The organism is Paracidovorax valerianellae (assembly GCF_900102625.1).
Lineage (GTDB): Bacteria > Pseudomonadota > Gammaproteobacteria > Burkholderiales > Burkholderiaceae_C > Paracidovorax > Paracidovorax valerianellae.
The window spans coordinates 1-55,807 of the sequence record NZ_FMZC01000003.1; the positions used below are offsets into that span (position 1 = coordinate 1).

Annotated in this window: 54 protein-coding genes and 3 tRNA genes (1 of these 57 cut by a window edge); 34 read left to right on the forward strand and 23 right to left on the reverse strand. The window is 62.2% G+C overall.

Annotated features, from left to right (window positions below; translation table 11 throughout):
* The 7 genes from BLT03_RS05270 to msrA all read right to left on the reverse strand — a co-directional run.
* On the reverse strand, window positions 1-4,114 hold a 4,114-nt coding region (locus BLT03_RS05270; protein ID WP_092741930.1), incomplete at its 3' end, for an AMP-binding protein.
* A gap of 72 nt (window positions 4,115-4,186) precedes the next feature.
* Window positions 4,187-4,879 carry a 4'-phosphopantetheinyl transferase family protein gene (locus BLT03_RS05275; protein ID WP_092741105.1) on the reverse strand — a complete coding sequence of 231 codons (693 nt, stop codon included), beginning with the start codon at window positions 4,877-4,879 and terminating at the stop codon, window positions 4,187-4,189.
* A complete protein-coding gene (locus BLT03_RS05280) occupies window positions 4,857-5,594 on the reverse strand; it encodes a thioesterase II family protein (protein ID WP_092741932.1) in 738 nt (245 codons plus the stop codon). The genes BLT03_RS05275 and BLT03_RS05280 overlap by 23 nt, the downstream gene beginning before the upstream one ends.
* A 5-nt stretch (window positions 5,595-5,599) precedes the next feature.
* Window positions 5,600-5,848, reverse strand: coding sequence for an MbtH family protein (locus BLT03_RS05285; RefSeq protein WP_092741934.1), 249 nt, complete (start codon window positions 5,846-5,848; stop codon window positions 5,600-5,602).
* A 219-nt stretch (window positions 5,849-6,067) separates the two neighbouring features.
* Window positions 6,068-6,262 carry a DUF4880 domain-containing protein gene (locus tag BLT03_RS05290; RefSeq protein WP_092741107.1) on the reverse strand — a complete coding sequence of 65 codons (195 nt, stop codon included), beginning with the start codon at window positions 6,260-6,262 and terminating at the stop codon, window positions 6,068-6,070.
* A gap of 161 nt (window positions 6,263-6,423) precedes the next feature.
* Window positions 6,424-6,984: a sigma-70 family RNA polymerase sigma factor gene (locus BLT03_RS05295; protein ID WP_245711251.1), complete on the reverse strand. Its 561-nt coding sequence runs from the start codon at window positions 6,982-6,984 to the stop codon at window positions 6,424-6,426.
* 324 nt (window positions 6,985-7,308) lie between these two features.
* Window positions 7,309-8,064, reverse strand: a complete 756-nt coding sequence (gene msrA / locus BLT03_RS05300) for a peptide-methionine (S)-S-oxide reductase MsrA (RefSeq protein ID WP_092741109.1) — start codon at window positions 8,062-8,064, stop codon at window positions 7,309-7,311.
* A gap of 151 nt (window positions 8,065-8,215) precedes the next feature.
* On the opposite strand from msrA, the gene BLT03_RS05305 reads away from it, so the two are divergent.
* Together BLT03_RS05305 and BLT03_RS05310 are read left to right on the forward strand one after the other, a co-directional pair.
* On the forward strand, window positions 8,216-8,944 hold the full coding sequence (locus BLT03_RS05305; RefSeq protein ID WP_092741111.1) for a response regulator transcription factor: 729 nt from the start codon (window positions 8,216-8,218) through the stop codon (window positions 8,942-8,944).
* Window positions 8,941-10,440: a sensor histidine kinase gene (locus tag BLT03_RS05310; RefSeq protein WP_092741113.1), complete on the forward strand. Its 1,500-nt coding sequence runs from the start codon at window positions 8,941-8,943 to the stop codon at window positions 10,438-10,440. The genes BLT03_RS05305 and BLT03_RS05310 overlap by 4 nt, the downstream gene beginning before the upstream one ends.
* A 46-nt stretch (window positions 10,441-10,486) precedes the next feature.
* On the opposite strand, the gene BLT03_RS05315 is transcribed toward BLT03_RS05310, so the two are convergent.
* A complete protein-coding gene (locus BLT03_RS05315) occupies window positions 10,487-10,825 on the reverse strand; it encodes a DUF6172 family protein (RefSeq protein ID WP_092741115.1) in 339 nt (112 codons plus the stop codon).
* Window positions 10,826-11,119: 294 nt separating this feature from the next.
* Between BLT03_RS05315 and BLT03_RS05320 the strand changes: the two genes are divergently transcribed.
* The 9 genes from BLT03_RS05320 (at window position 11,120) to BLT03_RS05360 (ending at window position 20,078) form a co-directional block, all read left to right on the forward strand.
* Window positions 11,120-12,085 carry a ferritin-like domain-containing protein gene (locus BLT03_RS05320; RefSeq protein ID WP_092741117.1) on the forward strand — a complete coding sequence of 322 codons (966 nt, stop codon included), beginning with the start codon at window positions 11,120-11,122 and terminating at the stop codon, window positions 12,083-12,085.
* 116 nt (window positions 12,086-12,201) lie between these two features.
* Window positions 12,202-13,083, forward strand: a complete 882-nt coding sequence (locus BLT03_RS05325) for a ZIP family metal transporter (protein WP_175537691.1) — start codon at window positions 12,202-12,204, stop codon at window positions 13,081-13,083.
* A gap of 124 nt (window positions 13,084-13,207) precedes the next feature.
* Window positions 13,208-13,795 carry a GbsR/MarR family transcriptional regulator gene (locus BLT03_RS05330; RefSeq protein ID WP_092741119.1) on the forward strand — a complete coding sequence of 196 codons (588 nt, stop codon included), beginning with the start codon at window positions 13,208-13,210 and terminating at the stop codon, window positions 13,793-13,795.
* 6 nt (window positions 13,796-13,801) lie between these two features.
* On the forward strand, window positions 13,802-15,169 hold the full coding sequence (locus tag BLT03_RS05335; RefSeq protein ID WP_092741121.1) for a cytochrome ubiquinol oxidase subunit I: 1,368 nt from the start codon (window positions 13,802-13,804) through the stop codon (window positions 15,167-15,169).
* 16 nt (window positions 15,170-15,185) lie between these two features.
* A complete protein-coding gene (locus tag BLT03_RS05340) occupies window positions 15,186-16,187 on the forward strand; it encodes a cytochrome d ubiquinol oxidase subunit II (RefSeq protein WP_092741123.1) in 1,002 nt (333 codons plus the stop codon).
* A gap of 121 nt (window positions 16,188-16,308) precedes the next feature.
* Window positions 16,309-17,943: a histidine kinase famiy protein gene (locus tag BLT03_RS05345; RefSeq protein WP_092741940.1), complete on the forward strand. Its 1,635-nt coding sequence runs from the start codon at window positions 16,309-16,311 to the stop codon at window positions 17,941-17,943.
* 220 nt (window positions 17,944-18,163) lie between these two features.
* The gene (locus BLT03_RS05350) at window positions 18,164-18,973 is read left to right on the forward strand and encodes a DUF1295 domain-containing protein (RefSeq protein ID WP_092741125.1); all 810 of its coding nucleotides are present in this window, start codon (window positions 18,164-18,166) and stop codon (window positions 18,971-18,973) included.
* A gap of 85 nt (window positions 18,974-19,058) precedes the next feature.
* The gene (locus tag BLT03_RS05355) at window positions 19,059-19,625 is read left to right on the forward strand and encodes a DUF6134 family protein (RefSeq protein WP_092741127.1); all 567 of its coding nucleotides are present in this window, start codon (window positions 19,059-19,061) and stop codon (window positions 19,623-19,625) included.
* 33 nt (window positions 19,626-19,658) lie between these two features.
* Window positions 19,659-20,078 (forward strand): DUF2177 family protein, encoded by a 420-nt coding sequence (locus BLT03_RS05360; RefSeq protein WP_245711252.1) that lies wholly within the window; start codon window positions 19,659-19,661, stop codon window positions 20,076-20,078.
* A 55-nt stretch (window positions 20,079-20,133) separates the two neighbouring features.
* On the opposite strand, the gene BLT03_RS05365 is transcribed toward BLT03_RS05360, so the two are convergent.
* Window positions 20,134-20,805 (reverse strand): ChrR family anti-sigma-E factor, encoded by a 672-nt coding sequence (locus BLT03_RS05365; RefSeq protein ID WP_092741129.1) that lies wholly within the window; start codon window positions 20,803-20,805, stop codon window positions 20,134-20,136.
* Entirely contained in the window at window positions 20,802-21,389 is a 588-nt protein-coding gene (locus BLT03_RS05370; protein WP_245711253.1) for a sigma-70 family RNA polymerase sigma factor, read from the reverse strand. The genes BLT03_RS05365 and BLT03_RS05370 overlap by 4 nt, the downstream gene beginning before the upstream one ends.
* 188 nt (window positions 21,390-21,577) lie before the next feature.
* On the opposite strand from BLT03_RS05370, the gene BLT03_RS05375 reads away from it, so the two are divergent.
* From BLT03_RS05375 to BLT03_RS05395, 5 genes are all read left to right on the forward strand, one after another.
* Window positions 21,578-22,972 (forward strand): NAD(P)/FAD-dependent oxidoreductase, encoded by a 1,395-nt coding sequence (locus tag BLT03_RS05375; RefSeq protein WP_092741133.1) that lies wholly within the window; start codon window positions 21,578-21,580, stop codon window positions 22,970-22,972.
* Window positions 22,969-23,763, forward strand: a complete 795-nt coding sequence (locus tag BLT03_RS05380) for a DUF1365 domain-containing protein (RefSeq protein WP_092741135.1) — start codon at window positions 22,969-22,971, stop codon at window positions 23,761-23,763. The genes BLT03_RS05375 and BLT03_RS05380 overlap by 4 nt, the downstream gene beginning before the upstream one ends.
* Window positions 23,760-25,073 carry an SAM-dependent methyltransferase gene (locus BLT03_RS05385; protein ID WP_092741137.1) on the forward strand — a complete coding sequence of 438 codons (1,314 nt, stop codon included), beginning with the start codon at window positions 23,760-23,762 and terminating at the stop codon, window positions 25,071-25,073. The genes BLT03_RS05380 and BLT03_RS05385 overlap by 4 nt, the downstream gene beginning before the upstream one ends.
* Before the next feature lie 51 nt (window positions 25,074-25,124).
* A complete protein-coding gene (locus BLT03_RS05390; protein WP_092741139.1) occupies window positions 25,125-26,576 on the forward strand; it encodes an SPOR domain-containing protein in 1,452 nt (483 codons plus the stop codon).
* Between the two features lie 111 nt (window positions 26,577-26,687).
* Window positions 26,688-27,014, forward strand: coding sequence for an I78 family peptidase inhibitor (locus BLT03_RS05395; RefSeq protein WP_092741141.1), 327 nt, complete (start codon window positions 26,688-26,690; stop codon window positions 27,012-27,014).
* 45 nt (window positions 27,015-27,059) lie between these two features.
* Here BLT03_RS05395 and hemW read toward each other — a convergent pair whose 3' ends face one another.
* The 5 genes from hemW to BLT03_RS05420 all read right to left on the reverse strand — a co-directional run bounded on the left by hemW (window position 27,060) and on the right by BLT03_RS05420 (window position 31,899).
* Window positions 27,060-28,283, reverse strand: a complete 1,224-nt coding sequence (gene hemW, locus BLT03_RS05400; RefSeq protein ID WP_092741143.1) for a radical SAM family heme chaperone HemW — start codon at window positions 28,281-28,283, stop codon at window positions 27,060-27,062.
* A gap of 89 nt (window positions 28,284-28,372) precedes the next feature.
* Window positions 28,373-28,972, reverse strand: coding sequence for an RdgB/HAM1 family non-canonical purine NTP pyrophosphatase (gene rdgB / locus BLT03_RS05405; protein ID WP_092741145.1), 600 nt, complete (start codon window positions 28,970-28,972; stop codon window positions 28,373-28,375).
* A 219-nt stretch (window positions 28,973-29,191) separates the two neighbouring features.
* Complete coding sequence (gene rph, locus BLT03_RS05410; protein WP_092741147.1) at window positions 29,192-29,923, reverse strand: ribonuclease PH; 732 nt, start codon at window positions 29,921-29,923, stop codon at window positions 29,192-29,194.
* A gap of 60 nt (window positions 29,924-29,983) precedes the next feature.
* A complete protein-coding gene (locus tag BLT03_RS05415) occupies window positions 29,984-30,886 on the reverse strand; it encodes a PP2C family protein-serine/threonine phosphatase (RefSeq protein ID WP_092741149.1) in 903 nt (300 codons plus the stop codon).
* Window positions 30,883-31,899, reverse strand: a complete 1,017-nt coding sequence (locus BLT03_RS05420) for a serine/threonine protein kinase (protein WP_092741151.1) — start codon at window positions 31,897-31,899, stop codon at window positions 30,883-30,885. The genes BLT03_RS05415 and BLT03_RS05420 overlap by 4 nt, the downstream gene beginning before the upstream one ends.
* A 90-nt stretch (window positions 31,900-31,989) precedes the next feature.
* On the opposite strand from BLT03_RS05420, the gene BLT03_RS05425 reads away from it, so the two are divergent.
* The 4 genes from BLT03_RS05425 (at window position 31,990) to BLT03_RS05440 (ending at window position 36,133) form a co-directional block, all read left to right on the forward strand.
* Window positions 31,990-32,883, forward strand: a complete 894-nt coding sequence (locus tag BLT03_RS05425) for a YicC/YloC family endoribonuclease (protein WP_092741944.1) — start codon at window positions 31,990-31,992, stop codon at window positions 32,881-32,883.
* Window positions 32,884-32,923: 40 nt separating this feature from the next.
* A complete protein-coding gene (gene gmk, locus BLT03_RS05430) occupies window positions 32,924-33,544 on the forward strand; it encodes a guanylate kinase (protein ID WP_092741153.1) in 621 nt (206 codons plus the stop codon).
* Window positions 33,545-33,561: 17 nt separating this feature from the next.
* A complete protein-coding gene (gene rpoZ / locus BLT03_RS05435; protein ID WP_092741155.1) occupies window positions 33,562-33,765 on the forward strand; it encodes a DNA-directed RNA polymerase subunit omega in 204 nt (67 codons plus the stop codon).
* Window positions 33,766-33,862: 97 nt separating this feature from the next.
* Entirely contained in the window at window positions 33,863-36,133 is a 2,271-nt protein-coding gene (locus BLT03_RS05440; RefSeq protein WP_092741157.1) for a RelA/SpoT family protein, read from the forward strand.
* A gap of 36 nt (window positions 36,134-36,169) precedes the next feature.
* Here BLT03_RS05440 and greB read toward each other — a convergent pair whose 3' ends face one another.
* From greB to hrcA, 4 genes are all read right to left on the reverse strand, one after another.
* Window positions 36,170-36,730, reverse strand: a complete 561-nt coding sequence (gene greB, locus BLT03_RS05445; protein WP_092741159.1) for a transcription elongation factor GreB — start codon at window positions 36,728-36,730, stop codon at window positions 36,170-36,172.
* 78 nt (window positions 36,731-36,808) lie between these two features.
* Window positions 36,809-36,885 (reverse strand) — tRNA-Arg (locus BLT03_RS05450).
* 175 nt (window positions 36,886-37,060) lie between these two features.
* A tRNA-Ile gene (locus BLT03_RS05455) sits at window positions 37,061-37,137 on the reverse strand.
* 20 nt (window positions 37,138-37,157) lie between these two features.
* Entirely contained in the window at window positions 37,158-38,162 is a 1,005-nt protein-coding gene (hrcA, locus tag BLT03_RS05460) for a heat-inducible transcriptional repressor HrcA (RefSeq protein ID WP_092741161.1), read from the reverse strand.
* 28 nt (window positions 38,163-38,190) lie between these two features.
* Between hrcA and BLT03_RS05465 the strand changes: the two genes are divergently transcribed.
* Genes BLT03_RS05465 through rapZ form a run of 3 tightly spaced genes read left to right on the forward strand, consistent with a single transcriptional unit; the run spans window position 38,191 to window position 41,622 of the window.
* On the forward strand, window positions 38,191-39,087 hold the full coding sequence (locus tag BLT03_RS05465) for an NAD kinase (protein ID WP_092741163.1): 897 nt from the start codon (window positions 38,191-38,193) through the stop codon (window positions 39,085-39,087).
* A complete protein-coding gene (gene recN / locus BLT03_RS05470) occupies window positions 39,088-40,755 on the forward strand; it encodes a DNA repair protein RecN (protein ID WP_092741165.1) in 1,668 nt (555 codons plus the stop codon).
* Between the two features lie 3 nt (window positions 40,756-40,758).
* On the forward strand, window positions 40,759-41,622 hold the full coding sequence (rapZ, locus tag BLT03_RS05475; RefSeq protein ID WP_092741167.1) for an RNase adapter RapZ: 864 nt from the start codon (window positions 40,759-40,761) through the stop codon (window positions 41,620-41,622).
* A 47-nt stretch (window positions 41,623-41,669) separates the two neighbouring features.
* Here rapZ and mutY read toward each other — a convergent pair whose 3' ends face one another.
* The 3 genes from mutY to mutM form a co-directional block, all read right to left on the reverse strand.
* Window positions 41,670-42,707, reverse strand: a complete 1,038-nt coding sequence (gene mutY, locus BLT03_RS05480) for an A/G-specific adenine glycosylase (RefSeq protein WP_092741169.1) — start codon at window positions 42,705-42,707, stop codon at window positions 41,670-41,672.
* Window positions 42,704-44,665: a dynamin family protein gene (locus tag BLT03_RS05485; protein ID WP_092741171.1), complete on the reverse strand. Its 1,962-nt coding sequence runs from the start codon at window positions 44,663-44,665 to the stop codon at window positions 42,704-42,706. Before BLT03_RS05485 ends, mutY begins: the two co-directional genes overlap by 4 nt.
* A 106-nt stretch (window positions 44,666-44,771) precedes the next feature.
* Complete coding sequence (mutM, locus tag BLT03_RS05490) at window positions 44,772-45,587, reverse strand: bifunctional DNA-formamidopyrimidine glycosylase/DNA-(apurinic or apyrimidinic site) lyase (protein WP_092741173.1); 816 nt, start codon at window positions 45,585-45,587, stop codon at window positions 44,772-44,774.
* Between the two features lie 29 nt (window positions 45,588-45,616).
* Here mutM and BLT03_RS05495 point away from each other — a divergent pair, with 29 nt between their 5' ends.
* The 7 genes from BLT03_RS05495 to pth all read left to right on the forward strand — a co-directional run bounded on the left by BLT03_RS05495 (window position 45,617) and on the right by pth (window position 51,469).
* The gene (locus tag BLT03_RS05495; RefSeq protein WP_092741175.1) at window positions 45,617-47,407 is read left to right on the forward strand and encodes a tetratricopeptide repeat protein; all 1,791 of its coding nucleotides are present in this window, start codon (window positions 45,617-45,619) and stop codon (window positions 47,405-47,407) included.
* A gap of 80 nt (window positions 47,408-47,487) precedes the next feature.
* A complete protein-coding gene (locus BLT03_RS05500; RefSeq protein ID WP_245711254.1) occupies window positions 47,488-47,946 on the forward strand; it encodes a lipoprotein insertase outer membrane protein LolB in 459 nt (152 codons plus the stop codon).
* A 4-nt stretch (window positions 47,947-47,950) separates the two neighbouring features.
* A complete protein-coding gene (ispE, locus tag BLT03_RS05505) occupies window positions 47,951-48,814 on the forward strand; it encodes a 4-(cytidine 5'-diphospho)-2-C-methyl-D-erythritol kinase (RefSeq protein ID WP_092741179.1) in 864 nt (287 codons plus the stop codon).
* Window positions 48,815-48,838: 24 nt separating this feature from the next.
* Window positions 48,839-48,915 (forward strand) — tRNA-Gln (locus tag BLT03_RS05510).
* 44 nt (window positions 48,916-48,959) lie between these two features.
* Window positions 48,960-49,934, forward strand: a complete 975-nt coding sequence (locus BLT03_RS05515; protein ID WP_092741181.1) for a ribose-phosphate pyrophosphokinase — start codon at window positions 48,960-48,962, stop codon at window positions 49,932-49,934.
* 148 nt (window positions 49,935-50,082) lie between these two features.
* A complete protein-coding gene (locus BLT03_RS05520; RefSeq protein WP_092741183.1) occupies window positions 50,083-50,721 on the forward strand; it encodes a 50S ribosomal protein L25/general stress protein Ctc in 639 nt (212 codons plus the stop codon).
* 139 nt (window positions 50,722-50,860) lie between these two features.
* Complete coding sequence (pth, locus tag BLT03_RS05525; RefSeq protein WP_092741185.1) at window positions 50,861-51,469, forward strand: aminoacyl-tRNA hydrolase; 609 nt, start codon at window positions 50,861-50,863, stop codon at window positions 51,467-51,469.
* 61 nt (window positions 51,470-51,530) lie between these two features.
* Here pth and BLT03_RS05530 read toward each other — a convergent pair whose 3' ends face one another.
* Window positions 51,531-51,797, reverse strand: a complete 267-nt coding sequence (locus tag BLT03_RS05530) for a YfhL family 4Fe-4S dicluster ferredoxin (protein ID WP_092741187.1) — start codon at window positions 51,795-51,797, stop codon at window positions 51,531-51,533.
* 289 nt (window positions 51,798-52,086) lie between these two features.
* On the opposite strand from BLT03_RS05530, the gene BLT03_RS05535 reads away from it, so the two are divergent.
* The 4 genes in view from BLT03_RS05535 to BLT03_RS05550 are tightly spaced (at most 38 nt apart) and all read left to right on the forward strand, a layout consistent with a single transcriptional unit that may run on beyond the window.
* Window positions 52,087-53,049, forward strand: coding sequence for an ABC transporter permease (locus BLT03_RS05535; protein WP_092741949.1), 963 nt, complete (start codon window positions 52,087-52,089; stop codon window positions 53,047-53,049).
* Window positions 53,046-53,960, forward strand: coding sequence for an ABC transporter permease (locus tag BLT03_RS05540; RefSeq protein ID WP_092741189.1), 915 nt, complete (start codon window positions 53,046-53,048; stop codon window positions 53,958-53,960). The genes BLT03_RS05535 and BLT03_RS05540 overlap by 4 nt, the downstream gene beginning before the upstream one ends.
* A 29-nt stretch (window positions 53,961-53,989) precedes the next feature.
* The gene (locus BLT03_RS05545; RefSeq protein WP_092741946.1) at window positions 53,990-55,015 is read left to right on the forward strand and encodes an ABC transporter ATP-binding protein; all 1,026 of its coding nucleotides are present in this window, start codon (window positions 53,990-53,992) and stop codon (window positions 55,013-55,015) included.
* A 38-nt stretch (window positions 55,016-55,053) separates the two neighbouring features.
* Window positions 55,054-55,807, forward strand: partial view of an ATP-binding cassette domain-containing protein gene (locus BLT03_RS05550; RefSeq protein ID WP_175537692.1) — the 5' portion only. It continues 155 nt past the right edge of the window; 754 of the gene's 909 nt are visible here — the first part of the coding sequence; the start codon lies at window positions 55,054-55,056; its stop codon lies beyond the right edge, outside the window.

Genomic DNA, 55,807 nt, shown 5'->3' on the forward strand with positions numbered 1-55,807 from the left:
CGAGCCGCACTCCGGTGGTCAGGGGCCAGAAGGTTTCCCAGACGGAGACGTCAAAGCCGAACGGGGCCTTGTGCAGCACGGTGTCGCTGGCGTTCAGGGCGTAGGTCTGCTGCATCCAGGCCATGCAGCTGTGCAGGGCGCCGTGGCGAACGGCAGCGCCCTTGGGCCTTCCGGTGGAGCCGGAGGTGTAGATGACGTAGGCCAGGTTCTCCGCATGCAGCGGCACCTTCGGGTCGTGCTCTGGCTCGTCGCTCAGCTGCAGCGTGTCCAGCGCCAGGACGTCCAGCCCGGATGCTGGGGGGATCGCTCCGCTCAGGTGGCTTTGCGTGAGCAGCAGTGCGATGCCGCTGTCCTGCACCATGTACGCCAGCCGCTCTGGCGGATATTCCGGGTCCAGGGGAACGTAGGCGCCCCCTGCCTTCAAGATGCCCAGCAGGCCCACCACCATCTCGGTACTGCGCTCGACCAGAATGCCCACCCGTGTCTCGGGCCGCACGCCCAGCCGCACCAGCCGGTGCGCCAGCCGGTTGGCCCGCGCGTTGAGCTCGCCGTAGCTCAAGTGTTCTTCGCCGAACACCAGCGCAGGGGCCTGCGGCTGCGCCAGCGCCTGGCGCTCGAACAGCTCGTGCACGGGCACGGGCGCTCCGTGGCCCTGGCGGTTGTCGCCCCAGGCCGCCAACTGCGCCTGCTCGGCTTGGCCCAGCAGGGGCACTTCCCCCACCAACTGATCGGGGTGATCGGCCAGGGCTTGCAGGAGCGCTATGTAGTGCCCTGCCATCCTCTCCATCGTCTGCGCTTCGAACAGCTCCGCCGCGTAGATGATGGCCAACGAAACCTCACCATCGTGCCGCTCGCGAGCCTCCAGCACCCATTCGAACTGCGCCTCGCCTTCGGGTAACGGATGCTCTTGCACAGTGGCTCCCGGCAGGCGCTCCATTGCCCGGTAGTCTTCGAACACATGGTTGAAAAGCCATTGGAACAGCGGGTTCTGCCCCGTGTTGCGCTCAGGCTTCAATGCCTCGACCAGTTGATCGAAAGGCAGATCCTGGTGTTCCTGGGCCCTCAGCGTGACATCGCGCGCCTTTGCCAGCAGGCGGTCCAGCGCCAGGTCGGATTGCACACCATTGCGCAAGACGAGGGTGTTGACCAAAAGGCCGACCAGCCCCTGGGCACCACGGCGGTTGCGCCCGGCAACAGGGACGCCGATGCGGATGTCCTCCAGGCCGGAATAGCGATGCGCCACCGCTTGCAGACCGGCCAGCAACACCGTGAACAGGCTGGCTCCGTGGGTCTCGGCCCGCCGACGAAGAGCGGCCAACAAACCCGCCGGAAGTGCGAAGCGGTGCCGCGCTGCCCGGTAGCGGCCTTGCGGCTGGCGCGGACGATCGGTCTGCAATGCGAGCACCGGGTGCACGTCCCCCAACTGATCGCGCCACCATGCCAGCTGCCGGCGACTCTCTCCCTGATCCAGCCACATGCGGTGCGAAACGGCATAGTCCACGCATTGCAGTTCGTCCTCTTCGACCGGAGGGAGCGCACTGCCAGTGAGCTTGGCCACACAATGGTTCGCCAACTCGTCCAAAAGCTGTTGCATGGATGCAGCATCAGAGACGATGTGGTGCAGCACGAGCACCACGATCTGCGATGTGTCGGCGAGCCGGATCATTGCCAGACGCCACAAAGGCCCCTGTTCGAGATCGAAGGGCTCGGTTTTCCACTGCAAGGTCCGCTCACCCGTTTGCAATGACTGCTCACCCGTGGGGATGCCCCGCAGGTCCGCAACTTGAAGTTCTATGGGCAAGTTTTGCTGTATGCATTGGTACGGCAGGCCATCAGTTCCAGGGCGGAATACGGTACGCAGCGATGCGTGCCGAGCAGACAGCGAATCGGCAGCCGTCTGCAATGCCTCTTCAGGCAGATGAGTGCCTTGGAGCTTCACAGCCACGGCTACGTGATAGGCCGTACTCCGAGGCGCCAGTTGCCAGAGGAACCATTGACGCGACTGGGCGGCAGACAAGGCAAGCGGTTGTGCGCGGCGCTCAGCGGACAGGGGCGTTGGCGAAAACTGCAGGGCAGACCCTGCTGTCAATGGTTGGCGAGCCTGCACCGTGGCTGCGCAGTCGTCCAACCTCGGATGGTCGAACAGGTCCCTCAGGCTGAATTCGATTCCCCAGCGTTCGGACACACGCAATGCAGCCTGCACCGCCAACAGCGAGTTGCCCCCCGAGGTAAAGAAATGGGTGTCTCGCCCCATGGCTCGCTCCAGCGGCCACGGCAGCACCTCTTTCCACAGCCCGGCCAGTACCTGCTCTGTACTGGAAAGTGCCTCGGGCTTTTGCCGAGCGGATTCCCGCCCTTGCACGACCTTGCCATGCTCCCAAATGGCGTATGCGTCGAGCGTTCGCTCTTGCCAGCCTGCCTTGCAAGCCTGCCGCTGCAGCTTTCCACTGGAGGTCTTGGGCAAGGCCCCGGGATTGAGCAGCACAACGACCGACAAGCCTTGTCCAGCCACATCGCCGACAGCCGCCGACAGCGCTTCGGCCAGGGTCTGTGGCGGAACGAGCTTTTGCAGACTCCGGGAAACCTCGGCGGCAACGCCGATGCCCTCGCCTTCCGGTCCGGACACCGCAAAGGCCGCAACCCGACCCTTGCGCACTGCCTCGACTTCGGTTTCGATGGCGCGCTCGATGTCCTGCGGATACACGTTATGTCCGCGAACGATGATCAAGTCCTTGATGCGACCTGTCACATAAAGCTGATCCTGGTGCAAGAAACCCAGGTCGCCTGTTCGAAGCCATCGGTGGCCGTCACGCTCGACGAATGTGGCGGCGGTTTCCTCCGGCTTGCCCCAATAGCCGGCACAGATGCTCGGACCCTCGGCCCAGATTTCGCCCACCTGCCCCGGGTCCAGATTCGCTTGGCTCACAGGCTCCACGATCGCAATGGCATGCCCGGGAACCGCCGTGCCGCACGCCACCAACTGCGCGTGGACGCCATTGATGCCGGAGGTGCAGTGCGCCAGGCCTTGCGCGAGTTGCGCTGGGCCAAAACCATTCGCCACCATCCCATCACCACACCGGCCGCCCGTGATGAAGAGCGTCGCTTCGGCCAATCCGTAGCAGGCATACACCGCCTGCGCCGAAAGGCCGACCTGCGCAAAGCGCTCACAGAAGGCCAACTCAGTGTCGGCACGCACAGGCTCTGCGCCGGTGTATGCCAGCCTCCAACAAGCCAGATCGAGCCCAGCCATCTGCGCATCGGTCACGCGCTCCGTGCAAAGGCGATATGAAAAGTCAGGACCACCGCTCACGGTTGCACGGTGGCGGGAAATCAACTGCAGCCAACGCACCGGTCGCTCCAGAAAGTAGCGGGGTGAAGTCAGCACCAGGGGCACACCGCTGTACAGTGGTTGCAGCAGGCCGCCGATCAACCCCATGTCGTGATACAGCGGCGCCCATGAAACGAACTTGTCTTGTGCGCCGATCTCCATTCGCTCCTGGATGGCGCACTCGTTGGCCATGAGATTGCCGTGCGTCACCATCACGCCCTTGGGTGCGGAGGTGGAACCCGAGGTGTACTGCAGAAAAGCGACATCGCCGTCGGCGGGCGCAAAAGCGTGCCAGCTTTCCGCCAGAGACGGCTCCACCGTATCGACCGCAATGGCCTCGACCTGCAGAAAGCGCTCCTTTGCCGAATCCATCAGCGATAAAAACACCGATGAGGTCAGTACGCAGGCCGCCTGACAATCGGCGGCGATGCCCAGCAGTCGCGCCAGATGCTGTGGCCGAAGAGACTCGGGCGGAAACACGGGAACGGCAATCAGCCCTGCGTAGAAGCAAGCCAGCAGGCTCACGGCATAGTGCTCGTCGTTGTCGAGCATGATCAATGCCCGCTCTCCAGGCGGCCAATGCTGCTGCAGCCTCGCCGCCAGCGCACGTGTGCGCCGGTCAAGGGCTGCATACGTCAATGCACGCTCCACGGGCTCGCCGTTGGATTCGCCGGCGGCAGTGAGCCACACCTCGTCGGGCCGCGTTTGCGCCAGGGCCTGCAGATGCTCTACGAAATTCTTAGGTGCCCGCCCATGCCGACGGTCCAGTGCAGTCAAGCCTGTCATGTATCCACTCCCCATTGTTGAGACCCTTCGGACCCTTTTTGGCCTTCAGGAATACCGCCCCTGCCCCATCTCTCAGCCTGGGTGTTGCACCCTGCTGCGCCACGCCAAAGCTGCCGCATAGCCAGAAGGCGCGGCCAATGGCATGGCGTCCAGATCGCTCCATTCCGGCACCGTGGTTTCCACCACCGACCGACCATCCAGACCGGGGTGGATACCGACGCAGCGCAAATGCTCCGCAATCCCGACACCGATGGCTTTGAGCACCGCTTCCTTGCCCACCCAGCGCTGCAACAACGCTTGCAGAGGATCAGCGGCCTGGACCACCGCGGCCTTTTCACGATCGGTCAAAACCGCCTCGCTCAAGGCACTGACGTCCAGCGCCGCGCGGCGTTGCTCGATATCTATGCCCACTGCGCTGAAGGCGCTTGAATCCGCCAAAACGATCAAGGCATGGCTTCCCGAGTGAGACACATTGAACAAAGGGGCTGCCCCTTGCATATCGACGAATGGCTTGCCATGGGCATCCTGCGCCAAAGGCAGGTCAGCCGGTTGATGGCCCAGACGGCTCGCAAGGAGTTGCCGGACTGCGGTGCGGGTCGCCGAGAAGCGCAGCCGATCAGCGCGCTGCATGAAGCGGCCAGCACGAACTTGCTCCGCTGCGCTCAGCGCAGGCCAATGCTGCGTTCCGTCGCGCGCGAGATCGAAGTCGAGGCGATAGGTCTCGATACCGTGCGGCAAAGGCTCAAACAATCGCTGCAGCGACATGCGAGCCTCCAGCGATGGTTTGCGCCAACCTGCGCACCAGCGCGTCCAGAAAAAGCGCTTCTTGCTGACGCAGGAAGAAATGCCCGCCGTCGAACCAATCCAGGGTACAGGTAGCGCTGGATGCCGCCGCCCAGGCCTGCATGCCTTGCGCACCGATGCGATCCTGGCGACCTGCAAAAACATGCAGAGGCATTGGCAGCGGCGCTTCGGGCGCGTATAGAAAACTCTGGCAGACCTTGTAGTCGGCGCCGAGCGTGTCGAGCGTGAGGCGAAGCAGTTCGTCGCTTTCGAACACCTCTTCAGGCGTACCGCCCTGCTCTCTCAGATCGGCGATCAACGCGGCATCGTTGTCCTTGCCAGCAAACCTTCCCGGATCGCGCATCGATGGCGCTGCGCTTGCAGAGAGCAAAAGCGCCTGCGGCAATGGGTCGCCTGATCGCATCTGTTGGCGGGCAAGGCCATAGGCCAGCAATGCGCCCATGCTGTGGCCGAAGATCACGTAACGCCCTTGCATGCCAGGTGCCTGCTCGGCACACAACTGCAACACCAGCGCATCGAAGTCTTTGACGAAGTCTTCAGCCAGGCGAGCCCCGCGGCCTGGCAACTCCACGGGGACGACGCGCAGCCACGCTGGCAGCAACCGGCGCCACCGCAGGTACATGGCCGCGCTGGCACCTGCGCAGGGCAGGCAGAGCATGGCGATGCTTTGGTCCATGACCATCAGCTTGCCAAGGCTGAAGGGCTGGCCACGGCCTCGCGATCCATCCAATCGCGCAAGGACCGAGGGCGCATGTCGGTCCATGCCTGCTCTACATGCGCCAATACGGTGGCCTTGTCGCCCTGCACACCGGGAACCGCAGTCCACCCGCTGGGAATAGCCTTCCAGTGAGGCCAGATCGAATATTGATCCTCGTCATTGACCAGAACAATGAAGGTCTCGTCGTCGCGGTCGAGGCAGCTGGTTGACATGGAGTCGTCCTTGGGCAGTTGAAGAGTTTGCAGTACATGGCGCGAAATGCGCGCCATGTGCTTCTGCTCAACTAGACGAACCAGTAAGGAATCTGTTCATGCACGGGCTTGCTGCAGGGATTTCACATTGCCGCTGAACCTCGACGCCGCCTGGCAGTGACGGCAAAAACGAAGTTCAGTCCGCCGCCCGAGGCAGATCACGGTTTTGAAGCAATTCTTTTACATCGTCGATGGCGCGACCAAGCCTGCCAGCAGCCAAAGGCGGGCCGCTTTTTCATACGCCTCGCGGTGTGCGGGGTCTGCCACCAGCCAGCGCGTCATTTCCTCGCGTGCTGCCGCATCGAAATGTTCGCCGTCATGCTCACGCTGAACCCAGTCCCACGCCACGGCCCAATGGGGATCGGCTTGTCTCATGCCTCAACTCACTCGCGCACGCAGCGCATCGGATAGTCCGACCAGCCGAATGCGAATGCACCGACCTTGACTGACGGCAACCTTACCGCAAGACAGCCGGTGCGGGCAATGCACAGACGAAAACCGCGCAGTTCACACCAACGCGCAATGCGCCTTCGCGTTCAATCATCCGTGAGCAAATGGTGCAAGGCGGCAATGGCCTGCGTGGCCTCGGCGATCAAACGGTTGACCAAGCCCAGCGCGCAACCCAGAGACAGGGCAATGTCTCGCTGCGTCATTCCGTCGAGACGGTATAGCTGGAACGCCACCCGGGTTCGAGTCGGCAACTCCGCCAAAGCCTTTTCGATCAATCCCACCAATTGGCGGTCACGCAGCAAGCGATCCGGAGAGCTGGGCCCGGCCACTTCCAACGATTCGATATCCATGCCTGACGCGACGCAGTTGCGTTCCACCGCCTGCCGGCGGCAGTGGTCCAACGCCAGATTCCGGACCACCTGGCAACAGTAGCCCACGGGCTGGTCGATCTTGCGTTCGCTGGCGCCACCGACGATGCGCAAATAGGCGTCTTGCACGATGTCGTCCGCCAGATCCATGGTGCGGACAATCTTGTGCGCTACCCGCAAAAGCTGCGCCCGATTGGCAACGAAAACCTCTCCGAGCGATGGCCCAGATGAATGCAAAGACATGTACAGCACCTCCCAGTGAACTGAATGAATCGCCATGGGCCAAGACACGGAATCGCCTACTCAAAGACAAAACTCAAGCGCTCGATGCAATGGCGGCTTGAAGCCGCTCGAACGCGTTGCTCGTCAAGCCATGGACTATTTTCACGATCATCCTTCAAAATTGAATGAGAACTATTATTATTAAGTGACAAAAGGAAACTGCACCTTTTCACCGTGGTCGATCTGCTCTGAAGACGTACATCGCCGTGCCGTGGAGACAGCCAGACAGAGGTTCTCTGCGACCTCAAAGCCCACGCCAGGTTTGGCGCACTCAAGAAAAAAGCCGCCTTGAGGCGGCTGTTTTGACGAAAGGTCGGCCCACTACATCGCACTGGACACGAGGACCGGCTGAGCGCGATACACGCCAGGAAAAACCTTCTTCAACTGCTCAACCTTCGGCAGGTCATGGACAACGATGTAAGGCTGGTCGGGATGCTTCACAAGATAGTCCTGGTGATAGGCCTCGGCGGGATAAAAGACCTTGCCTGGTTCGACGCGGGTCACCATCGGACCTTTGAAGACTTTGGCGCCATCCAACTGTGCGATGTAGCTTCTCGCCACTTTTTCCTGCACGGCATCGACAGGGAAGATGGCGGATCGGTACTGACTACCCGTGTCTGGCCCCTGCCGGTTTAACTGGGTGGGGTCGTGAACGACTGAGAAAAAGATCTGCAGCAATTGGCCATAGCTCACCTGGCGGGGGTCATAGGTGACGCGCACTGCTTCGGCATGGCCTGTGCGGCCGGAACCGATGGCCTCATACCTTGCGCTGCTCGCGTCACCGCCCGCGTAGCCCGATACAGCATTGCTCACGCCTTTGACATGCTGGAAAACGCCTTGAACGCCCCAAAAGCAGCCGCCTGCGAACACCGCTGTGGCCGTGCTCTCCACAGACGCGGGGCTATCGATCGCGGCGGGAACCACTACGGCTGGCTCCGCCGCACGCAAAGGCGCTGCCTTCCAGAAAACGAGCCCCACCGTCACTGCCAAAGTGGCGATGAGCAACGGCCGGCGGGGTATCGCAGTGCTTTTCTGCACTGCTTCTTTGGAACGTTGAGAACGGATGGGTGGCTTCATGGCGTCGATCTCCAGATTCGTTGACGTGGCCGCAAGGGGGCCAGATGCGTTTCCTCAACAGCATTGTTCAGCAAAGGCCCTGGCTGAATCATCACGAAGACTTCAAAGAATCGTGATAACTCTCCCGTATCGAACGGGAGAGAATCCAGCCATGGAACCCGAAAAACGCATCCTTCTCGTCGAGGACGACGCTCATATCGCCGACCTCATGCGCATGCACCTGCAAGACGAAGGCTACGCCATCACCCACGCCGCAGATGGACAAGCCGGCCTTCACGCGCTGGAACAGGGCCACTGGGATGCTCTGGTGCTCGATCTCATGCTGCCCCATGTGGACGGCCTAGAAATCTGCCGACATGCCCGGGCCATGGCGCGCTACACCCCCATCATCATCACCAGTGCGCGCTCTAGCGAAGTGCATCGCATCCTCGGACTGGAGCTCGGTGCAGACGACTATCTGGCCAAACCCTTTTCGATGCTGGAACTGGTTGCACGCGTGCGTGCCCTGATGCGCCGCAGCGACGGGCTGGCGCGCAATGCGCGCCTGGAGGCGGGCCGCCTCGACATCGGCACGCTGAGCATCGACCCCATCTCACGCGAGGTACAGATCGGGCGCAAACCCATCGAACTCACGCCGCGCGAATTCGATCTGCTTTACTTTTTCGCGCGCCACCCGGGCCGCGTCTTTTCACGCCTTGATCTGCTGAACCAGGTCTGGGGATACCAGCATGACGGATACGAGCACACGGTCAACACCCATATCAATCGCCTGCGCATGAAGGTCGAAGCCGATCCCGCCTCTCCGCGCAGCATCCTCACCGTCTGGGGCCGCGGCTACAAGATGATGGCGCCCGAGCCCACCGAAGGAGCGGCACCATGACCCGCCGCTGGGGCACGCTGTCACAGCGCTTGTCACTGGTTTTTGCCGTGCTGCTGCTCGTTTGCTGCGGAGCGTCGGCTTGGCTGCAGATGCGTGCCAACAACCGTTACGAGCAAGAATTGACGCAGCGGCTGTCCGCCGGGCTGGCGACACACATCGCCAGCAACGCCGAGTTGATGCGTGCGGATGGCCTCAACGACACTGCGGTGCGAGAGCTCTTCGACAAACTGATGGCCGTCAACCCGAGCGTAGAGGTGTACTTGCTGACGCCCACTGGGCGCATTGCAGCCCAGGCCGCTCCACCAGGACATTTGAAGGCCGAAGCAGTAGATTTAAAGCCGATTCAGCAACTGCTGGCGGGCGCCGAACTACCAGTGCTGGGCGACGATCCTCGCAGTGCCACAGGCCAGCGGAAAGTGTTCAGCGCTGCCCGGCTACAGGCAGGGGGGCGCGACGCTGGCTATGTGTACGTGGTGCTGCAGGGCGAAAACTTCGCGGCGCTCGCGGCGCGTGTATCCGCCGACAATATTCTTCGAACGACATTGCTGTCGATGGGGTTGGTCGCCCTGCTTTGCCTGGTGGCCGGGTTGGCCGCCTTCGCGCTGATCACCCGGCCTCTGCGGCGCTTGACCGAGGCGGTGCGCGGCTTCGAAGCCCAAGGCGTCGCTGCTTTTGACCGTGCCGAACCGCTGCTGGCCGACACGAGGGGGGCGGGCCAGGATGTCGCCGCACTGGGCAGTGCATTCGTTCGCATGGCACAGCGCATCGCCACGCAATGGCGTGAGTTGACAGCGCAAGACCAGCAGCGGCGTGAACTGTTCGCCAACATCTCGCACGACCTGCGCACGCCGTTGACTTCGCTGCACGGGTACCTGGAAACATTGCTGATCAAATCGGAAGTGTTGACCCAGCAAGACCGGCGGCGCTATCTGGAAATAGCACTGGACCAAAGCCGCAAGGTCGGTCGGCTCGCACAGGAGTTGTTTGAACTGGCACGTCTTGAATACGGCGTGGTGAAGCTCGAAAAGGAGCCACTGGCTCTGCCCGACCTGGTACAGGACGTGTTTCAGAAATTCGAGTTGGCGGCAGAGGCGCGGCACCAGCGGCTCGTGGCCGATATCGCACCCGCTCTACCCCCCATCACTGCCGACTTGGGCCTGATCGAACGGGTGCTCACCAATTTGCTCGACAACGCCATACGGCACACGCCTGCGGGTGGAGAAATCACGGTGCAGTTGCGGCCTGTCGCTGCCATGCCGAACACAAGCACGGGTACCGCGAGTGGAGTGGATGTGGAGATCAGCGATACCGGGCCTGGCGTTCCACCGCCTTTGCAGCCCGGGCTCTTCAAGCGCCCGGCTTTCAGCGCGGCAGATGGCCGAGGCGGCGGGTTGGGATTGGTCGTGGTGCAGCGCATATTGGCGCTGCATGGGAGCGACGTCGCTTTGGTAGAGCGCTCCGGCAAGGGAGCCGTGTTTGCGTTTCGCCTTGGCTGACGGTGATTGCGAAATGCCTTTCACCGCTCAGCACGCGGGCAACGGCTCAAAGGTCCTGCTCGGGATCCACCGGGTCATCGGCCGCCGCAGTGCTTTTTCGCTCGTGCGCGGTCTTCACTGCAGGCCGCGCGAGAATTTCCACATAGAAGGCGTCCGCCCCCTCCGCTGCCACCGATCCCACCTTGTCGATCAGGGCGTCAAGCGGCACCGCTTCGGCGGCCTCTTGCGTCAGACCGAAGCGGCAATCGAACTCCCAATGGTCTGAGCCAGCAGGAACATCGCGCTTGCGTTCGCGGCGCAGGTATTTGCGGATCTCATGCTTGACGGCGTCCAGGACGCGGTCGCGTTGCTTGTTTTCGGAAACGAGGGTGAAGTTTTTTCGCATGGGCGATGGTATCTCCAGCCCGGCCCGGTTCGGCGATATAGCCTGGCACTGACTAAATGCCACTTTCCCGCCACGCTGTGGACAGGGGATGAATGCACCGCTCAACGCCGGTCAGAAAATATTTTGAATCCGTTGCAGCTTTCTTCGCGTATCCCCAGCAGGAAGGCGGAGGAGGCGATCCGTTGCATGCCTTAACGCATCGATCGGCGCTGCTTTCCTGAAAACCGGCAACGGCCACCTGCCGCTGGACCGACATGTGACTTTCATGTGCATCGCACATCACCAGGAGCAACCATGATCGATATTCCTGCATCGCCACTTGAAATCCTGCAGCGCCGTTCCGACAAGCTCAAAGAGCGCCGGATGTTCTTTCGCAAGACTGGGGGCTTTGCCGCCGGAATGGCTGGTGGCGCCATCCTCACCGCGTGCGGAGGTGGGTCGAGCCCCGCTGTCGGTGCCGATGCCCCGACCGACCCGGAAATTCTCAACTTCGCGCTGAATCTGGAATACCTGGAAGCGCAGTTCTACCTCTATGCCACCACCGGCGCTGGCTTGCCGGATGCACAGACCACCGGCACGGGCACCCGTGGCACCGTGATCGGTGGCACGAAGGTGCCGTTTTCCGATCCTGTCGTGGCGGCTTACGCCAAGGAAATCGCGGCCGATGAACTGGCCCATGTGAATTTTCTTCGCGCGGCCCTGGGTTCCTCCGCCGTAGCGATGCCATCGATCGACGTGGGTGGCACCGATCCAAACGGTGCATTTTCCAAAGCAGCCCAGGCGTCGGGACTCATCCCGGCAGGAACGGCTTTCAATCCCTACAAGGACGACTTGAGCTTTCTTCTGGGGGCCTTCATCTTCGAAGACGTGGGTGTCACCGCCTACAAGGGCGCCGCGCCATTGATCCAGAACAAGACGTACCTGGAAGCCGCTGCCGGCATCCTGGCCGCAGAGGCCTACCACGCAGGGCTGGTGCGCACCGTGCTTTATTCGAAAGGCGTTGACGCCCAGGCCGCTGCCGGCAGGATCTCCGATGCGCGCGACACGTTGGACAACTCCAAGGATGTGGACCAGGGCATTGCGCCCGACGCCAACGGAGCATCGAACATCGTGCCTCTGGATGCCAACGGCATCGCCTACAGCCGTTCGCCGGACGACGTGCTCAACATCGTGTACCTCACGCCTAACGCGGCCAGCCAGGGAGGCTTCTTCCCTGCCGGCGTGAATGGCAGCCTGCGATTGAGCAGCGTGTACATGTAGAGCGAACGAGGTCGCCGCGGTGGGGAGTGCCGTGGCTTCGGTGATAGAGCCATCCCTTCAGGAGCCAAGCCATGCCGTTGCATTTGCATTCCCATGATCCCGTGAGCCCGACAGCGATGCAGGCCCGCCCTGCTCTGTCGTGGCGGCAGTGGCTGGGCCTGGCCATCGTTCTTGCCGGTGCGGCCGTGCTGAGCGTGCAGGCATTGAACGGACTGATCAGTGGAGACGATCGGCTGCGTGGCGCACTGCTGGGTGGCTTGATGGCCGCAGCGGCCACTGCGCTGGGCACGCTCCCTGTCTTGCTATCGCAGAATTTCTCGCAACGCACGCATGACACCATGCTGGGCTTTGGGGCCGGGGTCATGCTGGCCGCCAGCGCGTTCTCTCTGGTGATCCCTGCCATTGCGGCAGCGAAATCCCAGGGGGCTGGATCGTGGACCGCAGGCGGCATCGTGAGCGCGGGCATCTTGTGCGGAGCTTTTTTTCTGCTGCTCATCGATCGCGCCGTGCCGCACGAGCATTTCGTGAAAGGGCTGGAAGGCCCTCAGGCAAAGGCGATCAAGCGGGCTTGGCTGTTCGTTCTCGCCATCACCTTGCACAACCTTCCGGAAGGGCTGGCCATCGGTGTCGCCTTCGCAGGCCCCGATGGCTTAGGCGCCAAGGCACTGGCTGCGGGCATCTCCATCCAGGACGTGCCAGAGGGAATGGTGGTCGCCCTGGCCTTGCGTGGCGTGGGCTACGGGCGCTGGATGTCCGCGGGCCTCGGAGTGGTGTCCGGCCTGATCGAACCGGTGGCGGCAGTGATGGGCGTGGCATTGATCGGTCTTTCTGCCAGCCTGTTGCCTTGGGGCCTGGCCGCCGCAGCGGGGGCGATGCTTTATGTCATCAGCCACGAGATCATTCCAGAGTCACACCGCAAAGGTCATGAGGCATTTGCGACGGGCGGACTGATGCTGGGCTTCGTAGTGATGATGCTGCTCGATACCGCACTGGGGTAACGCCGGCCCCTGCGCTTCGCGAGCGAACTGCCCCACCTTCTTTCAGATCCATTACGACCTTATCGAAAATGTTGACTTTTCAGTAAATACTGAAAATTCAAAAGTCCTGAGGCACAATCGCGGCATGACACAGATCAAGCCGCTTCCCTCTTTGAATCGACAATTCGTGGCCCATTTCGGCGAAATGGGCAGCCGCTGGGGCATCAACCGAACCGTCGGTCAGATCTATGCCCTGCTCTACCTCTCACCGAGGGCGGTCAACGCCGACGAAATCGCTGAAACCCTGGAGTTTTCACGGTCCAACGTAAGCATGGGCCTGAAGGAATTGCAGGCTTGGCGGCTTGTCCAACTGCGCCACCAGCCTGGCGACCGCCGCGAATATTTCGAAGCGCCGCAAGACGTCTGGCAAATCTTTCGCACGCTCGCCGAAGAGCGCAGGCGCCGTGAAATCGAACCGACGCTGTCGATGCTTCGCATGGCACTGCTGGAAGAACCCGCTTCCGAGGACGAGCGCCATGCCCAACAGCGCATGCAGGAAATGCACGACCTCATTGACCGCCTCATGACCTGGTTCGACGACGTGCAGCGCTTGGCACCTGAAACCGCCATGCAACTCATGGGCATGGGAACAGCCGTCACACGCGTACTGGATTTCAAGGACCGGCTGACGGGCAAAGGCCGCGGCAACAAGCCGGATGGCAAGGATCGGTGACGCGCCATGGACACCTTCATGCTGTCGCGGATCCAGTTCGCCGCCAACATCAGCTTTCACATCCTGTTCCCGACCATCAACATCGCGCTGTGCTGGTTCCTGGTGTACTTCCGCCTGCGCCACCGCGCCGCGGCCGGCACCCCGGCTGCGCTGGGCTGGGAACAGGCCTATTACTTCTGGACCAAGGTCTTTGCGCTCACCTTCGCCCTCGGCGTCGTGTCCGGCGTCACCATGAGCTTCCAGTTCGGCACCAACTGGCCAGGCTTCATGGAGCGCGCCGGCAATATCGCCGGCCCGCTGCTGGGTTATGAGGTGTTCACCGCCTTCTTTCTGGAAGCGACGTTCCTCGGCATCATGCTTTTCGGCCGGCAACATGTGAGCGACCGTGTGCACCTCATTGCCACCTTGCTGGTGGCCGGCGGAACGACCTTGTCGGCATTCTGGATCTTGAGCCTCAACTCCTGGATGCAGACGCCTGCGGGGTTCGAGATCATCGATGGCAAGTTCCATGCGGCGGATTGGTTCGCCATCGTCTTCAACCCCTCGTTTCCATACCGGCTGGGCCACAAGCTGCTGGCTTCCACCCTGACAGCTGGCTTCCTGCTGGCCGGTGTGAGCGCTTGGCAAATGATCCGCGGCACCGCCACGCGTGGCACGCCGCTGGCCCTGCGCGCAGCCATCGTTGCGGTCGCCGTAGCGATTCCGTTGCAGATCCTGATGGGCGATATGCACGGACTGAACACGCTGCAACACCAGCCGGCCAAGATCGCTGCCATCGAAGGCCTGTGGCATACCGAAAAAGGTGCGCCGCTCACGCTGTTCGGCTGGCCCAACGAGAAGGAAGGCCGCACGGACTATGCCGTGCAAATCCCCAAGGGTGCCAGCTTGATCCTGGCGCACGACATCGACGCTGAACTCAAAGGCCTTGATGCATTCAAGGGAGCTCATCCGCCGGTCGCGCCCGTCTTCTGGAGCTTTCGGATCATGGTCGGCATGGGCATGCTCATGCTGGTCGTCGCGTGGTGGGGCGCTTTCGCCCTCTGGCGTCGCCGCAAGGCCGCAGCACCGGAGGCCTCGCTGCCACGCGCGTTGCTGCTGACGCTGGTGGCAATGACGTTCTCGGGCTGGGTTGCCACGCTGGCAGGCTGGTATGTCACCGAAATCGGGCGGCAACCGTATCTGGTCTATGGACTGCTTCGCGCCGCGGACACGGTCGCCCCGCATCCGCCATCCACCGTGGCCACGTCGCTCGCTGCTTATTTGACGGTCTACGCGACGCTGCTGGTGAGCTACGTGGCCGTCATCAAATACATGGCCGAACACGCCGCCATGCCGACGCCAGCGGTCAGCCCGCCAGCGCCACAAGCCGCCTGAGGAGCGCTCCATGGAAATGACCCTTGCCAACCTGCTGCCGCTCGCCTTCATGGCCGTGATGGGCCTCGCCTTGCTGGCCTACGTGGTGCTCGACGGCTACGACCTGGGCGTGGGCATGCTGCTGCCTTTCGCCACCGATGCTGAAAAAGACACCATGGTGTCCAGCATCGGTCCCTTCTGGGACGCCAACGAAACCTGGCTCGTCCTGGGGGTTGGTGTGCTGCTCGTTTGTTTTCCAATGGCACACGGCGTAGTGCTTTCCGCGCTCTACGCGCCTGCCACCGTCATGCTGCTCGGGCTCATCCTGCGCGGTGTCGCATTCGACTTCCGGGTGAAAGCCCGCGACTCGCACAAGACCGCCTGGAACCGTACCTTCGCGGCCGGGTCGCTGGTGACCACGCTGGCACAGGGTTGGATGCTGGGAGCCTATGTGACCGGATTCGCCGAAGGAATGTGGCCCACGCTGTTCGCGGCCGGAATCGCCCTCACGCTGCCGGCGGCCTACTGCATGCTCGGTGCCGGTTGGCTGCTCATGAAAACGGAGGCCGACCTGCAGCGCAAGGCGGCTGCGTGGGGGCGTTCCGCCCTGTGGCCGATGGCATTGGCCCTGGCCGCCATCTCCCTGGCCACGCCCCTGATAAGCCACACCGTGTTCGAGAAATGGTTTGCGCTGCCTCAGCTGTTCGTGCTGCTGCCCATTCCATTGGCCTGCGCAGCGGCACTGTTCGCCATCCACCACGTACTGCACACACCGCGCGTCGTCGATGCAGGCTACGGCTGGATCGTCTTCGTCGCCACCGTCTCCGTTTTTCTTCTGGCGTTCTTCGGCCTGGCGTACAGCCTCTACCCATACATCGTCATTGACCGCATCACGGTCTGGGAGGCGGCCAGCGCCACCGAATCGCTGACGGTGATAGGGGTGGGCGTGGGCATCACCCTTCCGGCCATCATCGCGTACACCGTCTTCATGTACCGGGTGTTCTGGGGCAAGGCCAAGGCGCTCACATACGGGCTTTGAACGCCCCTCGATTTTTGCCGCACCTGAGGAGCAAGAGTGCCATCGCGGCATGCGCTCCTACACAGGGCAGGCTCAGTTGGCATGCCGCGAGATGGAGGCTTGCATTACGATTCCCGCCAACATGAGCAGCGAAAAGCCCCCCGTACCCGGTCCATGGCAAGCCTATGTGGCCGAAGGCGCACCCAACGAGGTGTCCGAGCACAAAGACGACATTTTCTTTGCTGCCATCGAAACCACGCGCATGCCGATGTTGGTGACCGATCCCCGCCAGCCCGACAACCCCATCGTCTTCTGCAACCGGGCTTTCGTGGCCATGACCGGCTATGCCATCGAAGACATCATGGGCCACAACTGCCGCTTTCTGCAGGGCCCGGCCACCGACCGAAATACCGTCGCAGCCATTCGAGAGGCCGTCGAACAGCGGCGTGAAATTTCGCTGGAGCTGCTGAACTACCGCAAGGATGGTTCTTCTTTCTGGAATGCCCTGTTCATCTCGCCGGTCTACAACCGCAAGGGTGAACTGGTGTATTTCTTCGCCTCGCAACTGGACGTGAGCCGCCGCCGCGATGCAGAAGAAGCGCTCTCGCAGGCGCAGAAGATGGAAGCGCTGGGACAGCTCACGGGTGGCATTTCGCACGACTTCAACAACCTGCTTCAGGTCATGTCCGGTCATCTGGATGTCATGCGCGTCAAGAACCGCAACAACCGGCTGGCGCCCCAGGACATCGACCGCTCCATCGACAGCATCCGCAGCGCGGTGACCAAGGCATCCACGCTCACCCAGCAATTGCTCGCTTTTTCGCGCAAGCAAAAGCTCAAAGGCCGGGTCGTCAACCTGAACGCATTGGCCAAGGGCATGGCAACCCTGGCAGAGCGAACGCTGGGCGAAGCGATCGAAATCGAATACATCCTTGGCGAAGACTTGCCGAACTGCGAACTCGACACCACCCAGCTCGAGGTCGCGGTACTTAACCTGTTGCTCAATTCCCGCGACGCCATGGCCAACGGCGGGCGCATTCGCGTGGAAACCAAAGGCATCGATCTGGATGCACACGATGGTGCCGCGTTCTCCGGATTGCAACCCGGCCGGTACGCCACCATTTCGGTGACGGACACCGGTGCAGGCATTCCGTCGGAAGTGGTTTCGCGGGTGATGGACCCCTTCTTTACCACCAAGGAAGAAGGCAAAGGCACAGGCCTCGGTCTTTCGATGGTGTACGGATTTGCCAAGCAGTCCGGTGGCGCCGTCACCATCTATTCCGAAGTCGGCATGGGCACGACAGTGCGCATGTACTTTCCCGCGGTGCATGGCCGCACCCATCCGGAACTCTCCGAATCTTTCTCACCGAAAAGCCGGGGCGGCAACGAAAAGATCCTGGTGGTGGACGACCGGGTGGAAGTGGCCGATCTGGCCCAAGCCATGCTCGAAGGGTTGGGCTACACGGTCCACGTAGCGCACAGCGCCCACGCCGCGTTGAAACTCGTTCGCTCCTTGCCGCAAGATGCACTGCCGGACCTGCTTTTCACCGATGTGGTCATGCCCGGAGGCCTCAATGGCTACGAACTGGCCCGGGAAATGCGCAAGACCGTGGCAGGCATTCACATCCTGCTCACCACGGGGTTCGACCGCGATATGGGCAGCCTGGCGAATGTGGCTCCGACCGAGTTCGAGATTCTCAAGAAGCCCTATCGATTGGCAGACCTCGCACGACGCGTGCGCATGGTGCTCGATGGCGCGACCGGTACCAAGACCTGAACGGAATCTCGGGCATGACATTGCACGCAACGCTAGAGGAATTTGCGGCGCTGTGCGATCCAACGATGGCAACGCTGCGTACATAACCCAGGCCGCGGTTTTCACGCGGCAGTCCAGGAACTGTCCATGCCGCCAGACACCAACGTTGCAATTGCCATTCGACAGGCCGGCTCGGCACTGACCTATCGCGCGCCGTGGCGGCGCTGCTGAGCGGCACGGCATGGACACCACATCGGCCATCGCCATTGCCTTGAGCGGTCTCGCGTGGACCTTGGCCGCTTCCGTGGGGACCTGGCTCGTCAGCGTGGCGCAGAAGGACGCCAGCCTCGCAGATCGCATGTGGCCTGTGCTGATTGCTGGCAGCGGATTCGTTTACTGGGCGTGGGCTCCGACCCTGGACGCCAGGGTGTTGGCGCTTTTGCTGCTGTCCGGCCTGTGGGGATTGCGGCTGTGTGCCTATATCACCGCGCGCAATTGGGGACACGGCGAAGATCATCGCTATCGGGCCATGCGGGAGCGCAACAGCCCCAACTTCGGGGCCAAGAGCCTATATCTGGTATTCGGCCTCCAAGCCGTTCTCGCCTGGATCGTTTCCGCACCGCTGCTATCGGGAGTGTTGGCGCACCCGAGCCCGCTGGGCATTTTGGACTTGGCGGGCATCGCGCTGGCGGCGTTCGGAATCGCCTTCGAAGCGGTGGGCGATGCGCAAATGGCCCGTTTCAAATCCGATCCCGCTCATGCCGGGCAGGTGATGGACAAAGGGCTGTGGCGCTGCACACGCCACCCAAACTATTTCGGCGAGACCTGTGTCTGGTGGGGGTTGTGGTTGGTGGCCTGGGGTGGTGCGGGCTGGGCCGGTGTCTGGACCATCGTGTCACCCGTGCTCATGACGGTGCTTTTGCTGCGCGTTTCCGGAGTGTCGCTGCTGGAAAAGGACATTGCGGAACGGCGCCCGGCCTATCGCGACTACATGCAACGCACCAATGCATTCATCCCTGGACCATCTCGGCGGGGGCAAAAAAGTGCTTGATCATTTGGCGCCCTCTCTTGCGCGGTGCACGTTGTGCGCCGCTGCGGCATGGGGAGCACTGGGGCCGCAGACCGCAAGCGCTGCAATGCCTGCCGCAGCCGAATGGAATTTTCAGGTCACGCTGGATGGCTCGCCGATTGGCGAACACCGCTTTCGCCTGGCGGCTCCCGCACAAGACGAGCGGACGCTCACCAGCGAAGCCCGCTTTACCGTCAAGTTGCTGGGCCTCGTGGTGTATCGGTACCGGCACGACGCCCTGGAGACCTGGCGCAATGGCTGCCTGGAAACCATCACGGCGGAGACACAGGACGACGGCAAACTCAACAAGGTCGATCTGCGCTTTCCAACGCCGGTCAGCCCCACGCTTCCTGCCGCAGGTACGGCATGCACCCTGAGCTTCGCCTATTGGAACCCTGCCATTCGGACGCAGACGCAGTTGCTCAATGCCCAGAACGGCAAGGTCGAGGCGGTGCAGGTGACGCGCCAGGATGAAGGCACGGTCGAAGTCCGCGGCAAGGCCACTCCGGCAGCGCGCTGGCGCATCGCAGGCTTGTCCCACCCCATCGACCTTTGGTATGCCGCGGACGGCGCGTGGATCGGTCTCGATTCCACCGTCGGCAGCGGCCGAAAACTCAGCTACCGGTTGAAATAACTGCGGAAGTAACCCGCGCTCCAGGAGAAAACCATGATGATCCGCCCCCTTGCCGTTGCCTATGCCTCCACGGCCCTTGTCTTTTTGGCACTCGACGCCGTATGGCTTTCAACCATGGCCGACCGCCTGTACCGCCCAGGCATCGGGCATCTGATGCAGGATAAGTTTTCAGTGGCACCGGCCGCCCTGTTCTATTTGCTCTATGTGGCGGGCGTGGTGATGATTGCCGTGCTGCCAGGGGTCGAACAACGCAGCTGGACGACGGCCATGGGCATGGGGGCCCTGCTGGGATTGATCGCCTACGCCACCTACGATCTGACCAACCAGGCCACGCTGAAAGATTGGCCGTGGAGCGTGACGATTGCCGATATGTGCTGGGGTGCCTTCGTCACCAGCGCGGCCGCGACGGCTGCCTGCCTGGCCACGCTGCGCTGGGGCGGCGACCTGCGCTGAGCGCGATTCTTCAAGTGGCGCGGGTGCTTCGATCGCCCCGCGCCCGCTTTCGCTCTCACATTCCGACGAGCGCCCCCACCCAACGCGCCATGGCACCATCGAAAACCACCCGGCCTTCGATGCCCGCCAGGCAAATGCATTCACCACCAGGCGCCACCACGGGTTGATGGTGCACCTGCGTATCGGCGCCATCGAAATCTCCCGGACCGAACAGGGCGCGCCCATCATGGAATGCGCCATGCAGCACCTGCGTCCACTCCACCTCGCTGTGCGTGTGCTGGGGCAGTCGTTTGCCCGCGCCGATGCGCAACAGCAGAACATTCGCATCGGCAGCGCCGGGTACCGTTACCCGGCTCCAGCGCACGCCGGGCCCAAGCCAATGCCAGGGCGAGACCTTGCACGCATCGAGCGCGTTCGGCCAGAAAGCACCTTCCGGCCAGCCCGCGGGGCGCGATGAACCGGCACGCAGCGGCTCAGTGCGCCGTCCAACACGGCGGTCGGGGCCATCGAGAACTGCCAAGGTGCGGGCCAACGCATCGGGCTGCAGCATGGCGGGCGCCATGTCTTCGAGCAAGACACCGCCGACCATGTCGAGCGTGCAAAGGCGTTCCTGGCACTGGGCACACATTCCCACGTGGGCCTGGATCAGCAGCGATGCTGCGGCAGACAGGTGCCCAGCGGCGTGGGCCAGCAGAACGTCGTCTGCGGGGTGGTGTTGGATCGTCATGGCTCAAGGTGGCCGAGCAACCGGCGCAAATGGTTCATCGCAAGGCGAACCCGGGATTTCACGGTACCCAGCGGAATGCCCAGATCCTGCGCAATCTGGGCATGGGGATATTCTTCGAAGAACGACAGGCGCAGCACATGGGCCTGGTCGGGTGACAGCTGCTGCATGGCACGCCGCACTTCGTCTTCTTGCTGCGCGGCATGGCAATGCTCGTCCGGGGCAGGAGCGGTATCGGGCACGCGTTCGGCCTGCCCCTCCTCCAGCTCCAATTCCTGGTGGGACCGGCGCCGAAAATGGTCGACCCGCAAATTGCGCGCAATCGTGAACACCCAGGTCGAAACCCCTGCATGGGCCGGGTCGAAAAGATGTGCCTTGCGCCATACGCTGACCAGCGCCTCCTGGGCCAGGTCTTCCGCCGTGGCCTCTGCCGTGCCCAGGCGGATCAGATAGGCCTTCACGCGCGGAGCGAAGTGCTTGAACAACGCAGCGAAAGCCTGCCGATCGCCGCGGGTCGCCACCGCCTGGACGAGGGCGCTCAACTCTTCCCCTGTCGGATTGGCTCCAAAGGTGTTTGGCTGGGTCACGATCGACAGATAAGGGGGCCAGGATTTTCGGGGCCTGGAAGGCCGCTCGGCGGGCTGGCGGACGGTAGTCATGCTGCTGATACGCAACACTCGGCGGATTAGATCACAGCCCATCTGACGGAATCCAAATCCGCGGTCACTGCGTATACCCACACAATGGCCCACGAGGAGACTTCGAGGATGACGCAATGACAACCCATGCGGCGACCGCGCCCGCATCGCCCGCCGACGCCCTTACCCCCGGGAGAGCGCTGGACGTGGCCGTGATCGGCAGCGGCATTTCGGGCCTTTCGGCCGCATGGCTGCTGGCGCAGCGCCACCAGGTCACCCTGTTCGAGGCCGAACGCAGGCCGGGCGGCCACAGTCACACCGTGAAGGTGCCAGGACCGGATGGCGACATCGACGTGGACACGGGTTTCATCGTCTACAACGAATCCGCCTATCCCAACCTGACCGCGCTGTTTGCGCACCTGCAGGTCGCCACCTTGGCCACGGACATGTCCTTCGGTGTGAGCCTGGACGGTGGCGCCCTCGAATACAGCGGCTCGGGTTTTGCCGGCGTCTTCGCCCAGCGCAGCAACCTGCTGAGCCCGCGGTTCTGGTCGATGCTGCGCGATCTGGTGCGCTTTTACCGCCAGGCACCCGCAGACGTCCAGCAGCTCGGCGACCTGTCGCTCAACGATTACCTCGACCAGCATGGCTACGGCCGGGCCTTCCGGGAAGATCATCTCTACCCCATGGCCGCGGCCATCTGGTCTACGCCTGCCGCCCGCATCGGCGAATACCCGGTGCAGGCCTTTGTCCGCTTTTGCGAAAACCACCACCTGCTGAATCTTGGCCACCGGCCCGCATGGCGCACGGTGCAAGGCGGCAGCCAGCGCTACGTGCAAAAGATCACCGACGTCCTCGGTCAGGGCCTGCGCCTGCAGAGCGCCGCCATCGAGCTGCGCCGCACTGCCGAAGGCGTCTACGTGCGCACAGGCGACGCGCAGGAGTCGCGGCGCTTCGATCAGGTAGTGATCGCTACCCACGCCGATCAGGCCCTGCGCCTTTTGCCCGACGCGAGCGAATCCGAGTCGAATCTGCTGGGGGCCTTCGGCTACAGCCGCAACCGGGCCGTGCTGCATAACGACCCGGCGCTCATGCCCCGGCGCCGCGCCGTATGGTCCAGCTGGAACTACGCGGCCGAGCGCGGCCACGGCGAAGCCTTGAGCGTGACGTACTGGATGAACCGCCTGCAGCACATTCCAGACGCGACCCCGCTGTTCCTCACGCTCAACCCGACGCAGGAGCCGCATCCTCGCCACCTGATGCACAGCCAGACCTACGAGCACCCGATCTTCAATGGCGCCGCCATGCGGGCGCAAAAGGCGCTCTGGTCGCTGCAAGGCCAGCGACGCACCTGGTTCTGCGGCGCCTACTTCGGTTCGGGATTCCATGAAGACGGTCTGCAGGCCGGGCTCGCGGTGGCGGAAGCCCTCGGCGGCGTGCGCCGGCCCTGGACGGTGGACAACGAATCCGGCCGCATCCACCTGCCGGCCGCCCCTGCAGGCGCTGCGGCCCACCCAGGAGTTGCACGGTGACCGGGCAGTCCGCGCTCTATACCGGCCGGGTGATGCACCAGCGGCTCAGCCCTGCTCGCCACCGGCTGCAATACCGCGTCTTTTCGCTGCTGCTCGATCTCGATGAGTTGCCCGATCTGGACCGCAGGCTGCGTTTGTTCTCCGTCAATCGCTTCAACCTTTTCAGCCTGCGGGAAAAAGACTATGGCGGTGCCGAAGGGCTTTCGCTGCGCCAGCACGTGGACCACCAACTGGTTGCGGCAGGGCTCGTGCCCGAAGGCCGCATCCAGATGCTGACGATGCCGCGCATTCTGGGTTACGCCTTCAATCCGCTCACCGTGTATTTCTGCCACCGGCCCGATGGCTCGCTTCAGGCCCTGCTGTACGAAGTCAACAACACCTTCGGCGAGCGCCACAGCTACCTCATCGCCGTGCCTGAGGCAGAGCAGCACGCCACGCGCATTCACCAGCAATGCGACAAGGACTTTCACGTGTCGCCTTTTCTGGGCCTTTCGATGCGGTACGCCTTCGACGTATCGCTGCCCGCGCCGCAACGCCCTGGCCTGGGCGTGGGCATCACGGCCAGCGACCCGCGCGGCCCGGTGCTGATCGCTCGCCTGCAGGCACGCCGTCGGGCGCTGAGCGATGGCGCACTCGCCCGGGCATTCTTCACCCACCCGCTGCTCACGCTCAAGGTCATGGGCGCCATTCACTGGGAAGCGCTGCGGTTGTGGATCAAAAGGGTTCCCTTTCATGCCAAGCCGCCAGCGCCGACCCTGCCCGTGACCATCATCAAGGCGAAAGACCTATGACACCCCCCACCCCATCCACCGGACTGCCGACGGACGGCGCGCATGCGGGCGCAACGGCAGCGACCACCCACCCGACCACCCGTACCTCATGGCGCTCGCGGCCGCTGGAACGCATTCTTCGCCGCCTGCTGACCAACGTGAGCTGCGGCACGCTGACCGTGGAGCTGCCCGGTGGCGAACGCGCGGAAGGCCGCGGCGCCGAGCCCGGTCCGCACGGGACCATCGTGCTGCACCGCTGGAAGCCGCTGTGGCGGCTGGCCGTGGGCGGCGACCTGGGCCTGGCCGAAAGCTACCGCCAGGGCGAATGGTCCAGTCCCGATCTGGCTGCCCTGCTCGAACTGGGGGTGCGCAACGAGGCCGGCTGGGGACGTGCGCTGCAGGCCAGCCTGCCAGCCCGGCTGGTGGCGCGGCTCTTTCACCTGCGGCGAGCCAACACGCGGCGTGGCAGCCGCCAGAACATTGCCTTCCACTACGACATGGGCAACGACTTCTATACCCAGTGGCTGGACCCGGACATGCTGTATTCCAGCGCCATCTATGCCACCGGACAGGAATCGCTGGAGCAGGCCCAGCAGGCCAAGCTGGCCCGCATCGCCACGCTGCTGTCACCCAAGGCCGGCGAGCGGGTGCTGGAGATCGGCTGCGGCTGGGGGGCGCTGGCCATCGCCCTTGCCCGCGACACCGGAGCGGACGTGACCGGGCTCACGCTGTCGTCCGAGCAATTGCGCCATGCCCGCCAGCGCGTGCAGGAAGAATCTCTCACGGAGCGCGTTAATCTGCGGCTGCAGGACTACCGCGATGTCGATGGTCAGTTCGACCACATCGTTTCCATCGAGATGCTGGAGGCCGTCGGCGAGCGCTACTGGCCGGCCTACTTCGAGACGCTCAAAGAGCGCTTGCGCCCCGGCGGCCGCGCCGTCGTGCAGGTCATCACCATCGCGGACGAACATTTCGAGCAGTACCGCAGCACCACGGACTTCATCCAGCGCTACATCTTCCCGGGCGGCATGCTGCCTTCGCCCTCGCGGCTGCGCGACGCCATGGCCCAGGCGGGCCTGGCCCTTCAAGCCGCCGAGACCTTCGGCCCCAGCTATGCGACCACCCTGGCCGAGTGGCGGCACCGCTTTCTGAGCGCGTGGCCGTCGATCGAGCCCCTGGGGTTCGATGCGCCATTCCGGCGGCTGTGGGAGTACTACCTTTGCTACTGCGAAGCCGGTTTCAGTACCGGCCGTGTTGATGTGGGGCTGTACACCATCGTCCACGCGGACACCGGCGCCACTGCGGCGAGACCCGTTCCCAGCGCTGGTTAACCCGCACGCCTGTGCCTTCGCCCACGGCAGGGTGCGTGCCAAAATCGCGCCATGCTCGCCCACACGGCTTACGCGGCCCACGCTCCCATTGCGCCCCGGCGCTCCGACGACAGCACGATCGGGGCGCTGTACCGCGCCGCCATCGGCCCGATCAACACCGACCATTACCTGCCGGCTTTCGAGCGGCTCGACACCGCCGGGCGCGCCCTGCCCCGATGGAACTGGGCCGCGGCGCTTTTCACGCTGAACTGGCTGGTGTTCCGCCAGCTGTGGGGCGCAGCCCTTGTCTACGTCGCCGCCCTGGAAGGCGTGGCCCTGCTGGTGTTCGCGCTCGGCAAATACGTGGTGCAGTGGCCGCTTCCGGTGCTGGCGGGCGTACTCCTGGCTTTTTTGCTGGCGGCCACCGTCGTGCCTGGGCTCTATGGCGATGCCATCTTCCATGCCGATGTGCGCAAGCGCATCACCAAAGCCCTGTCGGCCTCGGCCACCCTGCCCCAGGCTGGCGAATGGCTCGCTCGCCACGCGGCCACCCAGCGGAGGCTGGGCTGGATCGTCGGCGCCAACGTGGCTCTGGCCGTGGCGGCCTTGGTGGCGTATCTGCTGTTTCCGGCCGGCGCGTCGTTTGCGTCACTGACCGGCAACGACTCCCCCGCTGCGGCTGCGGCCACAACCAGCGCAGCCAGTACAGCCAGCGCAGGATCGGTCGCCGTGCCGGCCCCTGCGGCAGATACTCCCGCATCGGCTGACGCCCGAAGTGCCGTCCTGGCAGACCCCTCGTCAGCACCTGCGTCCTCTTCCGCGCCTGCAGCCTCTGCAACGCCCGCATCAGCTCCGGCACCCGTACCCGCAGCACCCGTTGCGGCGCTGGCCAACCGTGCAAGTGCACCGTCCGCCATCCCGATCCCAGCCAGCACCCCGGCGGCCCCTGCGCGGATGGCAGCGTCTCAGAACGCTACGCCATCCGTCCACTCGACCACAGCCTCCGCGGCAGCGCCGGCGCCCACCAACCCGGTGGCGGCAACGGCAGTTCCAACACCAACGCCAGCCGCATCGCGCGCACAAACCGCATCCCAAGCGCAGCCCCCCGCCTCCAGGCCCGCTCCAGCTTCGCGGCCCGTGGCGGAAAGCCCCAAGAGCCCGGCGTCCGCAGCCAAACCTGCTGCATCGCGGGCAGCCACGGCGCCGGTGGCTGCCGCTGAAAAAGCCTCAGCCGCCAGCAGCACGGCAGGCGCTGCCTCGGCGCCCACCGCGGACCGCCGCCTGTACATCAACGTCGGCCTTTTCGCCGATCCCGCCAATGCGCAACGCGCCCACGCCCGGCTGCGCAAGGCCGGTTTGCCCGCCATGTCGCAACCCATCACCACGTCGAGCGGCCAGAAGCTGCAGCGAGTGCGGGTCGGGCCTTTCGCGTCGGCATCGCAGGCCAACGCCGCTGCCGCGCAGGTGCGGGAACTGGGCCTGGATGCATCGGCCGCAGCGCAGCCGATTCCTGCGAAGGACTGACAACAAAGCGCAGGGAGTGCGGGAGCGCCGTCGCGTTACCACTCGTGACCCTGCCTCGAAATCGCTGCGATAAGGTGTGCCCTTTCACCAACGACAACACTGCCATTCACCATGTCCCATCGCTCACTGACCGCATTCGCACTTTCCGCCGCAGCCCTGCTGGCAGGCTGCACCACCAACGCGCCCTGGGGCAGTTCCACGGGCGCGACCAGCAGCACTGGCGCCCCGGTCGGCGGAATGTGCAGCGGCCCGCCAGCCCAGGTCGTGGTCGGCCAGAACAGCACGGCAAAGGTAGTGGAGGACGCGCGCGTGCGTTCCGGCGCGCAGATGGCCCGGGTGCTGCGCCCGGACCAGATCGTCACCAAGGAATTCGACGCCACGCGCCTGAACCTGCAGGTGGATGCCAACGGCCGCATCGTCGCGGCGCGTTGCGGCTGACGGATCGCCGGCAGCGTCCGCGTCACACCCCGGCGCTGCTGCCCTTCAGTCCGCCAGAAACAGCTCCTGCAGGTCGCTCAGGAAGTCGAAGCCCCGCTCGGTCGGGCGCACCCGCAGCATGTCGCGCTCAATCAGGCCCTTGCGCTCGGCCTCTTCCAGAGCCTTTGCGATCGCGGTGAGCGGCAGGCCCGTGCGCGCGGTGAAGTCCTGCAGCGCGAACCCTTCCCGCAGCCGCAGGGCATTGAGCATGTATTCGAACGGCAGGTCCGCACGGCGCACCTCTTCGTCCTTCGCCACCGCGTGGCCTGCGAGCGCATGGTCCATGTACCGGCCCGGGTCGCGAAAGCGCACCTGCCGCACCACGCGGTGCGCGAAGCTGATCTTGCTGTGCGCTCCTGCGCCAATGCCGAGGTAATCGCCAAACTGCCAGTAATTGGTGTTGTGAAAGCAGCCGTGGCCTTCCTTGGCATAGGCCGAGATTTCATAGCGCTGCAAGCCGGCCTCGCCGGTCATCTCGGTGATGCGGTCGAGCATGGCGTAGGCCATGTCGTCTTCCGGAACCACGGGCGGAAACTTGGCAAAGACCGTGTTGGGCTCGATCGTCAGGTGGTAGATCGAAATGTGCGGAGGGCCGAGCGACAGCGCGGTGCGCATGTCCTGCTCCAGATCGGCGAGCGTCTGCCCTGGCAGGGCGTACATGATGTCGAGATTGAAGGTCTCGAACGCCTGCGCGGCCTCCTGCACGGCGGCCAGCGCCTGCGCCCGGTCATGCACCCGCCCGAGCGCCGTCAGGAACCGGTCGTCGAAGCTCTGCACGCCGATGGACAGCCGCGTCACCCCGGCCGCCCGGTAGGCGCGAAAACGGTCCTTCTCGAACGTGCCGGGGTTGGCCTCCATCGTGATCTCGCAATCCGCCTCCAGCCGAAGCCGGGCGCGCAGGCCGCCGATCAGCTGATCGATGGACGCCGGCGAGAACAGGCTGGGCGTGCCTCCGCCGATGAAGATGCTGTGCACCGTCCGGCCCCAGATCAGCGGCAGCGCCGCTTCCAGATCGGCCATGAGCGCGTCCAGATAGCGCTGCTCGGGCAACGCCTGCGCGCCGCTGGCGTCGCGCACCTCGTGCGAATTGAAATCGCAGTAAGGGCATTTCTTCAGGCACCAGGGCAGGTGCACGTACAGCGACAGGGGTGGCAGGCTGCTCAGGTGCAGCACGCCCGGCCGCATGGAATGCTGAATGTCGCGCAGCGGCGCTGGCGCAGCCTCCGCCATCCCTTCCGAAACGATGGGAATGGACGTGGGGCTGGATGGGGGAACGGGAATGGACACGGCCACAGGTCTCCGAATGTGCCGAACGCCGCCTAGAACCAACGCTCGCGCATCAGCGCCAGCATCTGCTGCGCCGAGCGGCCACGGTGGCTGTGGGCGTTCTTCACCGCCACGGGCAGTTCGGCGAAAGTCTTGCCGAACTCGGGGATGAACATGATCGGATCGAACCCGAAACCCTGGTCGCCCCGGGGTTCGCGCGCGATCTCGCCAGTGACCCGCCCGACCGCGATGAGCGGCTCCGGGTCTTCGGGATTGCGCACCGCCACCAGCGTGCTCACCATCGCCGCGCGGCGCTGGTCCAGCCCCTGCATCTGCTCGAGCAGCGCGCGCACGTTGTTCGCGTCGCCCTTCTCGTAGCCGAACTGGGTCGCGTAGTAGGCGGTGTCCACGCCCGGCAGGCCGCCGAACGCATCGACGCACAGGCCTGCATCGTCGGCCAGCGCCGGCAGCCCGGTATGCCGGGCGGCGAAGCGTGCCTTGGCCAGCGCGTTCTCGACAAAGGTGCGGAAGGGCTCTTCCGCCTCGCCAACCCCCAGATCGGCCTGGCGGATCAGTTCCACCCCGAGCGGAGCCAGCAGGGTTTGCAGTTCGGCCAGCTTGCCCTGGTTGTTGGAGGCTAATACGATTTTCATGGTCAAAATGGCCTCTGGCGCATATTCATCTAGGGTGCATAGCTATTAATTTAATAGCAATCTCTTCTCAGCAGTTCAGTGGAGCGCCTGGACGCAGTCAGCAGGAGGCGGTTCACGAAGCTGCCCACGGCAACCGCCCCGCTGGCAATCAGCTTCCCATCTGGCACAAAGTGCGGGCACCAAAATGCCCTCCGGCGCCTATCCCCGTAGAAAAGTTTGCTATGAATCCAGTAGCGCCTTCTGCTGCAGCGCCACCAGTTCGGCCACACCCTTCTCGGCCAGCGACAGCAGGCGGTCCATTTCCTGGCGGGTGAACGCCACGCCTTCGGCCGTGCCTTGCACTTCCACGAAGTGCCCCGCGCCGGTCATCACCACGTTCATGTCGGTGTCACAGGCCACGTCTTCCACGTACTCCAGGTCGAGCAGCGGCGTTCCCTCCACGATGCCGACCGAGATGGCGGCCAGCGGCGCGGTGATGGGCGACTCGGCCAGCTTGCCGGTCTTGATCAGGTGGGCGACGGCATCCTGCGCCGCGACCCACGCGCCCGTGATGGCCGCGGTGCGAGTACCCCCGTCGGCCTGGATCACGTCGCAGTCGAGCTGCAGGGTGCGTTCGCCCAGCCGTTTCAGGTCGAACACCGCGCGCAGGCTGCGACCGATCAGGCGCTGGATCTCCTGGGTGCGGCCGTTTTGCTTGCCGCGGGCGGCCTCGCGGTCGCTGCGGGTGTGGGTGGACCGGGGCAGCATGCCGTACTCGGCCGTCACCCAACCCTCGCCGCTGCCGCGCTTGTGGGGCGGCACGCGCTCTTCCACCGACGCCGTGCACAGCACTTTGGTGTTGCCGAACTCGATCAGCACCGAGCCCTCGGCGTGCATGGTGTAGCGGCGGGTGATGCGCACCGGACGCAACTGGTCGGCGGCACGGCCGCCAGGGCGGGAAAAATGGGTCATGAAATGGGTTCCGGTGAAAGCGAAACAGGTTCGACGCCCGGCAGGCGCCGCGTCGGACCTTCAGGCCTTGCGGGCCGCCGAGCGGCGGATGGCCTCGTTGATCTCGGCAATGGAGCGTTCGATGGCTTCGTCGTCCAGGTCGTCGTCCACCATGTCGAGCGGGCCGGCCTGGATGGTGGACGAAAACCCATCGTCGCTGATGCTGTCGGTCGAAATGCCCTGGGTGGACTCGAACGCGTCCGGGGTTTCCCACTCCAGGGCCACCACGGTCACGTTGTCGCTGGTGTCGCCGGCCTTTCGCAGCGCGTCTTCGACCAGGTCGGGCACCGACTGCGAGACGGGCAGCCGGCTCAACTGGCGGGCGATGGTCTCGTCGTCCAGCGTGCCCCAAAGGCCGTCGGAGCACAGCAGAATGCGGTCACCCTGCTCCAGCGCCACCGGGCCGGTGATGTCATAGATCGGCTTGGTCGGCGACCCGAGGCATGTGAAGAGCACGTTGCGGTTCACCCGCTCGATGCCTTGCAGCGGCATGTTCCGCAGTTCCAGGTACGAATGGTCGCGCGTGCGGGTGAACAGGTCGCCGCCCCGCACCATGTACAGGCGCGAGTCGCCGCAATGGATCCAGCTGGCGCAACCCTCCTGCACCACGGCAACGACCAGCGTCGTGCGCGGGGTGTCCAGCATGCCGCGGTCGGCCGCGTAGCGCAGGATCTGGTGGTGTGCCGCCAGCAGTGCATCGGCCAGAAATCCGTGCACATCCTCCAGCTTGGGCTTGGCGTGGCGCTGGAACGCCGCCGAAACCGTCTGCAATGCCAGTTGCGCCGCCACTTCCCCTTCCGGGTGGCCGCCCATGCCGTCCGCGAGCACGAACAGGCTGGACTCCCGCGTGTAGCAGTAGCCCATGCGGTCTTCATTGGTTTCGCGGCCACCACGACGGCTGACCTGGAAGACGGAGAATTTCATTTCGGCTTCGCCCCTATTCGCGTGGCCTCGCCCACTTTCTGCACATTCTTCTTGGTGTCCGACACCAGCGTGTCGAGCTGCAACCGCATCTTTTCGCCCACCGACAGCTTGGTGTAGCGCCGTTCGCCCTCACGGCTGAGCTCTTTTTGCAGCGCGAACACCGACTGCGGCCGAGACAGCGGGTCCAGCGCCATGCACCACTCGACCACTTCGATCAGGTTGTCGGAATACACGCCACGCAGCTTGGTGAGCGCCAGCGAAAGGCGATCCTTGTCGGAGCGCTGCGGGGCCTCGTTGGGCGGAAATCCCTGCATGCACGCGTAGATGCAGGCGCCGATCGCGTAGATGTCGGTCCACGGGCCCATCGACGAATCGCGGCGGTACATCTCGGGTGCCGCGAAGCCGGGCGTGTACATCGGGCGGATGAAATTGCCTTCTTTGGAAAGTACCTCGCGCGCCGCGCCGAAATCGATCATCACGGCCTTGTTGTCGTCGGTGATGAAAATGTTGGCAGGCTTGATGTCGAGGTGCAGCATCTTGTGCTGGTGCACGATGCGCAGGCCGCGAAGCACCTCATCGAACAACGAGCGGATGGTGGACTCGCGGAACACCTTCTGTGTCTTGAGGTCCCGCGCGGTGATGATGAAATCCTGCAGGGTGGCCCCCTCCAGGTAATTCATGACCATGTAGACCGTCTCGTTTTCCCGGAAGAAATTGAGCACGCTGACTACCGACGCATGGGAGATCTGCGCCAGCGCGCGCCCTTCCTCGAAGAAGCTCTTGAGCCCGAGCCGGTACAGAGACAGTTTTTCGGGCGGCACCTTGGGAAGCAGTTCGCCCGGCCCGCGGGTGGACAGGGAGGAAGGCAGGTATTCCTTGATGGCGACCTGCTGGCCGTCGGGGTCGATGGCGAGATACACCACTCCGAAGCCGCCAGAGGAGAGCCTGCGCACCACGCGGTATCCACCAATCGTGGTGTCGGGCGGCAGGGGTGCCGGCTTGATTTTTGACATATTTTGCGAAGAAACCTCGGGCACGAATCGGAACCCGGATAATCGCCGGATCGCAAGCAACCACCGAAAAGTCCAATGGCAGTTTACAGCATGACCGGATACGCCAGCGCGCAGCAAAGCGCATCCGCGGGAGGGGGCGAAACCGATGGCCGCACGCGCCGTCTGGGCCTGGAGATCCGTTCCGTCAACAGCCGTTTTCTGGATCTGTCGTTCCGGCTGCCCGATGAATTGCGAGCCCAGGAGCCAGTCCTGCGGAGCTTGCTCACCGCGCGGCTCAAGCGTGGCAAGGTCGAAGTGCGCGCTTCCATCGAAAGTGAAGACGCCAACGCCCTCCCCGATCCGGCGCCCCGGCTGCTGCAGCGTTTGAATTCCGCACAGGATGCCGTTCGCGCCTGGCTTCCCGACGCAGCGCCCCTGAGCGTTGCAGACGCCCTGCGGCTGTGCGCCAACGCAGGCTCGGCCCAGGACGACTGGAGTGACGCCGTACCGGCGCTGGCCGAGAAGGCCCTGAAAGACCTTCTCAGCGCCCGGGAACGCGAAGGCAAGCGCCTGTCGGCCATGCTGCAAGACCGGCTCGAGCAGTTGCGCGCCCTCGCCCATCAAGCCACGCCCCTCGTCCCCAAGCTGGTGGAGCAGCAACGCCAGCGCTTCATGGAGCGCTGGAAAGAGGCCATGGCCTTGGCCGACAACGCCACCTTGCCGGAAGCCGCCCAGGACCGTGCGCTGACCGAAGCCACGGCTTTTGCGATCCGCATCGACGTGGCCGAAGAGATCACACGGCTGGATTCCCACCTCGACGAAATCGAGCGCCTGCTGAAAAAAGGTGGAGAAGTCGGCAAACGGCTGGACTTCCTCATCCAGGAATTGCACCGCGAAGCCAACACCCTGGGCTCCAAATCTGCAGCGATGGAACTCACGCGCATCAGCGTGGACATGAAGGTCCTGATCGAGCAAATGCGCGAGCAGGTCCAGAACATCGAGTGAGCGATAATCCTATTTTGATAGCAGCCAGCACATATCCCGCATGGACTACCCTGGAAATCTATTCGTAGTGGCAGCGCCCAGCGGCGCGGGCAAATCGAGCTTGGTCAAGGCGCTGCTGGAGCTCGACTCCCACGTGCAGCCATCGGTGTCTCACACCACTCGGGCTCCGCGCGGCCAGGAAAAGCACGGTCGCGAATACTTCTTCACCTCGGAGCAAGAGTTCGACGCAATGGTCGCCTCCGACGGGTTCGTGGAATGGGCCCATGTGCACGGCCGCCGTTACGGCACTTCCCGCAAAGCCATCGAAGAACGGATCGCCCAAGGGGCCGATGTGGTTCTGGAGATCGATTTCCAGGGCGCCATTCAGGTCAAGCAGGCTTTTGCCAACGCGGTCCTCATCTTCATACTTCCCCCCAGTTGGGAAGAACTGCGCTCCCGGCTCGAGCGCCGCGGCGAAGACGCCCCCGACGTGATCGAAATCCGGCTGAAGAACGCCGCGCAGGAAATGGAACAGGCCTTCAAATTCGACTTCGTTATAATCAACGAGCTATTTGAGCGTGCGCTTTTCGACCTGAAAACCATCGTCCACGCCCAGCGGCTCAAGTATGCGGCGCAACGCCGTGCACGGGCCGACACGTTCGAATCTCTCAATATCACCTGACCTCCTGGAGAAGCCGCATGGCCCGCATCACCGTTGAAGACTGCCTCGAGCACATCCCCAACCGCTTTCAACTCGTGCTGGCAGCCACGTACCGTGCGCGCATGCTCAGCCAAGGCCACGCCCCGAAGATCGAAAGCCGCAACAAGCCTGCGGTGACGGCTCTGCGTGAAATCGCACAAGGCAAGGTCGGCCTGGAGATGCTGAAGAAGGTCCCCGGCTAACGCCTCAGGTCTGCAGCAGCAGCCCTCAATAGCACCGCTTTGCGGTGCTTTTTTTTGGCCAAATGCTGCAATACCATGAGCACGCTACATTAAAGGCATGAATGCGGTCTTGAATAAACCATCTGCCCAAGACCCGCGCCCTGGCGACAACGGGGCAGCGGGAGGCACGTCCGCAGCAGCCGCCAACGCAGCAGCGGCCAGTTTTGCGGCCCTCACCGAGAACCTCGGCTACCTCGACGCAGCCAGCATCGAGCAGGTACGGCAGGCCTATCGATTCGCGGACGAGGCACATCTCGGGCAACTGCGTAACAGTGGTGAGCCCTATATCACCCACCCCATCGCAGTAGCAGCGCAGTGCGCCACCTGGAAGCTGGACGGCCAAGCGCTGATGGCAGCCCTGCTGCACGACGCCATGGAAGATTGCGGGGTCACCAAATCCGACCTCATCGATCGTTTCGGCTTGCCGGTGGCTGAGCTGGTGGACGGGCTGACCAAACTGGACAAGCTGCAGTTCAATACCCGCGAAGAAAACCAGGCCGAATCTTTTCGCAAGATGCTTCTGGCGATGGCGCGCGACGTGCGGGTCATCCTCATCAAACTGGCGGACCGGACGCACAACATGCGCACCCTGTCGGACATGCCGCGCAGCAAATGGGGCCGGATCGCGTCCGAAACCCTGGAGATTTATGCGCCCATCGCCCACCGGCTCGGATTGAACCAGACCTATCGCGAGCTTCAGGACCTCTCATTCCGGCATTTGCACCCCTGGCGATATGCAACGCTCTCCAAGGCCGTCAATAAATCCAGAAACCGCCGACGCGACATCGTGCAGCGGGTCCAGGCCGAAGTCGACACCGCATTTTCTCGTCTTGGAATGAAAGCACGGCTTGCGGGCCGTGAGAAAACGCTCTACGCCATCTATCAAAAGATGGACACGAAGCATCTGAGCTTTGCGCAGGTCACTGATATCTATGGCTTTCGCGTCATCGTGCCAACGGTGGTCGACTGCTATACCGCGCTGGGCGTACTTCATCAGATGTACAAACCTGTGCCGGGCAAGTTCAAGGACCATATTGCCATCGCCAAACTCAATGGCTATCAGTCGCTGCATACCACGCTGGTTGGCCCATCGGGAGTGAACATCGAATTCCAGATGCGCACCGAGGAAATGCATGTCGTCGCAGAAGCGGGCGTGGCGGCGCATTGGCTTTACAAAGCCCAGGACGCGGAAGGATCGGCTGCCGAGCGTCTGGGCACGAAATGGCTCCAATCGCTGCTGGACATTCAAAACGAAACGCGCGACGCAGCAGAGTTCTGGGACCACGTGAAGGTGGATCTTTTCCCCGACGCGGTCTACGTTTTCACACCGAAGAGCCAGATCATGGCCCTGCCGCGGGGCGCCACCGTCGTAGATTTCGCATATGCCATTCACAGCAATGTGGGCGACCGTACCACTGCGGCAAAAATCAATAACGAACAAGTCCCGCTGCGGACCGAACTGAAGAACGGAGATGTCGTGGAAGTCATCACGGCACCGGTTTCCACGCCCAACCCTGCATGGCTGGGCTTTGTGCGGACAGGTCGCGCCCGCTCGAAAATTCGCCACTATCTCAAGACCCTGGCTCATACTGAATCGGCAGGACTTGGCGAGAAACTGTTGACTCAAGCCTTGAGGGCGGAGGGGCTGGAACGGCTACCAACCGAGGCTGAAAATCAACCGTTGTGGGACAAGCTGCTGCGCTTCACGGGTAACCGCACGCGCACAGAACTCATGACCGACATCGGCTTGGGCAAACGCATCGCGGGCATCGTGGCCAAACGGCTGATGGTGCTCATGGCCGAGCACGGCCACCGTCCTGATGCCCTGCTGCTGACGCGCGAAAGGTACTCGTCCCATGAAACTCTTTCGCAAGGCGGCGTTACCCTGGATGGCAGCGAAAACGCTTCCGTGCAATACGCGAACTGCTGCCGGCCGGTGCCAGGAGATCCCATTGTTGGATATCTGGGCCGCGGTGAAGGTCTGGTCGTCCATAACGCACAGTGCAGCGTAGCCAAAAAACTTCAGCACAAGGACAGCGAGCGTTTCATCGCAGTGGATTGGGCCGACGAGCCGACCCGCATGTTCGAGACCGGCGTAGTCGTGACTGTGGCAAACGGCAAAGGCGTATTGGCGCGCATTGCAGCCGAATTGGCCAGCTCAGAAGCAGACATCGTTCACGTTGACATGGACGACGAAGCCGCCATGGACACGACAGATTTGCGCTTCGTCATCGCGGCGAGGGACCAGGCGCACGTGGAAGCATCACTGCGCAATCTGCGCCGCACGCCGGCCGTGCTGCGTGCATTCCGTGTCCTGCCTCAAGGTTAGCGATTCACCGTCGCCCCTTCTGCAAGGCAGCTGCGCTTAGGCGCCGCGCTCTGGATAACGCACCTCGATGATCTCCAAGGTGCGGTTGCCCCCTGGCGTGGCAAGTTGAACTTGATCGCCCTCGCGCGCTTTCAACAACGCTCTCGCTACAGGCGACACCCAGCTCACTTGCGACAACGCCGTTTCGACCTCATCGATGCCCAGGATGGTGATCGTGCGCTCGACACCTTCATCGTCCTCATATACGACAGTGGCGCCGAAAAAGACTTGATCGCTTCCCACATGCACAGACGGATCAACCACTTCAGCAATTTCTAGACGCTTGGTCAGAAACCGTATCCTGCGATCAATTTCGCGCAGACGCTTCTTGCCGTAGAGATAGTCACCGTTCTCCGAACGATCGCCATTGCTGGCCGCCCAGTGCACGATCTCGACAATTTTGGGCCGCTCGTTGTCGATGAGATCCAGCAACTCTGCACGCAACTGTGCGTAGCCAGCAGGGGTGATGTAGTTTTTACTACCCTGAGGAATAGGCGCGGGTGAGAACTCGTCGTCCTCGTCGGAAGCTTCCGATTCTCTAGTGAATGCCTTGCTCATAGGAATATTCTGAACAAAAAGACATTGAGCCAAAAACGGAAAAAGCCCTAGAACATCACTGTTCTAGGGCTTACCGTTTGGTGCGGCTGGCAGGAATCGAACCCACGACCCCTTGGTTCGTAGCCAAGTACTCTATCCAGCTGAGCTACAGCCGCTAAGCTTTGAATTATAGCACGTTTTAAATGCCTTCATTCACTTCTCACTTTTCTGCTTCCCCTCGGGGGATTGCAGCGACGTAAGCAAGACTGCAATTCTAGCGCAGTTTTTTAGGCCAATTTCTGAGGCATCGTCATCATCAGAATTTTTTCACATCTCTCGAGTAGAGAGCGATGGTAGGGCGTGGCGGACTTGAACCGACGACCAAAGGATTATGAGTCCTCTGCTCTAACCAACTGAGCTAACGCCCCAAGCGAACAATTGTATGTGCTTACTTGCGATGGCTCAGGGCATTGGTCACCAGTTTCGAGGTGATGTCCACGATCTGGATCATCCTGTCATATGGCATTCTGGTGGGCCCAATCACGCCAAGCGTACCAACCACTTGGCCGTCAACCTCATAGGGAGCAGTGACCACGGAGAGTTCTTCGAAAGGCACTATGTGGCTTTCCCCGCCTATGAAAATCCGCACTCCATCGGCACGATTGGACACATCGAGCAGCCGCAATATCTGCGTTTTCTGTTCGAAGAGATCGAAGGCTCGTCGGAGGTTGCCCATGTCATTGGAAAAGTCGCTGACAGCGAGCAGATTGCGTTCGCCCGAGATCACCACATCATCCTGCGACTGCGCCATCGCTTCTGATCCGACGTTCACCGCAGCCTGCATCAGCGAGCCGATTTCCACCCGAAGCTGATCCACTTCGGTTTTCAACCGTTCACGCACTTGCTCCATGTCCATTCCGGAGTAATGACTGTTCAGGAAGTTTGCAGCCTCTGCCAAGTGCGATTGCGAATGGTCCACATCAGTGAAGATCACCCGGTTTTGCACATCGCCTTCCGGCGAAACGATGATGACCAAAAGCCGTTTTTCAGACAATCTTAAAAATTCGATATGCCTGAACACCGAAGCGCGCCGAGGCGTCATGACCACTCCCACGAATTGTGAGAGGCTCGATAGCAGGTGTGCAGCGTTGGCGATCACCTTCTGCGGTTGCTCTGCAGCAAGCTGCGGGGAATAAAGCTGTTCTCGCTGCACGGTCAACATGGTGTCAACAAACAGCCGATACCCTTTTGCGGTGGGAATTCGTCCGGCAGAAGTATGGGGACTGGCGATCAATCCAATTTCTTCCAAGTCCGCCATCACGTTGCGTATGGTGGCGGGAGACAGATCGAGACCTGACGCACGTGAGAGCGTGCGCGAGCCTACAGGTTGCCCATCGGCGATGTAGCGCTCTACGAGCGCCTTGAGCAACAACTTGGCACGGTCATCCAGCATTGAATCATTTTAATGATCTAATTTCCTAATGAAGCTCAGGTTCAAACGGGTTGCTCTTTTTGGCAAATATCAGCCACACGCCTCAAGCGTTGTCTCGGAAGGTTCACGCAATGCCGTGCAAGAGATTGCGCAGTTTCTCGCGGATGAGGGCTGTGAACTAGTGCTGGAGCAAGACACCGCCAATAACACCGGCCTCACTGACTACCCGATGATGAAGGTAGAACAGATTGGTGAGGAATGTGACTTGGGCATGGTGATCGGAGGAGATGGCACCATGCTCGGGGTGGGCCGGCAACTTGCCCCCTACCAAACGCCGCTGATCGGCATCAACCAAGGCCGGCTTGGCTTCATCACTGACATCCCCTTGGATGAGCATTCGGCTGCGTTGAAACCTATGCTCTACGGGGAATATGAAGAGGATGTCAGACCTTTGATGCATGCCTGTGTGATGCGACAAGACCTATGCGTTTTCGAGGCGCTGGCGCTAAACGATGTGGTGGTGAATCGCGGCTCTACTTCCGGAATGGTAGAACTGCGCGTTGAGGTGGGAGGACATTTCGTGTCTAACCAGCGTGCAGACGGGCTCATCATTGCGTCCCCGACTGGATCTACCGCCTATGCCTTGTCAGCCGGAGGGCCTATGTTGCACCCGGCCATCCCTGGATGGGTCATGGTTCCGATCGCGCCGCACACGCTTTCCAATCGTCCTATCGTGCTACCAGACACGACTGATGTTGCGGTAACGGTCGTCGGAGGCCGTGACGTGAGTGCAAATTTCGATATGCAATCGCTGGCAGCACTACAACATGGAGATCGAATCGTAGTGACGCGTTCAAAACATAGCGTCCGCTTCTTGCATCCTCGGGGCTGGAATTATTTTGCGACCTTGCGCAAAAAATTGCGCTGGAACGAAGGAGGCTCATAGATGGCACTGAAACGGATCGCGTTGCGCGATTTCGTGATCGTGGACATGTTGGAGTTGGATCTGCAGAAGGGATTCACCGTTTTGACAGGAGAGACGGGCGCAGGAAAATCGATTCTGATCGACGCGCTGCAAATGCTGCTTGGTGCAAGAGCCGATTCAGGAGTGATCCGTGAAGGCTCGGAGCGCACCGATATTTGCGCGGAATTTGATTCCCCATCCAGCTTGGCCAGTTGGCTGGAAGAGGCAGGCATTCCGCTGGAAGACGGTTTGCTCCTTCGCCGCACCATTGACCGGCAGGGAAAAAGTCGCGCATGGATGAATGGCATTCCGGTGACCGCAACGCAGATGCGCACTGTCGGTGGTCACTTGTTGGACATCCACGGCCAACACGCTTGGCAAAGCCTGATGCGTCAAGATGCTGTCCGAAGTCTTCTTGATGCCTATGGAGGAATCAGCACAGCAGCGCTGGAGCCGCTCTGGAATCGCTGGCGGGATGATCGCAGAGCATTGGCGCAAGCAGAGGCCACTCAACACACACTTCAGCAGGAACGCGAGCGACTGCAGTGGCAAATCAATGAAGTCCAAAAGCTGGCGCCTGCACCTAACGAATGGGACGAACTGAATACACAGCACAGTCGCCTTTCCCACGCTCAAGCGCTTCTGGACAGTGCTCAAAAAGCCCTGTCAACGCTCGAAAACGAAGACTCTGGTGCGCGGAGCCAGTTGAGCCTGGCCTGCCATCTCTTGCAGGAACAACAGCATCTGGATCCCGAGTTTCAGTCGGTGGCGGAAGTTCTCCAGTCGTGCATGGATCAGGCTGCCGATGCGGCGCATTCTTTGCAAGGCTATCTCCGGCATATTGAGTTGGATCCGGACCGGCTTCTGGAATTGGACTCACGCATGTCGCTATGGGTGTCTTTGTCGCGCAAATACAAGCGAACGCCGGCAGATTTACCAGTGCTGCTGGACGGATGGAAGGCAGAACTTGCAAAGCTCGATACAGCGGCCGATTTGGAGTCCTTGGGCAAAGCAGAGCGTGCAAGCAACGCCGCCTACGCGCAAGCAGCACTGGTGGTATCACGCCAAAGAGCGGAGTCAGCACCACTGCTTGCCCAATCAATTACCCAAGCCATGCAGGGGCTCGGCATGGTCGGCGGGCGATTTGAGGTACTCATGGAGACAACGCAAGAACCCGGCATTCATGGAGTCGACAGCGTCTCTTTCTTGGTTGCGGGACACCCAGGGGCTACGCCTCGACCAGTTGGCAAAGTCGCTTCGGGCGGAGAACTGTCGCGCATTTCCCTAGCGATTTCTGTGACCACAAGTCAGCTAGGACAGGCTCCGACCTTGATCTTCGATGAGGTCGACTCGGGGGTGGGAGGCTCCGTAGCCGAAACCGTTGGAAGGCTGATGCAGCAGTTGGGCCGTGACCGACAGGTGCTGGCAGTCACCCACCTTCCGCAAGTTGCTGCTTGCGCAGACCATCACCTCATCGTGGCGAAGACGACTCAAGGTGACAACACCACAAGCCAGGTAGTTGCAGCCAAGGGAGACCAGCGGGTGACCGAAATGGCCCGGATGCTCGGCGGTGAACGCCAATCGCGAGCCACCATGGCACACGCTCGAGAAATGCTCAGCAGCAACAAGCCCGTGCAAGGCAAGGCATAAAGCATGGCACTCGAGGTCGTATTGATCACCGGCATGGCGGGCTCCGGAAAATCCGTGGCTTTGCATGCGCTGGAAGATGCAGGCTACTACTGCGTAGACAACCTTCCCCCTGAGCTGCTCGCAGCGTTTGTAGCCCTCGAGCACCAGCATCACGGCAACCGAATCGCCATTGCCATGGACGTCCGCAGCGCGACGGCCTTGCCATTGGTGCCTCAGCAACTGCAACGACTGCGCAGCGAAGGGGTCGTGGTCCACTCATTGTTTTTGGACGCCACTACCGATACCCTGATACGGAGATTTTCGGAAACCCGGCGGCGTCATCCTCTTTCTAGAGACGAATGGACAGAAGGCCAGCGCGCTTTGCTTCAAACCATTGAACTGGAAAGAGAGTTGCTAGCCGAGTTGCGCGAGCAATCTCATGTGATCGACACAAGCGCCATTCGAGCAGCTCAGTTGCAGGGCTACGTCAAAAGCCTCATGCCCGCTCTGCCAGGTCAGCTAACGCTTGTCTTCCAGTCTTTTGCATTCAAGCGTGGCGTGCCCGTGGACGCGGACTACGTCTTTGACGTGCGCATGCTGCCAAACCCCCATTACGAACCTGGTTTGAAAGCTTTGACGGGCAAAGACCAGCCCGTGATCGATTACTTGCAACAGCAATCGGACGTAGAACTGATGAGAGCCCATATTGCACAGTTCCTATCGCATTGGCTGGAACCTCTGGCGCTAAATCACCGAAGCTACGTGACCGTTGCCATTGGCTGCACGGGTGGGCAGCATCGCTCGGTTTATCTGGTCGAACGACTGGCATCGCATTTCAGCCAACGCTGGACCACACTCCGGCGACATCGAGAGCTGGATGGTTTGTAAGGTGCTCAGTTCGCTTTACGCACCTTCTTCCAACTCACACCGGTTCTCTACACGCTATTTAGCAATTTGCGGATGGGCGTGGGCAAACCCAAATGCTCCAATTCACCGGGATTGAACCATGACCCCGCTATTGGCTTGCCCCATTCATTTTTCCAATAGATCTGAACAGGGTGCAGATGCAGATCACGATGGGTCAGAACATGGAGAAAAGCGTCAGCGTCCGTAAGTGAGGCAGGCCACGCTTTCAGTAAATTCTCTAAATCAGCGCGGTCGCTGAATACAGGCAAGCAGTGCAAGCCAGCCCAGATTCCCGTTGACGGTCGCTGCTCCAGCAAAACGCGCCCCGCATCATCGCGAAGCAACATCAACCACCAAGACTCAGCGCGTCGCAAAAGCTTGCGAGTGCGAACGGGATACCGCTCCTGATCTCCATCGTGACGGGCCTTGCATTGCACATTCAGCGGGCAGACGATGCAGGCTGGCTTCTTTGGCGTGCATAAACTTGCGCCTAGATCCATCAGTCCCTGGGTGTAGCGGGGCATTGCGTGCTGCAGATCATTTTCAGGCAACAGGTCTTGAGCGCGATCCCAGAGCAGACGCTCATTCCTGGAAACCGCCAAGTCTTCGGAAAATCCGAGCACGCGCGTTAAGACTCGGCGGACATTCGCATCCAAAATGGGAACACGTTCGGAAAAGCAAAAGGCAGTGATGGCACCAGCTGTTGACCTACCAATGCCCGGCAGCTCTGACAAGGTTTCAGCCGTCTGAGGAAATAAACCTCCATGCATCGCAACAATCTGCTGCGCACAGCGATGCAGGTTTCGCGCACGGCTGTAGTATCCCAGCCCGCTCCACAGCGCTAGCACCTCACCTTCGGAAGCTGCTGCCAGCGACTGGACATTCGGAAACTTCGCCAGAAATCGCTCGTAATAGCCAAGCACCGTGACTACTTGGGTTTGCTGCAGCATGATCTCTGACAACCACACACGATACGGATCGCGAGTTTGCTGCCAAGGCAGATGATTCCGGCCATGCACTGCCTGCCACCGAACTACGTCGGTAGCGATTTCCAACTTGTCGCTCATGCCAAAGCGATATGCTGGCTGGTTTGCAATTCTTCAGACCGGGGAACTGCTGCAAGTTGCTCCGTCATTGCGTTGAGACGTGTCTCCATCTGCATCAAGTCTTGCTCTGCCATTTCAATCTCTGCAATGCGCTCGACCAAGCCACTCGCTGCTTGCTGAATTCGGTCAACGGCTTCAATGCGGCGAGCAAAACTGCGCTTGCGTTCTCGCAGTTGAGCGTCGAGTTGCGCAGTAGCGGATTTGCTCCACAACTCAAGATCATTGGCGATCGATTCGAACACCGTCCGAAGCCTCATACCCAAGGCTCGAACCAATCTTTGAGCGAACTCGGGCTGTGCAAGCTTGAGCGCATTGCCCATGCTCAAATACTGCAGATGACGCTGCTCAATTTGCGCTATCTCCTGCATGAACGGCTCGAGCTGAGGCGTAGGGGGCACCTGAAGCGAGAATCCAAAATCCGTATTCAATTGGCGAAAAGTGCCTCCCAACATGGCGTGAATTTCAGTGCCTGAGGATTGAGCCTTGTCCACGGTACCGCGCAGCCGGTCGAAAGTGTCTGAATAAACCTTACGCACTCCCAATTTCAGGCCTTTTTGCTGCAAGGCATCAGTCAACAAAGCCAACTCCGCCTTGAGTGAGCGCGCTCCCAACTCATGAAAAATGTCGCGCAGTAATTTCAAATGCACTGCACGCACCGCCTGAATCTTGGCGGTGCTCATTTCAAATTCCTTTTGCTCTTGCTCAATCCGTGTGCGCATGGAATCGATGACCGACGCATTCTTGCCTCGCAAGCTGCGCAACTCCAACATCTGGTCATCCAAATCGCGGCGGCGGATATTGATTACTCGGGATGTCTCCGTTCGAAGGCTGGCAATGCCTGCTCCTACAGCAGAGCGAAGAATGGATTGGCGTTTTCCCATAACGCCCTGGGCCAGCGCTTCTTCAAGCACTGGCAGGCCACTGCGCTCCAGCAACAAATCATCGCATTGGATTTTTGCGATCAGTCCTTTTTGCGCCGAAACGAGCATGACGTGATCTTGTGAAATACCCAGCATCTCAGCGGATGTCAAACGCTGACGCTCGAGTTGCTCCTGAACTTGCTCGGGCGAGTTCAGGGTGTCCCACAACGTATCGATTTTGTTGAGCACGACCAAGCGTGCGTCCGCGTTTTCAGCCGGCGCAGTCAGATGCTCGCGCCAGATTGACAGGTCAGATCGGGTAACCCCGGTGTCAGCTCCGAGAATAAAGACCACCGCATGCGCCTGCGGAATCAGATTGATGGTGAGCTCAGGCTCTGCACCCACCGCGTTCAGCCCGGGAGTGTCGAGAATCACCAAGCCCTGTTTCAACAAAGGATGCGGAATATTGATGATGGCGTGCCGCCACATCGGGACTTCCACAAGCCCTGAAGCATCAGGCACAGGATTCTCTTGCGGCAAATCGTCATGCCAGAAACCAAGAGCCCTCGCCTCCTCCAAAGTAACGCGTCGGACCTCAGCCACCTTTTCAAGGGAATGGGCCAATTGCGCAGCATCACTGATGTCCAAGGGAATCTGGATCCAACGTTCGGGTTTGAGCCGCCACTCGGCCAATCCCTGAACTTGAAGCCGGGTGTCGATGGGCAACAACCGCAAACTCACAGGCATAGCCGGGTCATAGCCCAACTCGGTCGGGCACATCGTCGTCCGGCCAGCGCTGGCAGGCATGATGCGGCGACCGTAGTCTGCAAAGAAAATGGCGTTGATCAGTTCGGACTTGCCACGGGAAAATTCCGCAACGAAGGCCACCATGACCTTATCGCTGCGTACTTGGCTCTCGAGCCGCTGCAGCTTTTCGCCCACAGCAGTGTCCATGAGAGAGTGCGACGTCATCCAATCGGCCAACTGCTTCAATTGAAGCGCGAATGCGCGGCGCCACGCGCCATGCTGGTCGAACTGCTCGTTAAAAGAAGGTCCCACTTTGCTCCCGAATGTCGCTGCACCCTCAACGGGCGAGGGTCTGCACAAAATATAGCACCCTACGAACTTATCGGAGCGTGCAACGGGCGGGTGCTTCCCCTTTAACTCATGCCTTCTGACAGCGCATGCAATAGTAAGTGCTTCGTTGCCCCTGCCGAATCATGCGCACAGGGGAACCACAGGCCCGGCATGCTTCGTTGTGGCGACCGTAAACATGGGCCTCGAGTTGGAAATGACCCTCGCTGCCGTCGGCACTCGCAAAATCACGCAGCGTGCTGCCCCCACGTTCTACTGCCCTTGCCAGCACCTGCCGAATCGCTGCATGCAATCGGCGCGCACGCTCCAAACTTATGGTTGATGATTTCGCCGTGGGTCGAATTCCTGCCAGGAAAAGGACTTCCGACGCATAGATGTTGCCGACGCCGACCACCACTTTTCCACCGAGCAGTACTTGTTTGACGGTCGAACGACTGGCACGCAACCCCGAAAAAAGTCCGTCAACAGTGAACAGATCCGACAGGGGCTCGACACCCAGGTTGATGAGCAGCTTTCTTGCAACGGGATCGTCTTCGCTCTCAGCCCACACCACTGCACCGAATCGCCGAGGGTCACGCAGACGCAGCGTGCCAGAGGTCGTTGCCATTTCAAAGTGGTCGTGAGGGCCAGCAGCACCAAGATCGTGCCCTAACCGAAGGCTACCGGACATGCCTAGGTGCACTAGAAGCAACCCGACATCCAGATCCAGCAGGAGGTATTTACCCCTCCGCCGCACCCCTACGACAGTGCGGCCAGTCAAGAGTTCCGGCGGACAGCCGAGCGGCCATCTCAACGGCTTACCCATCACGACGGATTCGATCACTGCCCCTGAAATACCCTTCGCGATGCTGAGTCGCGTTACTTCCACTTCCGGCAACTCAGGCATGCCTGCACGCTCCACAAAGACCTTGAACCATGGATTATTATGGGTCGATGGCGCAATCACATCGAATCTGGACCGTTACCCTGGCATGCACCATGGTGATGGGAACTCTCTCCGCTCAGGCACAAACCGCGCCGCCGCCCAAGCCGCAAGTGGACTCCCGAGAGTCTCAGGAATCTTCCAGCGATGCCGCTGCGGCACTCGATGCCGAACTCTTCTATGAAATCCTGCTGGGAGAAATCAGCACAACGGGCGGAGACCCTGGCACGGGCTACTCGCTCATGCTCGAAGCGGCCCGGCGCAGTAGCGATGGCCAACTCTATCGCCGGGCTATCGAGATTGCGCTGCAGTCCCGCTCGGCTGACTATGCACTCGCAGCAGCGAAGGCCTGGAAAGAGGCCAAGCCTCAATCGCGAGAAGCCAATCGGTACGTGCTGCAGATACTCATCGCGCTGAACCGAATCGAAGAGACGTCGAATTTGCTCAAGCAAGAACTGGCGCAGTCACCCGCTCGCGACAAGGCGATGACGCTACAGGCCATACCCCAGCTTTATGGGCGAGCGAGTGACAAGGCCATGGCAAGCAAAGTGGTGGAACAGGCGCTGGCAGACCAACTCATCAATCCGGCATCTGGCCCCATGGCCTGGATCACTGTGGGACGGATGCGCCTGGCGGCCGGTGACAAAAAGGGTGGCTTGGAGGCCGCGCGTCAGGCGCAAACATTGGAAGCACCCGCTGAGGGCGTAGCTCTGTTGGCACTGCAGCTTCTCGAAGCCGGTGAAACGGAAGCCGAACCGCTGGTTGCTCGGTACTTGGCTGGCATGCCCAAGCCGGAAATTCGAATGGCATATGTCAGGGTCCTGCTGGACTCTCAACGCTATGCGGAGGCCTCCAAACAGGCAGATTTACTCACCCAGAGCACGCCGGACATGGCCGAAGCTTGGTTGATCCAAGCCACTTTGCATCTGCAGGCAAACCGTCTCGATGAAGCACGGGCGTCATTGCTGCAGTTTCAGAAATTGCTCGAGTCCCTGCCCGATAGTGATCCGCATCGTGCGGCAATGACCCAAGCCCTTTTGCTGCATGCGCAAATTGCAGAAAAACGCGGCAATCTGGCCGAGGCTGAAGAATGGTTGGCAAAGGTTGGAAATTCTGCCGAATTGCTGACGGTACAGAGCCGTCGAGCATCCCTGCTGGCCAAACAAGGCAAGCTGCCTGAGGCCATTGCGCTCATCCGCGCCTTACCTGCCAAGACCGCGCAGGAAGAGCGCATGAAGCTGCTCGCAGAAGTGCAACTCCTGCGCGATGCTCAACGCTACCGCGAAGCCTACGAAGCGCAGGGCAAGGCAGCAGCATTGGCACCGCAAGACAACGAGTTGGTCTATGACCAAGCCATGCTGGCCGAAAAAGCAGGTTTGTTGGACGAGATGGAAAAACTGCTGCGCGAGATCATCGCTCGCCAACCAGACTATCACCACGCCTACAACGCATTGGGATACTCGTTCGCCGAGCGAGATATTCGCCTGCCGGAAGCCAAGCAATTGATTGCCAAAGCGTTGGAATATGCCCCCGGAGACCCGTTCATCATGGACAGCCTGGGGTGGGTGGAGTTTCGACTCGGCAACCGAAAGGAAGCGGCACGCCTGCTAGGCGATGCGTTCAAAGCGCAGCCCGATCCGGAAATTGCGGCCCATCTGGGAGAAGTGCTTTGGACGATGGGAGAGCGCGATCGCGCAGCGGCGGTCTGGAAAGAGGGTTTGCGTTTGAACAAAGACAACGACACCCTGAAGCAGACGCTGAAGCGCCTGGGAGCTAATCCTTGATACGACCTATGGCGATGAGCCATCTCCATGCTTTCCTCAAGCCTCGCCGGTCCTTATGGAGCGCGTTACTGGCACTAGTGATGGCGCTGCTTCTGGCTGGTTGCGCACAGCCGGCTCAGTTAAGCAATGAGGAAGCCGCAAAAGCCGATGCATGGAGTGGCCGACTTTCACTCCAGGTTGACGACCCTGCGGCCCAGCCATTGAACGCAGCCTTTGAGTTGAAAGGCCAGCCAGCGCAAGGTGAATTGACGCTGCTCAATCCCTTCGGCAACGTCATCGCCAAGCTGACGTGGGCTCCAGGCCAAGCCACGTTGACCAATGGCAACGAGACGCGCGAATCCGACTCATTGGACACTTTGGTTTTGCAACTTACGGGTAGCACCGTTCCCGTGTCCGCCCTCTTCGGCTGGCTCCGCCAGGAGCCCACCGCGGTGGCAGGATGGGATGCCGATCTCGAAGGAATGGATCGGGGTCGGCTCGTCGCCTACCGCCGCAGCCCCCTGCCCCAGGCCACGCTGCGCATTGCATTGGATCGCTGAGCGCATGCAGTCGCTGCATGATGTGCCGGCACCGGCCAAGCTCAATCTATTTCTGCACATCACCGGACGGCGGGACGATGGCTATCACCTGCTGCAGTCGGTGTTCATGCTCATCGATTGGTGCGACACCCTGCATTTCGAACGGCGTGGCGATGGCCAAGTGACTCGGGAAGACCTGTCGCAAACATTGCCCCCGCAAGACCTCTGCGTGCGAGCGGCCATGGCGCTGCAAGAGACGACGGGATGCACGCTGGGGGCCCACATCAGCATAGAGAAGCGCATTCCAGCCAAGGCCGGCATGGGCGGTGGATCGTCGGATGCCGCATCTACCTTGCTGGCTCTTAACAGGCTTTGGGATTTGCGCCTCACCCGAAAGCAGCTAGAGCAAATCGGACTGTCGCTTGGGGCCGACGTGCCCTTTTTTTTACGTGGCCGGAACGCTTGGGTCGAAGGAATTGGTGAGACAATACGCCCGCTTGAGAGAGAGCATGCACTGCCAAGAACACAATTCCTGGTGGTCAAACCAGAAGCAGGATTGGATACGAAATCGATTTTTTCGCATCCTTCTTTAAAACGCGATTCTGGCTATGCTACAATCTTAGGCTTTGCTGCAGCACACTACCGATTCGGAAGTAATGACCTGCAGCCGGTTGCTCAGGCACTGTGCCCCGAAATAAGTCAGGCTCTCGATTGGCTTGAATCAAAAGGGTTGCAAGGTCGAATGACTGGCTCTGGAAGTGCAGTGTTTGCGCAAATGCCACATGCGGTGAACTTGCAGGACGCCCCGGGCGCATGGCAAGTGAAGGCATGTGAAAATCTGATGATTCATCCTCTGGCAGGATGGGCCTCAGACGAAGATTTCGGTTGATTGCTTTCGGCAATCGACCTGTGTAGGGGAGTCGCCAAGCTGGTTAAGGCACCGGATTTTGATTCCGGCATGCGAAGGTTCGAATCCTTCTTCCCCTGCCAAATCCTTTCGCACACGGGCATTTTTTTAGACTGCTGGGTCGCTCATGCAAGCCAATCACCCCGACTTCATGGTTTTCACCGGCAACGCCAATCCTGGGATGGCGGCTGACATTGCCCGGCACCTCGGCACCACGCTCGGTGCAGTGGATGTAGGCCGTTTCTCCGACGGCGAAGTCACCGTCGAAATCAAACAAAACGTCCGTGCCCGCGATGTGTTCGTCGTGCAGTCGACCTGCGCGCCGACCAACGAAAACCTCATGGAACTGCTGATCATGGTTGACGCGCTCAAGCGCGCTTCGGCCGAACGCATCAGCGCGGTGATCCCCTACTTCGGCTACGCCCGGCAAGATCGCCGCCCCCGTTCCAGCCGGGTGCCCATCTCCGCCAAGGTGGTGGCCAACATGCTGCAAGCCGTGGGTGTCGCCCGCGTGCTGACCATGGATCTGCATGCGGACCAGATCCAGGGCTTCTTCGACATTCCGGTGGACAACATCTACGCATCGCCTGTTCTGCTGGGTGACCTGCGCCAAAAACAATACGACGACCTGATCGTCGTGTCGCCCGACGTGGGTGGCGTGGTCCGTGCCCGCGCGCTGGCCAAGCAGCTGAACTGCGACCTGGCCATCATCGACAAGCGCCGCCCCAAGGCCAACGTGTCGGAAGTGATGCACGTGATCGGTGAAATCGACGGCCGCAACTGCGTGATCATGGACGACATGATCGACACCGCCGGCACGCTCGTGAAGGCGGCCGAAGTGCTCAAGGAGCGCGGCGCCAAGAAGGTGTATGCCTATTGCACGCACCCCATTTTTTCGGGCCCAGCCATCGAGCGCATCGCCAAAGGCTCCGCGCTCGACGAAGTGGTCGTGACCAACACCATCCCCTTGAGCGAAGCCGCCAAGGGATGCGCCAAGATTCGCCAACTCTCCGTGGCACCGCTGATCGCAGAAACGATCCAGCGCATTGCCAAGGGCGAGTCGGTGATGAGTCTGTTCTCGGACCAGGACAATCTTTTCTGATGACCTTCCGCCCCAGGGCGGATTGAAGGGCAAGCCTCCTTCGGGAGGTTTGTTCGTTCGGGAACGCAAGCAGACCCGTTGCCAAGTGGCGCGGGTCTTTTTCAACAGGGCCTGAGCTGGTCGCGGCCGGCCCTTACAGGAGCTAACTATGAACTTCGTCGCTTTTGAGCGCGCCAAGCAAGGTACGGGTGCGAGCCGCCGTCTGCGCAACACGGGCAAGACGCCCGGCATCGTCTACGGTGGTGCAGCCGAGCCACAACTGATCGAGATCGATCACAACGCTCTGTGGCACGCCCTCAAGAAGGAAGCCTTCCACTCCAGCGTGCTGGACATGGAAGTAGCCGGCGCCACCAGCAAAGTGCTGCTGCGTGACGTGCAATACCACCCCTACAAGCAACTCGTGCTGCACATCGACTTCCAGCGCGTGGATGCCAAGACCAAGCTGCACATGAAGGTGCCACTGCACTACAGCGGCGCTGAAGAGTCCGACGCCGTGAAGGTCGACAAGTGCCTGGTGAACCCCGTCGTGAACGAACTCGACGTGTCGTGCATGCCTTCCGATCTGCCTGAATTCATCGCTGTGGACCTGTCCAAGCTGAAGAAGGGTGCTTCGCTGAACCTGAAGGACATCAAGCTGCCCCGCGGCGTGAGTGCTGTGATCCGTGGCGGCCAGAACAACCCCGTTCTGGTGTCCGTGACGAACCCCGTGGTCGAAGTGGAAGCGCCTGCTGCCGACGCAGCAGCACCTGCCGCCGATGCCAAGGGCGGCAAGGGCAAGAAGAAGTAAGCAAGCAGCAGCACGTCGCATACCGACAAGCAAGGGGCTGCAGCACTGCCGCTCCTTGCCAGCCGCGCTAGTGGCTTGCTCTCAACGGCCCGTCATGCGGGCCGTTTTTCTTTGGCGCACACGGACAATCGCGGACACCATGATCAAACTGTTTGTGGGCCTGGGCAATCCAGGGCCCGACTACGACGCCACACGCCACAACGCCGGATTCTGGTGGATCGATGCGCTGGCCCGCGAACTCAAGACCACGCTGGTACCCGACCGCAGCTATCACGGGCTGGTGGCCCGTACGAGCGTTCATGGGCAAAGCGTCTGGCTGCTGGAGCCCCAGACGTTCATGAACCTGTCGGGCAAATCGGTGGCGTCGCTGGCACGCTTTTTCAAGATCCAGCCGGATGAGATCCTGGTGGCGCACGACGAACTGGACATCGCTCCCGGCCAGGTGAAGCTCAAGCGAGGCGGCAGCCATGCCGGCCACAACGGGTTGCGCGACATCCATGCGCAACTGGGCTCCGCGGACTACTGGCGCCTGCGCATCGGCATCGGGCACCCCGGCATCAAGGCGGAAGTGGCGAACTGGGTGCTCAAGAAGCCCTCGCCCGACCAGCGCACGCTGATCGAAGACAGCATCGTCCACTCGCTGAAAGCCCATCCGGCCATGCTGGCTGGCGACATGGAAAAGGCCACGCTGCTGGTGCACACGACCAAGCCTCCGCGCCCCAAGCCGCCACGGCCCGAGGGCGTTTAGCTATTGTTTTTATATCCTCCCGCGCTTACCAGATAAGCGCTGGAGGCCTAAAACACTTGAATCAAGCGACGGAGCCCTGGGCGGGCGCCTGCAGGCGCTCGTACTTCTGAAACAGGGTTTCTCGGCTCTCGACGTGCTGCGGGTTGACCGGAATGCACGCCACGGGGCAGATCTGCACGCACTGCGGCTCGTCAAAATGCCCCACGCACTCGGTGCACTTGGCGGGATCGATTTCATAGATGGCCTCGCCCAGGTAGATGGCCTGGTTGGGGCACTCGGGCTCGCACACATCGCAGTTGATGCACTCGTCGGTGATCATCAGAGCCATGGCTGTCTCCTTGCGGGGGCCTGGGGTGTGCGGAGTGCGGAGGTCATCGGGCGATTATCCCCGCGCAGGCATGCCCCTTGCGCAGGCGGGGCGGTGGCGACGGGTGCTGCCAGCCGCTACGGATACGCCCGTCCCCACGACCGCACCAAGCCATTGGCACGGCGAACGCAGGCGACACGTCCGGCACCCAGGCACTGGCCCTGCCCCAGCATTTGCCGCTATGCTGCACTTCAAGCCGCCCTGCCCCTTCGGCAGCCCGGACGCCGCTGGCGCCCCTCAGAACCACTCCATGGGACCCTTCCTCCTCAAACGGCTGATCACGCTCGTCGCCACGCTGGCCGGCGCATCGGTGGTCGTGTTCGTGGTTCTGGAGATCCTGCCCGGCAATGCCGCGCAGATGCTGATGGGCCCCGATGCCTCGCCGGAAGCGGTCGCTGCCCTGGCGACCAAACTGGGGCTGGACCAGCCGGCGCTGCAGCGCTACGGCCACTGGGTGGGCGGCCTGCTCACGGGCCAGTTGGGCGACAGTTATGCCTACGGCACGCCCGTGCGGGATCTGGTGCTGGAGCGGCTGGCGCTCACCGTGCCGCTGGCCTTGCTGGCCATGGCGATCACCACCGTGTTGGCCCTGCTGGCGGGCGTGTATGCCGCGTCGCGCCACAACCGCTGGGGCGACGTCGGCGTGATGGGACTGGCGCAGATCGGCATCGCCATTCCGAATTTCTGGTTTGCCATCCTGCTGATCCTGCTGTTTTCGGTGAAGCTGCAATGGTTCTCGGCCGGTGGCTTTCCGGGCTGGACCGAGGAAAGCGGCGGCAGCCCGCTCGAGGCGCTCAAGGCGCTGCTGCTGCCGGCGATTTCGCTCGCCGTGGTTCAGGCGGCGATCCTCGCGCGCATCACCCGCTCTTCGGTGCTGGAGGTGCTGCGCGAAGACTTCGTGCGCACGGCGCGCGCCAAGGGCCTGTCGCGCCGCGCGGCGCTCTGGGGCCATGTGCTGCGCAACGCGATGATTCCCGTGGTGACGGTGATGGGCCTGCAGTTCGCCAACCTGCTGGCCGGCACCATCGTGGTGGAGAACGTGTTCTACCTGCCGGGCCTGGGGCGCTTGATTTTCCAGTCGATCGCCAACCGCGACCTGATCGTGGTGCGCAACTGCGTGATGCTGCTGGCGGCCATGGTGATCGTCGTGAACTTCGTCGTGGACATTCTCTATGCCGCCATCGACCCGCGCGTGAAAGCGAGCGACCTGTGACGCCCACCTCCGCCCCGCCCTCCCCCGCGACCGCCACCGCGGCTACGAGCGCGCCTACCGCCCCTACCGCCACAGCGCCTTCGGGCCTGACGCGGGCGCTGCGCCACCGCAGCTTCGCCATCGGCGCGGTGCTGTCGCTGCTGCTGGTGCTGGCCGCCCTCGTGTCGTTCGTGTGGACGCCCGGCTCGCCCTACGACATGGACATGGAGGCGAAACTGCTGCCCCCCTCCGCCGCGCACTGGCTGGGCACCGATGCGTTCGGGCGCGACGTGGCCTCGCTGCTGCTGGTGGGCGCGCGCAACTCCATCCTGGTCGGGGTGATCGCGGTGGGCATCGGGCTCACCATCGGCACGGCGCTGGGCCTGCTCGCAGCGGCGCGGCGGGGCTGGGTGGAAGAACTCATCATGCGGATGGCCGACTTCACCTTCGCGTTTCCGGCGATTCTGTCGGCGATCATGCTCACGGCCGTGTTCGGGGCGGGCGTTGTCAATTCGATCATCGCCATCGGCATCTTCAACATTCCCACGTTCGCACGGGTCACGCGGGCGTCGGCCAACGCGGTGTGGTCGCGCGAATTCATCCTGGCGGCACGCGCCTGCGGCAAGGGGCCCTGGCGCATCACGACCGAGCATGTGCTGCCCAACATCGCCGCAGTGCTGATCGTGCAGGCCACGATCCAGTTCGCGCTGGCGATCCTGGCCGAGGCCGCGCTGTCGTACCTGGGCCTGGGCACGCAGCCGCCGCAACCGTCGTGGGGCCGCATGCTGAGCGAAGCGCAGACATTGATGTTCCAGGCGCCGCTGCTGGCCGTGTGGCCCGGCGTGGCGATCGCGCTGGCGGTGCTGGGGCTGAACCTGCTGGGCGATGGCCTGCGCGATCTGCTCGACCCGCGCCTGGCACGCCAACGCTGACCGACATGGAAAGCCACTCCGCGCCCGCCATGCCCCTGCTGGAAGTCTCCGACCTGCATGTGCGCCTGCACACCCACCGCGGCCCGGCCGATGCGGTGCGGGGCGTGGGCTTCACGCTCGAACGCGGCGAGACGCTGGGGCTCATCGGCGAATCGGGCTGCGGCAAGTCGCTCACCGCGATGGCGCTGATGGGCCTGCTGCCCGACCGCGCCACCACCCGCGGCAGCATCCGCTTCGACGGCGCCGAAATGCTCGGCCAGAGCGAGGCGGCGCTGTGCCGCATTCGCGGGCGCCGGATCGGCATGGTGTTTCAGGAGCCGATGACGGCGCTGAACCCCGTGCACACCATCGGCCGGCAGGTGGCCGAGCCGCTGCGGCGGCATCTGGGGCTGTCCGCCGCCGCGTCGCGCACGCAGGCCGTGGCGCTGCTGGACCGCGTGGGCATTCCCCGCGCGGCGCAGCGCTTCGATGCGTTTCCGCACCAGTTCTCGGGCGGGCAGCGCCAGCGCATCACCATCGCGATGGCGCTGGCCTGCGGGCCCGACCTGCTGATTGCCGACGAGCCCACCACGGCGCTGGACGTGACGGTGCAGCAGCAGATCCTGGGGCTGATCGGCGAACTGGTGGCCGAGCGCGGCATGGCGCTGATCCTCATCTCGCACGACCTGGGCGTGATCGCGCAGAACGTGGACCGCATGCTGGTGATGTACGGCGGCACCGTCGTGGAGCGCGGCCCGACGGCTGAAGTCTTCTCGGCCATGGCCCACCCCTACACGCGGGGGCTGTTCGCGGCCCGCCCCCGGCTGAACGTGGCGGTGCCCCTGGCAACCGGGGCCGAAGCGCCCGGCGGGCGCATGCGCCTGCCCACCATCGCCGGCACGGTGCCCGAGCTGGTGGACCTGCCGCCAGGCTGCCCCTTCGCGGGGCGCTGCGGCTTCACCGTGCCGGACTGCTACCCGGTTCTGCCGCCCGCCGTGCCGCTGGGCGAAGACCATTCGGCCCGCTGCATTCGCCTGGACGCGGTGGCCGCGGCGGCACAGGAAGGGCGGGCATGAACTCCACAGACACTATAAAAATAATAGCGCCCACCGCAATGAATACGGCGGTAGAGGGCCGATTCGACCCCAAAACGCCTGCCCCGCTGCTGCAAGCCACCGACCTGGTGCGCGAGTACGCCCTGCCGCGCGAAAGCCTGTGGTCGCCACCGCCCAAGGTGCGGGCGCTCGATGGGGTGAGCCTTTCCATCGCGCCCGGCCGCAGCCTGGGCGTGGTGGGCGAATCCGGCTCGGGCAAATCGACGCTGGCGCGGCTGGTGATGGCGCTGGATGCGCCCACATCCGGCAGCGTGCACCTGCTGGGGCGCGACCTGCACGCGCTGCCTGCGGCCGAGTTGCGCGCCGCGCGCCGCGATTTTCAGATGGTGTTCCAGGACCCCTACGGTTCGCTCGACCCGCGCCAGACCGTCGCGCGCATCGTTGCCGAGCCGCTGCAGGCACTGCCGGCCACGCCCGGCACGGCGAAGGTGTCGCGCGCCGAGCAGCGCGAGCGAGCCGGCGAGGCCCTGGCCCAGGTCGGCCTGCGCACGACCGACCTGGACAAGTACCCGCACGAGTTCTCGGGCGGGCAACGGCAGCGCATCGCGATCGCCCGCGCCATCGTCACGCGCCCACGCCTGGTGGTGGCCGACGAGCCGGTGAGCGCGCTCGACGTGTCGGTGCAGGCACAGGTGCTGAACCTGCTGCAGGATCTGCAGGACACCTTCGGCATCACCTACCTGCTCATCAGCCACGACCTGGCGGTGGTGAACCACCTGTGCGACGAGGTCGTGGTGCTCTATCAGGGCCGCA

Excerpts from the sequence above, each read along its gene's own strand:
- BLT03_RS05295 (WP_245711251.1), bottom strand. The coding sequence starts at position 6,984 with ATGGCGATTCATTCAGTTCACTGGGAGGTGCTGTACATGTCTTTGCAT.
- BLT03_RS05340 (WP_092741123.1), top strand. The coding sequence starts at position 15,186 with ATGACCCTTGCCAACCTGCTGCCGCTCGCCTTCATGGCCGTGATGGGC.
- BLT03_RS05330 (WP_092741119.1), top strand. The coding sequence starts at position 13,208 with ATGACACAGATCAAGCCGCTTCCCTCTTTGAATCGACAATTCGTGGCC.
- BLT03_RS05335 (WP_092741121.1), top strand. The coding sequence starts at position 13,802 with ATGGACACCTTCATGCTGTCGCGGATCCAGTTCGCCGCCAACATCAGC.
- BLT03_RS05345 (WP_092741940.1), top strand. The coding sequence starts at position 16,309 with ATGAGCAGCGAAAAGCCCCCCGTACCCGGTCCATGGCAAGCCTATGTG.
- BLT03_RS05390 (WP_092741139.1), top strand. The coding sequence starts at position 25,125 with ATGCTCGCCCACACGGCTTACGCGGCCCACGCTCCCATTGCGCCCCGG.
- BLT03_RS05385 (WP_092741137.1), top strand. The coding sequence starts at position 23,760 with ATGACACCCCCCACCCCATCCACCGGACTGCCGACGGACGGCGCGCAT.
- pth (WP_092741185.1), top strand. The coding sequence starts at position 50,861 with ATGATCAAACTGTTTGTGGGCCTGGGCAATCCAGGGCCCGACTACGAC.
- BLT03_RS05440 (WP_092741157.1), top strand. The coding sequence starts at position 33,863 with ATGAATGCGGTCTTGAATAAACCATCTGCCCAAGACCCGCGCCCTGGC.
- mutY (WP_092741169.1), bottom strand. The coding sequence starts at position 42,707 with ATGAGCGACAAGTTGGAAATCGCTACCGACGTAGTTCGGTGGCAGGCA.
- BLT03_RS05365 (WP_092741129.1), bottom strand. The coding sequence starts at position 20,805 with ATGACGATCCAACACCACCCCGCAGACGACGTTCTGCTGGCCCACGCC.
- BLT03_RS05520 (WP_092741183.1), top strand. The coding sequence starts at position 50,083 with ATGAACTTCGTCGCTTTTGAGCGCGCCAAGCAAGGTACGGGTGCGAGC.
- BLT03_RS05315 (WP_092741115.1), bottom strand. The coding sequence starts at position 10,825 with ATGCGAAAAAACTTCACCCTCGTTTCCGAAAACAAGCAACGCGACCGC.
- BLT03_RS05325 (WP_175537691.1), top strand. The coding sequence starts at position 12,202 with ATGCAGGCCCGCCCTGCTCTGTCGTGGCGGCAGTGGCTGGGCCTGGCC.
- BLT03_RS05360 (WP_245711252.1), top strand. The coding sequence starts at position 19,659 with ATGATGATCCGCCCCCTTGCCGTTGCCTATGCCTCCACGGCCCTTGTC.
- BLT03_RS05285 (WP_092741934.1), bottom strand. The coding sequence starts at position 5,848 with ATGTCAACCAGCTGCCTCGACCGCGACGACGAGACCTTCATTGTTCTG.
- BLT03_RS05375 (WP_092741133.1), top strand. The coding sequence starts at position 21,578 with ATGACAACCCATGCGGCGACCGCGCCCGCATCGCCCGCCGACGCCCTT.
- BLT03_RS05420 (WP_092741151.1), bottom strand. The coding sequence starts at position 31,899 with ATGTCAAAAATCAAGCCGGCACCCCTGCCGCCCGACACCACGATTGGT.
- BLT03_RS05280 (WP_092741932.1), bottom strand. The coding sequence starts at position 5,594 with ATGGACCAAAGCATCGCCATGCTCTGCCTGCCCTGCGCAGGTGCCAGC.
- BLT03_RS05310 (WP_092741113.1), top strand. The coding sequence starts at position 8,941 with ATGACCCGCCGCTGGGGCACGCTGTCACAGCGCTTGTCACTGGTTTTT.
- ispE (WP_092741179.1), top strand. The coding sequence starts at position 47,951 with ATGCAGTCGCTGCATGATGTGCCGGCACCGGCCAAGCTCAATCTATTT.
- msrA (WP_092741109.1), bottom strand. The coding sequence starts at position 8,064 with ATGAAGCCACCCATCCGTTCTCAACGTTCCAAAGAAGCAGTGCAGAAA.
- BLT03_RS05395 (WP_092741141.1), top strand. The coding sequence starts at position 26,688 with ATGTCCCATCGCTCACTGACCGCATTCGCACTTTCCGCCGCAGCCCTG.
- rdgB (WP_092741145.1), bottom strand. The coding sequence starts at position 28,972 with ATGAAAATCGTATTAGCCTCCAACAACCAGGGCAAGCTGGCCGAACTG.
- BLT03_RS05415 (WP_092741149.1), bottom strand. The coding sequence starts at position 30,886 with ATGAAATTCTCCGTCTTCCAGGTCAGCCGTCGTGGTGGCCGCGAAACC.
- gmk (WP_092741153.1), top strand. The coding sequence starts at position 32,924 with ATGGACTACCCTGGAAATCTATTCGTAGTGGCAGCGCCCAGCGGCGCG.
- rapZ (WP_092741167.1), top strand. The coding sequence starts at position 40,759 with ATGGCACTCGAGGTCGTATTGATCACCGGCATGGCGGGCTCCGGAAAA.
- BLT03_RS05290 (WP_092741107.1), bottom strand. The coding sequence starts at position 6,262 with ATGAGACAAGCCGATCCCCATTGGGCCGTGGCGTGGGACTGGGTTCAG.
- BLT03_RS05320 (WP_092741117.1), top strand. The coding sequence starts at position 11,120 with ATGATCGATATTCCTGCATCGCCACTTGAAATCCTGCAGCGCCGTTCC.
- mutM (WP_092741173.1), bottom strand. The coding sequence starts at position 45,587 with ATGCCTGAGTTGCCGGAAGTGGAAGTAACGCGACTCAGCATCGCGAAG.
- hrcA (WP_092741161.1), bottom strand. The coding sequence starts at position 38,162 with ATGCTGGATGACCGTGCCAAGTTGTTGCTCAAGGCGCTCGTAGAGCGC.
- BLT03_RS05515 (WP_092741181.1), top strand. The coding sequence starts at position 48,960 with ATGCAAGCCAATCACCCCGACTTCATGGTTTTCACCGGCAACGCCAAT.
- BLT03_RS05275 (WP_092741105.1), bottom strand. The coding sequence starts at position 4,879 with ATGTCGCTGCAGCGATTGTTTGAGCCTTTGCCGCACGGTATCGAGACC.
- BLT03_RS05465 (WP_092741163.1), top strand. The coding sequence starts at position 38,191 with ATGAAGCTCAGGTTCAAACGGGTTGCTCTTTTTGGCAAATATCAGCCA.
- recN (WP_092741165.1), top strand. The coding sequence starts at position 39,088 with ATGGCACTGAAACGGATCGCGTTGCGCGATTTCGTGATCGTGGACATG.
- rpoZ (WP_092741155.1), top strand. The coding sequence starts at position 33,562 with ATGGCCCGCATCACCGTTGAAGACTGCCTCGAGCACATCCCCAACCGC.
- BLT03_RS05530 (WP_092741187.1), bottom strand. The coding sequence starts at position 51,797 with ATGGCTCTGATGATCACCGACGAGTGCATCAACTGCGATGTGTGCGAG.
- BLT03_RS05355 (WP_092741127.1), top strand. The coding sequence starts at position 19,059 with ATGCCTGCCGCAGCCGAATGGAATTTTCAGGTCACGCTGGATGGCTCG.
- BLT03_RS05535 (WP_092741949.1), top strand. The coding sequence starts at position 52,087 with ATGGGACCCTTCCTCCTCAAACGGCTGATCACGCTCGTCGCCACGCTG.
- BLT03_RS05495 (WP_092741175.1), top strand. The coding sequence starts at position 45,617 with ATGGATTATTATGGGTCGATGGCGCAATCACATCGAATCTGGACCGTT.
- BLT03_RS05500 (WP_245711254.1), top strand. The coding sequence starts at position 47,488 with ATGGCGCTGCTTCTGGCTGGTTGCGCACAGCCGGCTCAGTTAAGCAAT.
- BLT03_RS05545 (WP_092741946.1), top strand. The coding sequence starts at position 53,990 with ATGCCCCTGCTGGAAGTCTCCGACCTGCATGTGCGCCTGCACACCCAC.
- rph (WP_092741147.1), bottom strand. The coding sequence starts at position 29,923 with ATGACCCATTTTTCCCGCCCTGGCGGCCGTGCCGCCGACCAGTTGCGT.
- greB (WP_092741159.1), bottom strand. The coding sequence starts at position 36,730 with ATGAGCAAGGCATTCACTAGAGAATCGGAAGCTTCCGACGAGGACGAC.
- BLT03_RS05425 (WP_092741944.1), top strand. The coding sequence starts at position 31,990 with ATGACCGGATACGCCAGCGCGCAGCAAAGCGCATCCGCGGGAGGGGGC.
- BLT03_RS05305 (WP_092741111.1), top strand. The coding sequence starts at position 8,216 with ATGGAACCCGAAAAACGCATCCTTCTCGTCGAGGACGACGCTCATATC.
- BLT03_RS05350 (WP_092741125.1), top strand. The coding sequence starts at position 18,164 with ATGGACACCACATCGGCCATCGCCATTGCCTTGAGCGGTCTCGCGTGG.
- hemW (WP_092741143.1), bottom strand. The coding sequence starts at position 28,283 with ATGGCGGAGGCTGCGCCAGCGCCGCTGCGCGACATTCAGCATTCCATG.